Source organism: Neoroseomonas soli, from assembly GCF_018129065.1.
GTDB lineage: Bacteria > Pseudomonadota > Alphaproteobacteria > Acetobacterales > Acetobacteraceae > Neoroseomonas > Neoroseomonas soli.
The window spans coordinates 55638-112565 of the sequence record NZ_JAAEDM010000007.1 but is presented as its reverse complement, the minus strand read 5'-3'; the positions used below and the strand labels follow the sequence as shown (position 1 = coordinate 112565).

General features: G+C 68.5%; 53 protein-coding genes (2 of these 53 running past the window's edge). 34 read left to right on the top strand and 19 right to left on the bottom strand.

All coding sequences use genetic code 11. The features are described 5' to 3' along the window. The 4 genes in view from GXW76_RS04820 to GXW76_RS04805 are tightly spaced (at most 13 nt apart) and all read left to right on the top strand, a layout consistent with a single transcriptional unit that may run on beyond the window. Positions 1-607: the 3' portion of an ABC transporter permease gene (locus GXW76_RS04820; protein WP_211860846.1), read on the top strand. It extends 311 nt beyond the left edge of the window; the window shows 607 of its 918 coding nt (coding positions 312-918); its start codon lies off the left edge, out of view; it ends in the stop codon at positions 605-607. Then, entirely contained in the window at positions 604-1488 is an 885-nt protein-coding gene (locus GXW76_RS04815; RefSeq protein WP_211860845.1) for an ABC transporter permease, read from the top strand. Before GXW76_RS04820 ends, GXW76_RS04815 begins: the two co-directional genes overlap by 4 nt. A gap of 13 nt (positions 1489-1501) precedes the next feature. Then, complete coding sequence (locus GXW76_RS04810; protein WP_211860844.1) at positions 1502-2470, top strand: ABC transporter ATP-binding protein; 969 nt, start codon at positions 1502-1504, stop codon at positions 2468-2470. After that, complete coding sequence (locus tag GXW76_RS04805) at positions 2467-3480, top strand: ABC transporter ATP-binding protein (RefSeq protein ID WP_211860843.1); 1014 nt, start codon at positions 2467-2469, stop codon at positions 3478-3480. Before GXW76_RS04810 ends, GXW76_RS04805 begins: the two co-directional genes overlap by 4 nt. 9 nt (positions 3481-3489) lie before the next feature. Here GXW76_RS04805 and GXW76_RS04800 read toward each other — a convergent pair whose 3' ends face one another. Both GXW76_RS04800 and GXW76_RS04795 read right to left on the bottom strand, forming a co-directional pair. Further along, the gene (locus GXW76_RS04800) at positions 3490-3711 is read right to left on the bottom strand and encodes an acetyl-CoA carboxylase biotin carboxyl carrier protein subunit (protein WP_211860842.1); all 222 of its coding nucleotides are present in this window, start codon (positions 3709-3711) and stop codon (positions 3490-3492) included. Positions 3712-3738: 27 nt separating this feature from the next. Next, on the bottom strand, positions 3739-5298 hold the full coding sequence (locus GXW76_RS04795; protein ID WP_211860841.1) for an acyl-CoA carboxylase subunit beta: 1560 nt from the start codon (positions 5296-5298) through the stop codon (positions 3739-3741). Positions 5299-5333: 35 nt separating this feature from the next. On the opposite strand from GXW76_RS04795, the gene GXW76_RS04790 reads away from it, so the two are divergent. From GXW76_RS04790 to GXW76_RS04780, 3 genes are read left to right on the top strand one after another with little or no spacing between them, the layout of a single operon-like run. Further along, positions 5334-7487, top strand: a complete 2154-nt coding sequence (locus GXW76_RS04790) for an acetate--CoA ligase family protein (protein WP_211860840.1) — start codon at positions 5334-5336, stop codon at positions 7485-7487. A 31-nt stretch (positions 7488-7518) separates the two neighbouring features. Next, the gene (locus GXW76_RS04785) at positions 7519-9081 is read left to right on the top strand and encodes an acyl-CoA carboxylase subunit beta (RefSeq protein WP_338150889.1); all 1563 of its coding nucleotides are present in this window, start codon (positions 7519-7521) and stop codon (positions 9079-9081) included. Next, a complete protein-coding gene (locus GXW76_RS04780) occupies positions 9078-10433 on the top strand; it encodes an acetyl-CoA carboxylase biotin carboxylase subunit (RefSeq protein WP_338150888.1) in 1356 nt (451 codons plus the stop codon). Before GXW76_RS04785 ends, GXW76_RS04780 begins: the two co-directional genes overlap by 4 nt. Here the strand turns inward: GXW76_RS04780 and GXW76_RS26245 are convergent. The 6 genes from GXW76_RS26245 to GXW76_RS04750 all read right to left on the bottom strand — a co-directional run bounded on the left by GXW76_RS26245 (position 10397) and on the right by GXW76_RS04750 (position 17048). Then, positions 10397-10711, bottom strand: a complete 315-nt coding sequence (locus tag GXW76_RS26245; protein WP_408904304.1) for an integrase core domain-containing protein — start codon at positions 10709-10711, stop codon at positions 10397-10399. The two genes, GXW76_RS04780 and GXW76_RS26245, sit on opposite strands and share 37 nt — an antisense overlap. 104 nt (positions 10712-10815) lie before the next feature. After that, complete coding sequence (locus GXW76_RS04770) at positions 10816-13302, bottom strand: arylsulfatase (protein ID WP_211860838.1); 2487 nt, start codon at positions 13300-13302, stop codon at positions 10816-10818. A gap of 300 nt (positions 13303-13602) precedes the next feature. Next, entirely contained in the window at positions 13603-14586 is a 984-nt protein-coding gene (locus tag GXW76_RS04765) for an NAD(P)-dependent oxidoreductase (RefSeq protein ID WP_246513919.1), read from the bottom strand. Then, on the bottom strand, positions 14586-14975 hold the full coding sequence (locus GXW76_RS04760; protein WP_246513918.1) for a LysR substrate-binding domain-containing protein: 390 nt from the start codon (positions 14973-14975) through the stop codon (positions 14586-14588). Before GXW76_RS04760 ends, GXW76_RS04765 begins: the two co-directional genes overlap by 1 nt. Before the next feature lie 32 nt (positions 14976-15007). Next, entirely contained in the window at positions 15008-16408 is a 1401-nt protein-coding gene (locus tag GXW76_RS04755; RefSeq protein WP_246513917.1) for an L-serine ammonia-lyase, read from the bottom strand. Positions 16409-16661: 253 nt separating this feature from the next. Then, positions 16662-17048, bottom strand: coding sequence for a carboxymuconolactone decarboxylase family protein (locus GXW76_RS04750; protein ID WP_211860837.1), 387 nt, complete (start codon positions 17046-17048; stop codon positions 16662-16664). A gap of 238 nt (positions 17049-17286) precedes the next feature. Here GXW76_RS04750 and GXW76_RS26110 point away from each other — a divergent pair, with 238 nt between their 5' ends. After that, a complete protein-coding gene (locus tag GXW76_RS26110; protein ID WP_338150887.1) occupies positions 17287-17721 on the top strand; it encodes a molybdopterin cofactor-binding domain-containing protein in 435 nt (144 codons plus the stop codon). Here the strand turns inward: GXW76_RS26110 and GXW76_RS04740 are convergent. Beyond that, on the bottom strand, positions 17678-20431 hold the full coding sequence (locus GXW76_RS04740) for a beta strand repeat-containing protein (protein ID WP_211860836.1): 2754 nt from the start codon (positions 20429-20431) through the stop codon (positions 17678-17680). The genes GXW76_RS26110 and GXW76_RS04740 overlap by 44 nt on opposite strands. Positions 20432-20630: 199 nt before the next feature. Here GXW76_RS04740 and GXW76_RS04735 point away from each other — a divergent pair, with 199 nt between their 5' ends. The 12 genes from GXW76_RS04735 to GXW76_RS04680 all read left to right on the top strand — a co-directional run bounded on the left by GXW76_RS04735 (position 20631) and on the right by GXW76_RS04680 (position 32917). Further along, positions 20631-20780 carry a hypothetical protein gene (locus tag GXW76_RS04735; protein ID WP_211860835.1) on the top strand — a complete coding sequence of 50 codons (150 nt, stop codon included), beginning with the start codon at positions 20631-20633 and terminating at the stop codon, positions 20778-20780. A gap of 940 nt (positions 20781-21720) precedes the next feature. Next, positions 21721-22401, top strand: coding sequence for a dienelactone hydrolase family protein (locus GXW76_RS04730; protein WP_211860834.1), 681 nt, complete (start codon positions 21721-21723; stop codon positions 22399-22401). Between the two features lie 288 nt (positions 22402-22689). Then, positions 22690-23073: an acyl carrier protein gene (locus GXW76_RS25600; protein WP_246513915.1), complete on the top strand. Its 384-nt coding sequence runs from the start codon at positions 22690-22692 to the stop codon at positions 23071-23073. A gap of 524 nt (positions 23074-23597) precedes the next feature. Further along, positions 23598-25142, top strand: coding sequence for an ABC transporter substrate-binding protein (locus GXW76_RS04720; RefSeq protein ID WP_211860833.1), 1545 nt, complete (start codon positions 23598-23600; stop codon positions 25140-25142). After that, positions 25139-26146, top strand: coding sequence for an ABC transporter permease (locus tag GXW76_RS04715; protein ID WP_211860832.1), 1008 nt, complete (start codon positions 25139-25141; stop codon positions 26144-26146). The genes GXW76_RS04720 and GXW76_RS04715 overlap by 4 nt, the downstream gene beginning before the upstream one ends. Continuing rightward, positions 26143-27033, top strand: coding sequence for an ABC transporter permease (locus GXW76_RS04710; protein ID WP_211860831.1), 891 nt, complete (start codon positions 26143-26145; stop codon positions 27031-27033). Before GXW76_RS04715 ends, GXW76_RS04710 begins: the two co-directional genes overlap by 4 nt. A gap of 197 nt (positions 27034-27230) precedes the next feature. After that, on the top strand, positions 27231-28118 hold the full coding sequence (locus GXW76_RS04705) for an ABC transporter ATP-binding protein (protein WP_338150886.1): 888 nt from the start codon (positions 27231-27233) through the stop codon (positions 28116-28118). Beyond that, on the top strand, positions 28115-29104 hold the full coding sequence (locus GXW76_RS04700; RefSeq protein ID WP_211860829.1) for an ABC transporter ATP-binding protein: 990 nt from the start codon (positions 28115-28117) through the stop codon (positions 29102-29104). The genes GXW76_RS04705 and GXW76_RS04700 overlap by 4 nt, the downstream gene beginning before the upstream one ends. Beyond that, entirely contained in the window at positions 29101-30135 is a 1035-nt protein-coding gene (locus GXW76_RS04695) for a C45 family autoproteolytic acyltransferase/hydolase (protein ID WP_211860828.1), read from the top strand. The genes GXW76_RS04700 and GXW76_RS04695 overlap by 4 nt, the downstream gene beginning before the upstream one ends. Before the next feature lie 29 nt (positions 30136-30164). Then, entirely contained in the window at positions 30165-31148 is a 984-nt protein-coding gene (locus tag GXW76_RS04690) for a sigma-54 interaction domain-containing protein (protein ID WP_211860827.1), read from the top strand. 54 nt (positions 31149-31202) lie between these two features. Then, entirely contained in the window at positions 31203-32591 is a 1389-nt protein-coding gene (locus GXW76_RS04685; RefSeq protein WP_211860826.1) for an acyclic terpene utilization AtuA family protein, read from the top strand. Then, on the top strand, positions 32591-32917 hold the full coding sequence (locus GXW76_RS04680) for a DUF4387 domain-containing protein (RefSeq protein ID WP_211860825.1): 327 nt from the start codon (positions 32591-32593) through the stop codon (positions 32915-32917). Before GXW76_RS04685 ends, GXW76_RS04680 begins: the two co-directional genes overlap by 1 nt. A 196-nt stretch (positions 32918-33113) precedes the next feature. On the opposite strand, the gene GXW76_RS04675 is transcribed toward GXW76_RS04680, so the two are convergent. The 10 genes from GXW76_RS04675 to GXW76_RS04630 are packed head-to-tail and all read right to left on the bottom strand — an operon-like array spanning position 33114 to position 44452. Then, positions 33114-33884, bottom strand: a complete 771-nt coding sequence (locus tag GXW76_RS04675) for an SDR family NAD(P)-dependent oxidoreductase (RefSeq protein WP_211860824.1) — start codon at positions 33882-33884, stop codon at positions 33114-33116. Further along, entirely contained in the window at positions 33881-34588 is a 708-nt protein-coding gene (locus GXW76_RS04670; protein WP_211860823.1) for an ABC transporter ATP-binding protein, read from the bottom strand. The genes GXW76_RS04675 and GXW76_RS04670 overlap by 4 nt, the downstream gene beginning before the upstream one ends. Next, positions 34585-35328, bottom strand: coding sequence for an ABC transporter ATP-binding protein (locus tag GXW76_RS04665; RefSeq protein WP_211860822.1), 744 nt, complete (start codon positions 35326-35328; stop codon positions 34585-34587). Before GXW76_RS04665 ends, GXW76_RS04670 begins: the two co-directional genes overlap by 4 nt. After that, the gene (locus GXW76_RS04660; RefSeq protein ID WP_211860821.1) at positions 35321-36286 is read right to left on the bottom strand and encodes a branched-chain amino acid ABC transporter permease; all 966 of its coding nucleotides are present in this window, start codon (positions 36284-36286) and stop codon (positions 35321-35323) included. Before GXW76_RS04660 ends, GXW76_RS04665 begins: the two co-directional genes overlap by 8 nt. Next, positions 36283-37146 carry a branched-chain amino acid ABC transporter permease gene (locus tag GXW76_RS04655; protein ID WP_338150885.1) on the bottom strand — a complete coding sequence of 288 codons (864 nt, stop codon included), beginning with the start codon at positions 37144-37146 and terminating at the stop codon, positions 36283-36285. Before GXW76_RS04655 ends, GXW76_RS04660 begins: the two co-directional genes overlap by 4 nt. 15 nt (positions 37147-37161) lie before the next feature. Continuing rightward, a complete protein-coding gene (locus GXW76_RS04650; RefSeq protein ID WP_211860820.1) occupies positions 37162-38349 on the bottom strand; it encodes an ABC transporter substrate-binding protein in 1188 nt (395 codons plus the stop codon). A gap of 17 nt (positions 38350-38366) precedes the next feature. Next, positions 38367-39506: an NADH:flavin oxidoreductase/NADH oxidase gene (locus tag GXW76_RS04645; protein ID WP_211860819.1), complete on the bottom strand. Its 1140-nt coding sequence runs from the start codon at positions 39504-39506 to the stop codon at positions 38367-38369. Then, the gene (locus GXW76_RS04640; RefSeq protein ID WP_211860818.1) at positions 39503-40795 is read right to left on the bottom strand and encodes an NAD(P)/FAD-dependent oxidoreductase; all 1293 of its coding nucleotides are present in this window, start codon (positions 40793-40795) and stop codon (positions 39503-39505) included. Before GXW76_RS04640 ends, GXW76_RS04645 begins: the two co-directional genes overlap by 4 nt. A 4-nt stretch (positions 40796-40799) precedes the next feature. Beyond that, the gene (locus tag GXW76_RS04635) at positions 40800-42443 is read right to left on the bottom strand and encodes a hydantoinase B/oxoprolinase family protein (protein ID WP_211860817.1); all 1644 of its coding nucleotides are present in this window, start codon (positions 42441-42443) and stop codon (positions 40800-40802) included. Then, complete coding sequence (locus GXW76_RS04630; protein WP_211860816.1) at positions 42443-44452, bottom strand: hydantoinase/oxoprolinase family protein; 2010 nt, start codon at positions 44450-44452, stop codon at positions 42443-42445. The genes GXW76_RS04635 and GXW76_RS04630 overlap by 1 nt, the downstream gene beginning before the upstream one ends. A gap of 92 nt (positions 44453-44544) precedes the next feature. Between GXW76_RS04630 and GXW76_RS04625 the strand changes: the two genes are divergently transcribed. The 14 genes from GXW76_RS04625 to pqqB all read left to right on the top strand — a co-directional run. Further along, positions 44545-45144: an XRE family transcriptional regulator gene (locus tag GXW76_RS04625; protein WP_211860815.1), complete on the top strand. Its 600-nt coding sequence runs from the start codon at positions 44545-44547 to the stop codon at positions 45142-45144. A gap of 114 nt (positions 45145-45258) precedes the next feature. Then, the gene (locus GXW76_RS04620; protein ID WP_338150884.1) at positions 45259-46020 is read left to right on the top strand and encodes an SDR family NAD(P)-dependent oxidoreductase; all 762 of its coding nucleotides are present in this window, start codon (positions 45259-45261) and stop codon (positions 46018-46020) included. A gap of 31 nt (positions 46021-46051) precedes the next feature. Next, positions 46052-46873 carry a polysaccharide deacetylase family protein gene (locus GXW76_RS04615; RefSeq protein WP_211860813.1) on the top strand — a complete coding sequence of 274 codons (822 nt, stop codon included), beginning with the start codon at positions 46052-46054 and terminating at the stop codon, positions 46871-46873. Positions 46874-46895: 22 nt separating this feature from the next. Continuing rightward, positions 46896-48488: an ABC transporter substrate-binding protein gene (locus tag GXW76_RS04610; protein ID WP_211860812.1), complete on the top strand. Its 1593-nt coding sequence runs from the start codon at positions 46896-46898 to the stop codon at positions 48486-48488. Positions 48489-48642: 154 nt separating this feature from the next. Further along, positions 48643-49818, top strand: a complete 1176-nt coding sequence (locus GXW76_RS04605) for a glutathionylspermidine synthase family protein (protein ID WP_211860811.1) — start codon at positions 48643-48645, stop codon at positions 49816-49818. Between the two features lie 11 nt (positions 49819-49829). Then, a complete protein-coding gene (locus GXW76_RS04600; protein WP_211860810.1) occupies positions 49830-51014 on the top strand; it encodes a glutathionylspermidine synthase family protein in 1185 nt (394 codons plus the stop codon). Positions 51015-51037: 23 nt separating this feature from the next. After that, positions 51038-51463 carry a DUF350 domain-containing protein gene (locus GXW76_RS04595; protein WP_211860809.1) on the top strand — a complete coding sequence of 142 codons (426 nt, stop codon included), beginning with the start codon at positions 51038-51040 and terminating at the stop codon, positions 51461-51463. A 9-nt stretch (positions 51464-51472) separates the two neighbouring features. Further along, positions 51473-52558 carry a DUF1190 domain-containing protein gene (locus tag GXW76_RS04590; protein WP_211860808.1) on the top strand — a complete coding sequence of 362 codons (1086 nt, stop codon included), beginning with the start codon at positions 51473-51475 and terminating at the stop codon, positions 52556-52558. Positions 52559-52561: 3 nt separating this feature from the next. Further along, positions 52562-53176, top strand: a complete 615-nt coding sequence (locus GXW76_RS04585; RefSeq protein ID WP_211860807.1) for a hypothetical protein — start codon at positions 52562-52564, stop codon at positions 53174-53176. After that, positions 53173-53541, top strand: coding sequence for a hypothetical protein (locus tag GXW76_RS04580; protein WP_211860806.1), 369 nt, complete (start codon positions 53173-53175; stop codon positions 53539-53541). The genes GXW76_RS04585 and GXW76_RS04580 overlap by 4 nt, the downstream gene beginning before the upstream one ends. Next, positions 53538-54122 (top strand): hypothetical protein, encoded by a 585-nt coding sequence (locus tag GXW76_RS04575; protein ID WP_211860805.1) that lies wholly within the window; start codon positions 53538-53540, stop codon positions 54120-54122. The genes GXW76_RS04580 and GXW76_RS04575 overlap by 4 nt, the downstream gene beginning before the upstream one ends. Positions 54123-55234: 1112 nt before the next feature. Beyond that, positions 55235-55765, top strand: a complete 531-nt coding sequence (locus GXW76_RS04570) for a hypothetical protein (RefSeq protein ID WP_211860804.1) — start codon at positions 55235-55237, stop codon at positions 55763-55765. Between the two features lie 257 nt (positions 55766-56022). Further along, entirely contained in the window at positions 56023-56172 is a 150-nt protein-coding gene (gene pqqA / locus GXW76_RS04565; protein ID WP_211860803.1) for a pyrroloquinoline quinone precursor peptide PqqA, read from the top strand. A gap of 23 nt (positions 56173-56195) precedes the next feature. After that, on the top strand, positions 56196-56928 hold the 5' portion of the coding sequence (gene pqqB / locus GXW76_RS04560) for a pyrroloquinoline quinone biosynthesis protein PqqB (RefSeq protein WP_211860802.1). Its footprint extends 170 nt past the window's final position; the window shows 733 of its 903 coding nt (coding positions 1-733); it begins with the start codon at positions 56196-56198; its stop codon lies beyond the right edge, outside the window.

The window sequence follows — 56928 nt, the reverse complement described above, 5'->3', positions numbered from 1 at the left end:
CATGCTTGTCGCGATGATGCTCGGGCTTCCTCTCGGCATCGTCGCCGCCTTGCGACCAGGGTCATGGATCGCGGCAGCGGTACGAGCTTATGCGAGCCTTGGTCAGGCCATTCCGACCTTCTGGTCGGGCCTCATGCTTATCCTGTTCCTTTCGATCACCTTGCCCATATTTCCATCATCGGGATATGGCGGGCCGGAGAACTTCGTCCTCCCGGCCGTTACGCTCGGTTTCTATGCCTCGGCGTCGATCGCCATGCTGACCTGGGCCAACATGACGGAGGCACTGCGAAGCGATTTCGTGCAGATGGAGCGCGTCCTCGGCATACCCCCGCGCTTGATCGTCCTGAAGCACGCCTTGCGCAACGCCTCGCTGCCGATCGTAACCTATCTCGGCCTCCAGTTCGGTCTTCTGCTCGGGGGCGCCGTGGTGACGGAGCGAGTCTTCGCATGGCCGGGCGTGGGCCAGATGCTCGTCGATGCCATCCTCAATCGCGACTATCCGGTCGTGCAAGCGGCTGTGATGATGACCGCCGTTCTGTTCATGATGATCAACCTGATGGTCGATCTCCTCTACGCAGTGCTTGATCCGCGGGTGAGCAGGTCATGAGCGCGACGTCCGAAGGCAGCGGATTGGGGCCCTTTCGCCGCAGATTCACCTGGGGCCGGGGCGGGAGACCGCCAATCGTCGCAACCACGATCTGCGTGATCCTGGTCATCGCCGCGCTCGCCGGGCGCAATTTCATCACGCTCGCGCCGGATGAGGTCGATTTCACGGCCATCCTCACCCCACCGGTATGGATCGAGGGCGGGAGTTGGGAGCACCTGCTGGGAACGGACCAACTCGGGCGCGACATGCTCAGCCGCCTGGTGGCCGGCGCGCGGATCTCGCTCCTCACTGCCTGCGCGGCGGTGATCGCCGGCGGCACGATCGGCATCGCGCTCGGACTGACGGCTGGGTATCTCGGCGGGCTCGCAGAGGCCGTGATCATGCGGGTCGTCGATGCGTTTCTCGCGCTGCCGTTCATTCTCATGGCGCTGGCCTTCGTCGCCGCATTGGGCACGGGGGTCGGCAACATCATCATCGTGATGGTCCTCACGAACTGGGCACGCTATGCACGCCTCGTGCGCAGCGAGGTCGTCTTGATCAAGCAGCGGGACTTCGTCCTGCTCGCGCGCGTGGCGGGACTGAACCGGCGAGCGATCGCGCTCCGCCACATCCTGCCGAACGTACTCACCTCCATCCTGGTACTGGCGATCCTTGATGTAGGACGCGCGATCATCCTGGAATCGTCGCTGTCGTTCCTTGGTCTGGGAATCCAGCCGCCTGATGTCTCCTGGGGTCTCACCCTGGCCGAGGGGCGAACGTACATGACCGTCGCCTGGTGGCTGACGCTCTGGCCCGGCGTAGCGATCGTGCTCGCCGTGATGAGCTTCAACGCCGTCGGGGAATGGCTGAAGGCAAGGTTCGATCCCAGGGGGCAGCTGTAGGTGCATGGCTGGCATGGAACCCTTGCTTGCGATCCGCGGACTCAACGTGCGTTTCGGCCCATCCGAGCGGCCAGTACCTGCCGTGGCGGATGTCGATCTTGATGTCGCACCGCAGGAGATCGTCGGCATCGCGGGTGAGTCAGGGAGCGGAAAATCGACCCTGTGCGGCGCGATCATGCGGACATTGGTCAGGACAGCGCGCGTTTCCGGCGAGGTGATGTTCTCGGGACGCAGCCTCCTCACCCTGAATGATGGGGAGATGGCCAGGCTGCGGGGCCGTGAACTGTCGATGGTCCTGCAGAATCCCATGACGTCCCTCGATCCGCTCTACACGATCGGCAACCAGGTCGAGGAGGTTCTTCGCGAACGGCGGCGCGACGGCGCCGGCCTGCGGCCCGGCGGGGCTATCGAGGTGCTTCGCCGCGTACACCTCACGGCTCCCGAGCTTCGCGTTCGGCAATACCCGCACCAGCTCAGCGGCGGAATGCGGCAGCGCGTGCTCGTGGGCATGGCGACCGCGGCCGCGCCGAAGCTGTTGATCGCCGACGAACCGACCACCGCTCTCGATGCGTCGATCCAGGACGAGATCCTGATTCTCTTCCGTGAACTTCGCGAGACGGCGGGCAGCGCGGTCATCATCGTTACGCACGATCTGTCGGCAATCCGGCGGCTCTCCGACAGGGTCGTCGTGATGTATGCTGGCCGCATTGTCGAGGAGGGACCCACAGGCGAGGTCTTCCGCGCTCCACGTCACCCCTACACGCGCGCCTTGCTCGCGTCGCTGCCGCGCATCGAGGGAGACGAGGTTCACCTTGAGCCGATTCCTGGCCAGGTGCCTGATCTCGCCTCCCTACCGCCCGGCTGCGCGTTCGCGGCCCGGTGCCCTGTCGCGAAGGACATATGTCGCGGCCAACGGCCGCCGGAGAGTGTCGTGGCGGATCGCCATCGGCTCTTTTGTTGGCGCGCGGAGGAGACCGCATGACCGCCAACGAGCCGATGGTCGAGGCATCTGGCATCGGCAAGACCTTTACTCTTCCCGCACAGAGCCTGTTCGGCGAGGCGAAGCGCGTGGCGGCTGTCGTCGATGTGTCCTTCCGGATTCCCCATGGCAGGACATTCGGCCTGGTCGGTGAATCCGGCAGCGGCAAGAGCACCATCGCCAAGATGCTGCTGAAGCTGGAAGCTCCGACGGAGGGGGACCTCCGCGTGGAAGGCCAGCCAATCTTCCGCCAATCACCGGCGGAGGAGCTGGCGTACCGGCGCAAGGTTCAGGCGGTTTTTCAGGATCCGTACGGTTCCCTCAGCCCGAGGATGCGCGCCGACCGCATCGTCTCGGAGCCACTGCGCGCGCATGGAATGCCTCGGCGGGAGGCTGAGGCGCGGGCCCCCGATCTACTGCGCATCGTCGGCTTGCCACCCGAGGCGGCCTTGAAGTACCCGCATGAATTCAGTGGAGGGCAGCGACAGCGCCTCGCGATCGCCCGTGCCCTGTCGGTCGATCCGCAACTGCTGGTGCTGGATGAGCCCGTCTCCGCGCTCGACGTCTCGGTCCGCGCTCAGGTTTTGGCCTTGCTCCGTGACATGCAGCAGCGCCTCGGCCTGACCTACCTGTTCATCGGGCACGACCTGGCCGTGGTGCGGTATCTCAGCGACATTGTCGGCGTGATGTACTTCGGCCGCGTGGTCGAGGTTGGACCGGCGCGCCAGGTCCTGCGTCAGCCCTTCCATCCGTATACGCGGCGCCTGGTCGCGCTGGCGTCCGGGGACGCACCCCTTGGCGCGGTCCGGATGCAAGGTGAGTTGCCCAGCCCCCTCAACCCACCCAGCGGTTGCCTGTTCCGGACCCGGTGCACCTACGCTGACACGACCTGCATCGACCAGCGCCCCGAAATGCGGGATGCGGGCAGCGAGCACATGGTCGCGTGTCACCACTACGAGGCGGTAGTGGCCGGCACCAAGGCAGAGACCGGCCCCCAGCTGCGCGAAGCCTGAATGAGCGGGCTAGGCTTCCAGGATGGCCACAGGCTGACCGGTGGCCACCGCATCGCCCGGCTGCACCAGGATTTCCACCACACGACCGTCCACGGGCGCCGCGATGGGGATCTCCATCTTCATCGATTCGATCGTGATGATCGCGTCATCCTCGGCGACCGAATCGCCGATTCCGATGTCATGCCGCAAGACGCTTCCAGGCGTCTCCGCGATGACTTCGATACGCTTCATCTTGGCATCTCCATGGATGATGTGGCTTCAGAAGTTGTAGGGCCAGGTCGCCATGTTGTGCCGGCTGATGCCGCCCGTCGAGCGCAGCTCGTGGACCGCCAGCATGCGCGCCAGCCAGGAGCGGGTCTCTCTCGGATCGATCACATCCTGCGCAAGGAAGCCGGCGGCAAGATCGTAGGGCCCGGTGTTGCGGGAGAGTTCCTCGCGCAGATCCTCGAATCTCGCCGGATCGTCATTGCGCTTGATGCCATGCAGAACGTTCACCGCAGCAGCCGGGTCCATGAAGCTGACATCGGCACTGAACCAGGCAGCGATCTCATCGGCGCTTCCGCCCATGTTGATGTAGGCCTGCCCGTAGCTCTTGCGCATGATGACGGCGAGCTTGGGAACAGTCGCCATCTCCAGGGCGTGGTTGAAGTTCATGATCTGGCCGGCGAGGCCGAGCTTCTCCCCATCTATGCCGACGAGAAAGCCAGGCGTGTCCGTGAGGAACACGAGGGGGATGTTGAAGGAATCGCACATCACGATGAAGCTGGTCGCCTTGCGGCAGGCCTGCGGATCGAGAGCGCCGCCCTTGAAGATCGGGTTGCTCGCGATGAGCCCGACAACGCGCCCGTCGATCCGGCCGAGGCCGCAGCTGAGAACCTTCGCGAAGCGCTCCTTGATGGGAAAGAAGCTGCCCTTGTCGACGATGGCCTCGATGACCTTGCGGACGTCGTAGACCCGCTCCCGCTGCGCAGGAACGATTTCGAGGATGCGCGCCATGTCGTCCCCGGATCCTGCCGGAACAGGTGCGCGAGGCGGCGGTTCATTGGCATTGGAGGGCATGTAGCCGAGGAAACGTCGGATCGCAGCGAGCACCTCCTGATCCGTCGCATAGGCTTGGTCCACCTCCCCCGTCGTTTCCGTCCGCAGACGCCAGCCGCCGAGATCCTCGGGATCGACCTCCTCCGAGATGGCCACCGCGGTAACCTTGGGACTGGAGACGGCGAGGACCGCGCCTTTGCGCATCAGGACGAAATCGGACATCGCAGCCTTCCAACTGGACGAGCCGTAGCTCTGCCCGAGGATCGCCGTGATCCAAGGGGATTGCCGGCGCCGGTCATAGACCTGGTGGCTGCGCGTACGCGCGATGCCCCTTGCGCCCATGACATCGGGGATGCGCGCCCCGCCGGCTTCTCCGAGGACAACCATGGGAATGCCGCGGCTGATCGAGACCTTGCGGATATGCTGGAACTTCTGGCTTGCGACCGGCGCGCTGGAAGCGCCGAGCGCCGTGAAATCGTAAGCGATGATGGCGATCTCGCGGCCGTCCACGCGCCCATAACCCGTGACGACGCCATCGCCTGGCGAGCGATCGGCGTCTTCGGGGCGCTCGGATACGGCGAAGAGCCCGACTTCCTGGAACGAGCCCTCGTCGAGCAGGGTGGTGATGCGCTGGCGAGCGTTGAGGATGCCGGCTGCCGCGAATTCCTCGAGCTTTCGCTTCGACCCCATCGCACGCGCCTTGGTGCGCCGATGTGTGTGCTCTGCGATCTCACGCTCGAAAGTCATGCTTCCTCCACGACGGATCAGCGCCTCGACCAACGGCGCATCCCATTCAGATCAGGATGACATAGTCGATGACGTCGGCAAGCCGGGTCAATGCAACCACCCACCGCGCGCAGAACCTGGAGCGCCTTTTCGAGCCCGCGTCGGTGGCGGTGCTCGGAGCCTCGGGGGTCGCAAGCAAAGCCGGTGGACGGCCGATCGCTTATCTACGGGAGACGGGCTTCGCGGGGCGCGTCTACCCGATCAACCCACGGCACGCGTCCCTGTTCGGATTTGACTGCTATCCTTCGCTCGAGGCGCTGCCCGAAGTTCCGGACCTCGTTGTCGTCGCCATTCCGGCGCGCGGCGTTCTTCCGGCCGTGCGCGAGGCCGCCGCACTCGGTGTCGGTGCCATGGTGATCTACACGAGCGGCTTCGCCGAGGTCGGCCTCGAAGGCAGCGAGGTGCAGCGCGAGATCCACGAGATTTGCGAGACGACCGGACTCGTTGTCTGCGGCCCCAACTGCCAGGGCATCGCGAACCTATACAACGGACTCGCGGTCAATTTCTCGACCGCCCTGTCGGAGGGGCAACCCAAGCCGGGGCCGATCGGGATCGTGTCCCAAAGCGGCCTGGTCGGGGCTCTGATCGCCTCGGAATGCATGAGCCGGTCGGTCGGCCTGGGCTACCTGGTCAGCACGGGCAACGAGGCTGGCTTCGAGATTGCCGATGCGATCTCGTACATGGCCGAGGACAAGCGCATTCGGGTGATCACGGGGTATGTCGAGAGCATCCGTGATGTCGGGCGGTTCCGCGCGGCGGCGTTGAAGGCACGAGTGAACGGAACGCCCATCGTTCTCATCAAATCGGGCAAGAGCCCCGAAGCCGCACGAGCGGCGGCATCCCATACCGGCGCATTGGCCGGCTCCGCGCGTCTGCACGAGGCGCTGTTCCAGGAACTCGGCATCATCGCCGTGGACAATCTGGAAGCGCTGATCGACGCAACGCTGACTTTCGGTGCCGGCCTTCCCGCCCCTGCGGGACGCCGCGTCGCGATCTTCGGGAACTCCGGAGGATTCAACGTCCTTTGCACGGATGATCTCGGCCGCTTCGGGCTCGAGCTGGCGCCCTTGGCCGAGGCGACCCTTGCGGAGATCGCGCGGCACTTGCCTGGCTACCTCGCCGCGCAGAATCCAATCGATCTGGCGACCGTCCCTCAGACGGATCCAAAGACGACCCGACGGCTTCTCCAGCTCGTAGCGGAAGATCCGAACGTGGACATCGTGATCAGCGTGCTCGGGGCCATCCGCGGTGGCGCCGACGCACTGATCGCAGAACTGGCGGACTATGCGCGTGGGGCGAGCAAGCCGATGGTCGCGGCATGGATGGCGTCCGCCCCGTCGGGCTTCGCCGCCCTCTCGGCTGCCGGTATCCCCGTCTTCCCGGATCCTTCACGGGCGGCCCGCGCGGCTCGGCACCTGCTTGACGGGACGAGCGCCGCGGCGCCGGCCAACATTCCCCCGGCGCGGGATGTGGAGCCGGTGTCGGCTGTTGTCCGGTCCATGCGCGCGGCGGGGGAGCTCACTGCCGGCGAGGTGGCCCTGTTGCCTGCCCTTGGCGCGCTTGGGTTGCGCGTGCCCCACATGGCAAGGGCCCGCACGCCGGAGGAGGCAGAGGCTGCCTTCACCAGGCTCGGTGTCGAACGCGTCGCGGTGAAGATCGATTCTCCCGACATTGCCCACAAGACGGATGTCGGCGGCGTCGTGCTGGGCGTTTCGTCTCCGGAAGCCTGCGCGGAGGCGACGAGATCCATTCTGGCTTCGGTCGGGACCAGAGCGAAGGATGCGAGGATCGATGGCGTCCTATTGGCGGAAATGGCGCGGGGCAGCGCCGAGATCGTCATAGGGATCAAGAAGGACCCGCTGCTTGGCGCGTTCGTCGGGGTAGGGCTCGGCGGCGTCTTCGTCGAGATCCTCGGCGACATTGCCTTTCGCGCCGCGCCTTTCGACGAGCGGATTGCCCTGGCACTGCTGAGGCAGCTCAAGGGTTGGCCATTGCTCGAAGGCACCAGAAGCCTGCCGCTGCTCGACGTGGAGGCGCTGGCGTGCGTGGTCGCGGCCATTTCCCAGTTGGCGGCAGCGCTGCCGGAGATCGAGGAACTCGACCTCAACCCGGTTCTGGTCGGGCGAGCGGGAGAAGGGGTGACCATCGTGGACGCCCTGATGAGGCTCACTCCGCCCGTCTGAGCCGAACCAAGCATTTTTGAAGGAGGACGACGTGCCCTGGACTGCTGAGCTCGAAGATCTGCGCCACCGCCAGGCGCTCGCCCGAGAGATGGGCGGAAAGGACAAGGTGGAGCGCCAGCACGCAGGCGGCCGCCTGACCGTGCGTGAACGGCTCGATGGATTGGTCGACGATGGCAGCTTCCTCGAGATCGGTTCGGCAGCCGGGAAGGCGGAATACGACAGCGAGGGAAGATTGGTGAACCTGACGCCCGCAAATTGCGTCATGGGGCGTGCGACGGTCGATGGGAGGTCCGTCGTCGTCATCGGGGACGATTTCACGGTCCGCGGGGGATCCGCGGATGCGAACATCAAGGAGAAGCACGTCCTCGCCGAGCGGATGGCGCAGGAACTCCGGCAGCCGATCATCCGGGTGATCGAAGGCTCGGGTGGTGGCGGTTCGGTGAAGACGATCGAGACCACGGGACGGGCGAACCTGCCGGGTGGACTGACCGCGGGTACGCTGCAGTTCCAGTATACGACCGAGAACCTCTACCACGTGCCAGTTGTCGCACTGGGTCTCGGCTCCGTGGCGGGCCTGGGCGCGGCCCGGCTCGCCTCGAGCCATTTCTCCGTCATGACCAAGGGCAAGTCCGCGATGTTCGTGGCGGGCCCTCCGGTGGTGGCGCGCATCGGACAGGACCTTTCGAAGGAAGAACTCGGTGGATGGCAGGTCCAGACCCGCAGCGGGGCCGTCGACCACGCCGTGGACACCGAGGAGGAGGCTTTCGCCTGCGCCAGGCGCTTCCTCTCCTACCTTCCATCCTCGATCGACGAGGTCGCCCCTCGGCGACCGTCGACGGATGACCCGAACCGCCGGGAAGAGTCCCTCTTTGCGGCGATCCCGAAGGACACGCGCAAGATCTACAAGATGCGCCCTGTGATCGAGGCCATCGTGGATCGCGGCTCGTTCTTCGAAATGGGCCGAATGTTCGGCCGATCCATCATCACCGGCCTGGCGCGCGTGGATGGCCTGCCTGTGGCTGTGATGGCCTCCGATCCGTACTTCTATGGCGGCGCATGGACCAGCGACACCTGCCAGAAGGTCATTCGCTTCGTCGACCTTGCCGAGACCTTCCACATCCCCGTCATCTACCTCGTGGATTGTCCTGGCTTCCAGATCGGCCTCGATGCCGAGCGAGCCGGGACGATCCGGCATGGGGTGCGGGCGATGTCCGCGGTCAATCAATCGAGCGTTCCCTGGTGCTCGATCATCGTGCGCAACTGCTTCGGCGTGGCGGGCGCCGTGCATCAGCCCGCAGGCCGCTTTGCATTCCGTTACGCGTGGGTCACCGCGCGCTGGGGATCGCTGCCGCTGGAGGGGGGTATTGAGGCGGCCTATCGCGCCGAGATCGAGGCCGCGCCAGATCCCAAGGCCAAGCTGGCGGAGATCGAGGCCCGGCTGATCGCCCTGCGCGCACCGGCCCGCACGGCGGAGACCTTCTGGGTAGAGGAAATCATCGACCCCCGGGACACCAGGCCCCTGGTCTGCGAGTTTGCGCGCCAGGCGGAGCCTCTGCGCAAGGCGGGGCCGCGCGCCTTTGGAATGCGGCCGTGACCGTCCCGCCCTTCCGAACGATCCTCATTGCCAATCGCGGAGCGGTTGCGTCCAGGGTCGTTCGTGCGGTCCATCGGCTCGGTATCCGGGCCGTGGCGGTCCATTCCGACGCCGATGCCGGCGCCCCCTATCTCACCGAGGCGGATGAGGCCATTCGGATCGGCCCGCCGCCCGTGCGCGAGAGCTACCTGAACCAGGACGCCATCCTGGAAGCCGCCAGGCGCTGCGGGGCCGATGCCATTCATCCGGGATATGGCTTCCTGTCGGAGAACGAGGAGTTCGCCAGGCGGGTGGAGGCCGCTGGCATGACCTTCATCGGGCCATCACCGCGCCATATCGGGGCCATGGGTCAGAAGACCCGCGCGCGCGAGATCATGGCGGCCAATGGATTTCCCGTGGCACCGGGCTCGGGATTGCTGCCACCGGACCCTGACAGGATTCTCGCGGCGGCGCGCGAGATCGGCTTTCCGGTCATGGTCAAGCCGACCGCCGGTGGCGGCGGCATCGGCATGGCCGTCGCGAAGGATGAGGCGACACTGCAACGCACGATCGAGCGGGCGCGCAGCGCAGCCGAACGAAGCTTCGCGGATGGCGGCGTCTACCTTGAGCGCTATTTCGAGCTGGCGCGTCACGTGGAGATTCAGCTCCTTGGAGACCGGCACGGCCGGGTGCGGCACCTGTTCGAACGCGACTGCTCACTCCAAAGGCGGCACCAGAAGATCATCGAGGAAGCGCCCGCCCCTCTGTTGCCTCGTGCGGCCGTGGCCGAGATCGCCGAACTCGCGGCGAATGCGTTGCAGCGCCTTGGATATGACAATATCGGCACGGTCGAGATGCTGCTCTCGGCCGATGGAAGTTTCGGATTCCTGGAGGTGAATACGAGGCTCCAGGTCGAGCATGCCGTGACCGAGATGGTGACGGGGGTCGATCTCGTCGCCTCCCAGATTCGCTCCGCTGCCGGCGAGCCGATCGATGCCATCCTGCCCGCCAACCTTCATCCGAAAGGGCATGCGATCGAGGCACGGATCTATGCCGAGGATCCGAAGCGGTTTCTTCCATCGCCGGGACGCCTCGATCGCTTCGACCTTCCTGCCGGCTCCAGTTGGCGGATCGAGACCGGCTTCCGGGAGGGCATGGAAGTCACGCCCTTCTATGATCCCATGATCGCAAAGGTGGTCGCCCATGAATCTACGCGCGGCGACGCAATCAGGAGCCTGAGGGAGTTGCTCTCGGCGACCAGGATCGAAGGGGTGAAGACGAACGTGCCATTCCTCATGGCCGCGCTTGACGATGAGCGCTTCGTTACCGGCAAGGTTCATACGGGACTGTCGTCAGACATCCATATCGGTTGATCCGGTTTCCCTTGCGGGCGTGACCAGCCCCGATCGAGTGGTCCGGGTGGAATCCTACTGGGCGGCTGCGTGGTCCTGTCCCTTCTGTGGTCCGGGAGCCAGGCAACTTCTCGGGCGTGTCGAACCTGCTCGGCGAACGCCCGTGGGGTCAAGTTCCGCAGTGACCCGTGCGGCCGTTCCTCGTTGTACTCGCGTCTCCAAGCGTCCAGCCGTTCCCGCGCGTCGGCGTGTGACAGGACCCAGCAGGCGTTGAGGCATTTGCGTGCCGATTGACACACCTGGAGCGGTCTCCGTTCGCCGCGGCTCACGGACACCGCTCCAGGCCTTTGCTTCTGCGAACATCTTCACTCGATCAGGCGATTCCACCTGATCAGGATCTACTCTAGTTCCGTCGCGCCGGTGGCGCGGCCGGCGCGACGCCGGGCGCGGGCCGTTCCGCATCGCGGGCGCGGGCCTGCACCTCGTTCAGGAAGCGGATCATCACCTCCGGCGTGACCAGCGTCTCGCCGGGCTCCACCACGATCCGCCCGATGCGGCCCGTGAAGTTGAACGGCACCTGGTAGTCGCGATCGTCCACCGGCGTGCCGGTGTCCATGCCGATGTCGAAAGTTTCGTCCCAGGCAAAGGTGATGGGCGTTGTGTGCGGGATCGTGCGCCGCGCCACCTCCTGCCCGTCCACCGAGAAGACGCCGGTGCCGCCATGGCCGAAGGGCGCCTGGCCCTGCGGGTCCAGGGTGAAGTCGAAGACGATCGTATGCCGTCCCGGCGGCAGGGCCTGCGGGCCCTCCCACTTAACCCGCTCGACATCGAGCAGGTTCATGGTGAAGACGGGCCGGCCTTCGCGCAGGTAGAGCCCCCAGCCGGCGAAGCGGCCGCCCTGCGTCACCAGCATCCCGTTCGCCCCACCCTGCGGCACCTCGATCTCGGCCGTGATGCGGTAGGATCGGTTGAGGATGTTCGGCGCCGCATTCGCCTGGGTGCAGCAGGATGGCCCGGTATAGACGAATTGCCGGCGGCCTGCCGCCGGACCCGGGCGCTGTGCGACCATCGCCGCGCCTGAGTTGTTCAGTGGAAAGACCTGGTTGCGCGTGGCCTCCATCGTGAACAGTTCCTGCATCATGCGCAGACGGTCCGGCTGCGCCGAAGCGAGGTCGCGGGCCTGCGTCGGATCCGCGGTCATGTCGTAGAGTTCCCAGCGATACCCGTTCATCACGTCCGAGGGGAGCGGCGCCGTCAGCCCGGCCCAGGGCGGCGAGGCCGGCGTGGTGCTGGCGATCCAGGCATCGTGGTAGATGGCGCGGTTGCCCAGGATCTCGAAATACTGGGTCCGGCGGGTCGACGGCGCGGCCGCATTCGTCGGCGGTAGCGTGTAGGCCATGGACACGCCGTCCATGGGACGCTGCGCGATGCCGTTCATCATGTTGGGCTGCGGCACGCCGACCAGGTCGAGGATGGTCGGCACGATGTCGATCACATGGTGGAACTGGGTGCGGATGCCGCCACGGTCGGCAATGCGCGCAGGCCAGGAGATGGCCATGCCATTGCGCGTGCCGCCGAAATGGGACGCGACCTGCTTGGTCCAGCGATAAGGCGTGCCGAAGGCCCAGGTCCAGGGCACCGCCATGTGGTTGTAGGTGCGGTCGGTGCCCCAGACCGGGATGAAGGGCATCTGCTGGGCGGCGGTCATCGCCACGCCGTTGAAGTACATCACCTCGTTCGGCGTCCCGTTCAGCGAGCCCTCCGCGCTGCTGCCGTTGTCGCCGCTGATGTAGATGACCAGCGTGTTGTCGCGCTGGCCGAGGCGCTCGACCTCGGCGATGACGCGCCCGATCTCGGCGTCCGTATACGCGAGGTAGGCGGCATAGACCGTCACCTGGCGGATGAAGAGGCGCTTTTCATCGGCCGAGAGGCTGTCCCAGCGCGGCAGGAAGTCGGGCCAGGGCGGCAGCACCGCATTGGCCGGGATCACGCCGAGCCGCTTCTGGTTCTCGAAAATGCGCTCGCGCAGCACTTCCCAGCCGTCGTTGAACAGGTTCATCGCCTCGATGCGCTGGATCCATTCCTGCGTCGGGTGGTGCGGCGCATGCGTGCCGCCCGGCGCGTAGTGGATGAACCAGGGGCGGTTCGGCGCGATCTCGGTCTGGGTGCGGATATAGGTGATGGCATCGTCCGCCATCGCGGTGATCAGGTTCCAGCTCCCCGGCTGGGTGCCGAGATAGGGATGGATCGGCGTGGTGTTGCGGAACAGGTTGCCTGGCTGCCACTGCGAGGTGTCGCCGCCGACGAAGCCGTAGAAATAGTCGAACCCCATCCCGACCGGCCAGTTGGCGAAGGGGCCGGCGGCGCTCGCTTCCCACGCCGGGACGTTGTGGTTCTTGCCGAACCAGGCGGTGGCGTATCCGTTCTGCTGCAGTATGGCGGCGACCGTCGCCGTCTCGCGCGGGATCACCGAGTTGTAGCCGGGATAGCCGGTCGCGAGTTCGGAGACGTTGCCGAACCCGACCTGGTGGTGGTTGCGGCCGGTCAGCAGCGCGGCGCGGGTCGGCGAGCACAGCGCGGTCGTGTGGAAGGTGGTGTAGCGCAGCCCCGTGTCGGCGACCGCCTGCAGGGTTGGGGTCGGGATGACCCCACCGAAGGTTGATGGCGCGGCGAAGCCGACATCATCCGTCAGGATCAGCAGCACGTTGGGCGCGCGCTCGGGGGGCATGACCTGGGGCGGCCAGGCGGAGGTGCTGTCCACCGCGTTCGGCAAAATGGCACCTGTGAAGGGCGGCGTGGGCGAAGGCAGTTGCAGCCCCTGCGGCGTCATCACGGCGCTGGGCGCACCGGGCGTGCCACGGACCTGCTGGGCCCCGGCAGTCGATGCCACTCCGATGGCCATGCAGACCAAGGCGACGCTGACCGTCCGATTCAACCAGCAGCGCATGTGCATCGCTCCCGAGCATCTTGGGCCCGGCGCAGGGCCGCGCGGGCCGCAATCGCCGCGACTCTATCTCGGGGACTGGGCGGAAGGTCTATTACAATATCGCAATAACGATCCCGCATGGGCAGGAAGGCGCCATTCCACGGTCATTCGACGCGCAGGCGGCCAGGATCGCCCCGCGGGCGACCCACATCGGCCTCGTCCCGCAGTCACAACCAGACGGTCGAAGCGGCGCCGGCAGGCATCTCAGTACTTTCGCTCGGTGCGGTAGTCGGCCATGCGGGTGAAGTCGTCGGCATCCGCGATGCTGCCGCGCGTCTCGGCCCAGATCCGCGCGACCTCGGCGGAAAGCGGAAGGCGCGCGCCGGTATCGCGGGCCAGATCGGCGGCGAGGCCGACATCCTTGCGCATCAGCCCGGCCGAGAAGCCGCTGTCGAAGGAACCTGGCAGCACCCAGCGCGGATACATCGCCTCACTGATCGCGCTGCGCCCGGTGGCGGCGTTGACGACCTTCAGCACGGCCTCTGCAGGGAGGCCCGCGGCTTCGGATAAGCGCATCGCCTCCCCTGTCGTGACGAGGTGCGCGGCGACCAACATGTTGTTCACGAGCTTCGCGATGTTGCCTGCACCGGATGGCCCGACATGGATCGCCTTCGCCGACATCGCCTCGACCACGGGGTGGGCGGCGGCGAGATCTTCGTCCGCACCGCCGATCATCATCGTCAGCGTGCCGTCCGCGGCACCGGACGGTCCGCCGCTGACCGGGGCGTCGAGCAGGCCATGTCCCGCCTCGGACAGGCGCGCCGCCAGCCGGCGCGAGGTGCCAGGATCCGAGGTCGAGGTATCAATGACGACGACCTTGCGGTCGCGCCGATCCAGCAGCCCGCCCGGCGCGGTCACCACCGCTTCGACATCACGCGCATAGGGCAGCGAGAAGACGAGGCAGTCGGCACCACGCAGCACCTCGGTCAGGGCCTCGTGGAACCGAACGCCGGCCGCTTCGGCGGGGACGCGGCGTGCCACGCTGATATCGGTACCCAACACGACGAAGCCGGCTCGGGCCAGGGTCGCAGCAATTCCCAGGCCCATATTGCCAAGGCCAACGACGCCGACCGTCTGGATTTCCATGCTGCACCCATGTGGAATGAGGGCTTCAGGATTGGCCTTGAAGTCCGTTGCGACAAGAATGGTTTTCAGAACGAGCCGTTGCCCACGAGGCAACATCGGCATCAGACCGCGTGGAAGGCGCTCAGGCCCTCGGCCAGGCGCGAGGCGATCCGCTCCACGGCCTCCGGGAGCCGGCGGCCGGCCCGCACGAGCAGATGCGTGGTGGCCTGGGAGAGCAGCGCATCAGCGAGAGGAACCGCGACCACCTGCTTCGCCTTGAGCTCGACAGCCGCGGCGAAGGCCGGCAGGTAGGCAACGCCCATGCGCGCCTGCACGAAACGCCGCTGCAGTTCGATGGAGCCGGTTTCCAGCCGGACGTTGAGGCGGAAATCCTGGTCCGCCACCTGCCGGCTGACCGCGGAGGCCGCGACGTTCAACGCCTCAGCCGCGGCACGGATTGAACCGGCCCGCACGACGGCGAGGAAGTAGCGAAGGGCGCGGTCGTTCATCATGCCTGAAGGACCCTCTGACAGGGCGCGCGGAGTCAGCATGCGATGACGTTGACCGCCAGACCGCCCAGCGAGGTTTCCTTGTATTTGTGGGACATGTCGAGCCCGGTCTGGCGCATGGTCGCGATCGCCTGATCCAGGGTGACGAGGTGCTCCCCATCGCCATGCAGCGCGAGCCGGGCCGCGTTGATCGCCTTCACCGAAGCGATCGCATTCCGCTCGATGCAGGGGACCTGCACGAGGCCGGCCACCGGATCGCAGGTGAGGCCCAGATTGTGTTCGAGCCCGATCTCGGCAGCGTTCTCCACCTGCCGGTTGCTGCCGCCGAGGGTCGCTGCGAGGCCGGCTGCTGCCATGGCGCAGGCCGATCCGACCTCGCCCTGGCAGCCGACCTCGGCGCCGGAGATCGAAGCGTTGCGCTTGATGATGGAACCGATCGCCGCGGCGGCCAGCAGGAAAGTCTCGACACCCTGCGCGTCGGCGCCGGGAATAAAGTTGGTGTAGTAGAGCAGGACCGCGGGCACGATCCCGGCCGCGCCGTTCGTCGGCGCCGTGACCACGCGGCCACCGGCCGCGTTCTCCTCGTTTACGGCCAGGGCGTAGAGATTGACCCAGTCCATGCCCTGCAACGGATCGGCCGCGTTCGCTCCGCCGCGCTCCAGCAAGCGCTGGTGCAGTCCTGGCGCGCGCCGACGTACGCGCAGGCCACCTGGCAACTCTCCAGCCTGGCGCATGCCACGGGCGATGCAGCCCTGCATGGCGGCCCAGATGCGCGCGATACCCTCCGAGATCTCGGCATCGCTGCGGTAGGCGCGTTCGTTCGCGCGCTGCAATTCCGCTATCGAAAGGCCGGCGGCATCCGCGATGGCCAGCAGCGCGGTCGCGGAATCGAAGAGGTACGGGACGTCGGCCTGCCCTTGCCGCGCGGCTTCGGTCTCGCCTTCCTCCACAACGAAGCCGCCTCCCACCGAATAGAAGACGCGCCGTATCTGCGCCCCGTTCGACGCCACCGCCCGGAAGGCAAGGCCGTTCGGGTGCTGCGGCAGGGTTTCGTGGCGGTGGAAAAGGATGTCGCGGTCAGGATCGAAAGGCAGGCTCGCGGCATCAGAACGTGGAAGCGCCCGTGTTTTGCGAAGGCGGGCGATCAGGCCAGGAACCGCGTCGAGATCGATCGTGTCCGGCCGCTCCCCGAGAAGTCCGAGCATGATAGCCGTGTCCGTCGCATGGCCTTTCCCCGTCAGCGCGAGCGAGCCGTAGAGATCCACGCCGATCGAGGTGAAGTGCTGCGGCGGAAGGGCCGCGACGAAGCGCCCGGCCGCGACCATCGGCCCGACGGTGTGCGAACTCGACGGCCCGATCCCGATGCGGAAAAGGTCAAAGAGCCCTACCCAGGAGGGGGACGGTGTTTCGGCCATGGCGCTGATGACAGCCGCCATGGCCGTGTTGCTCAAGAACAATCTTTTGGCCTGCCGTTGCCGGGACGGGAACGGACCTCAGACGCGCTTGATGTTCCAGAACACCGGGAGCGTCTCGATCCGATCGCGCAGGTTGATTCGCATCGCCGTGACATCGAAGTAGGCGCCAAGCGGGATGATCGGGAGTGACAGGTCAGCGGAAAGCGCGAAAGGCCGAACCGCCGATTGTGGTAGTCCGGCCTGGCGCACAGAAATGCGCAGATGGATTGGGACGTCAGCGGTCTGCGAACTCAGGTTCTGCGAACACTTCCTTCGCCACCCTGAAGGCCTCGCCTGCCGCTGGCACGCCACAGTAGATGCAGGTCTGCAGGAAGATCTCCTGGATCTCGTCCTTGGTGACGCCGTTGGTCAGCGCGCCGCGGACATGGATCTTCAACTCGTTGGGCTTCCCGAGGGCGACGAGCATGCCGAGGTTCACCATGCTACGGATCTTGCGGCTCAACCCGGGACGTCCCCAGACCTCGCCCCAGCAATAGCGCAGGGCCAATTCCTGGAAAGGCAGGTCGAACGGCGTGGCGTTCTTCATGGCTGCGTCATGGCGTTCCTGCCCGATCACTTCGGCGCGGAGTTGCTTGCCGGCTTCGAGGAGATCATCGCTCATCAGTAGTAATTCCCATGGAGTGGCGGGGAAGCGCCGAAGCTATGCGAGGCTCGGGCAGCGACGCCTTCTCGTTCGCCTAACCCATAGCCCCGCAGAGCACACGCGCTGGCGCCTGCCAGCATTCATTCTCGGTCGCTTTTCAACAAGCATCTTGATCCGAACGGTTGTTGCCGTTTCTGCAACGCAGAATTGGACCAGCGCCGCATCTCAGCCAGGGCTGGGCTTCCAGGCCGTAGGCGTGCAGTTCTACGGCACCCGCCGCTTCATCGTTTGCACAGACAGCGTCACCGCCCCGGGATCGAAGCTCGTGGTGGGCGAGATATTCCGTGCCGTGACACGCACGCTGTTGCTGGGCCGCGTCGCGAACCCCGCGGTCATCGAGGCGCAGGCCACCTCTGCCGTGACGCTCGGCCTGTCCGCCGCGCTGCTCGAGGAAGTGCTCTACGAGGGCGGCGTGCCGCAGGCACGCAACTTCGACGGCTATCGGATCCTCCCACAGGATCGAATGCCGCGCGTCCACGTGCGCATCGTCGAGATGTGGCGCGCCGATGGGTGGCGTCGGCAAGCCGGGCCTACCCGGCATGCCCGACCGGCTTCGGACATGCCGGGAGCAGCAAGGCAGCGGCCGTTCAGGGCAGGATCTGATCGAACGAGGCGACCAGACCCTGGATGACGACGTTGTCGCCCGGCCCGCCGTCGAGGATGTCAATCCCGCCTCCGCCGAGCAGCACGTCGTCGCCGTCGCCGCCGAGCATCACGTCGGCGCCCGGCCCCCCGATCAGCACGTCGGCGCCAGCACCGCCATCGGCCGTCAGCTGCATCGGCGCGTTGAAGCCCGAGGCCTCGATCACGTCGTCGCCGCCGAGCCCGTTGATGACCAGGCGGTCACCGGCGTCGAAGCCGAAGACCTGGATCTCCGCCGAGAGGCCCGAGACCATCACCACCCCATCGCCGGAAGTGACGACGATGACATCGTCGCTGTTTGTCGCATTGATGACGATGGTGTCGGGCTGCCCGTCGCCGACGCCACCCGACGCCGCGAGGTTCAGCTTCACGGTTGTGACGTCCGTGCCGCTGAGGTCGTTGACGGTAATGACATCGGCGCCGCCGAGGGCGTTGAAGGTGACCGCCTCGACGTCGTTGAGGTCCATTGCCACGCTGGCGACGTCACGCGTGAACAAGGCGCGATTGCCATTGGCCGAGATGGAGATGTTCTCCGTCACGTTGGCGCCGTTGAACAGCATGGTGTCGAAGCCCGACTGGCCCTCCAGCACGTCGCTGTCGTCACCTGGATTCCAGGCGAAGGAGTCATCACCCGCACCCATGAGGGCGAGGTCGTTGCCGTCCCCGCCATTCATCAGGTCGGCACCGTCCGAGCCGATCAGGACGTCGGCGCCGAGTCCGCCATTCATCGTCAGACGGACCAGGTCGGCATCGAGGCCCGATGCATCGAGCACGTCATCGCCCCCGAGGCCGTTGACTATCAGCGTGTCGAGCGTTCCCTCCACCTGCGTCATCTCGACACGCGCGGTCAGGCCGGTCACTGTGACAGCGCCGCTGCCCGCCACGCCGGTCACCACCACCGTGTCACCGCCCTGGGTGGCGTTGACGGCGACACTGTCCGCCTGGACGTCGCCGCCCCCGACTGCGGCCGCCAGGTTCAGGGCGACCTTGGTCACGTCGGTGCCCGAAAGGTCGCCAACCACGATATTGTCGGCACCGCCCAGCGCGTCGAAGGCGATGGTCTCGACGCCGTTCACGTCCATCGTCACGGCGCCGACGTCACGAACGAACTGCACGCGCCCGCCAACGGCCGCGACATTGATGCTTTCGCTGGCATTGCTGCCGTTGAAGTCCAGCACATCAGCGCCATCCTGGCCCTCGACCGTGTCGCTGCCGTCGCCCGGGTCCCAGGTGAAGGTGTCGTTGCCCGCCCCGAGTTGCGCAACGTCGTCGCCCTGCTGGCCGTCGATGACGTCGTGGCCGCCGCCGCCGTTCAGCACGTCGGCGCCGCGCGAGCCGATGACAGTATCGTCCCCCGCGCCGGCATCGATCATCAGCTTGACGATACCCGCGACCAGCGTGGACGCATTGATCTGGTCGTCACCGCCGAGCGTATGGACCACCAGGCTGTCATTCGCGCCTTCGGCATTGGTGACGGCGAGCATGCTCGGCAACCCCAGCACGGTGACGCTGGTTCCGGCGCCAATGATATCGACGACGTCCGCGACGTTGGTGCCGGCGGCGGTGACGGTGTCGGCCTGGGCATCGCCCATGCTGCCGCCGAAGGCACCGGCCAGGTTGACGTGCACTTCCTGCACATCCGTCCCTGACAGGTCGTTCACCACGATGGAATCAGCGCCGCCGAGGGCATTCACCTCGATCTTCTCGACGTCGTTGAGGTCCATCACGATACTACCGACATTTCGTGCGAACCGGGTGCGCGCCCCATTGGCCGAGGCCTCCATGATCTCCCCGATACCGCTGCCGTTGAACAACATGGTGTCGGTGCCGTCCTGGCCCTCGATCACGTCGTTGCCGTCGCCCGGATCCCATTGGAATACGTCATTGCCCGCACCCATGAACACGACGTCGATGCCCTGGTTGCCGTCGATGAAGTCGTTGCCGTCCCCACCGAGCAACACGTCGTCGCCATTGCCGCCGAGGATGGTGTCGTTGCCGGCGCCGCCATCGACGACGATATCGATCAGCGCGGCGAGGTTGCCGGTCGCACTGAAGCGATCGTCCCCGCCGTTCATGTTGACGACCAGGTTCTCGGTGGTGCCGATGTCGAGGGCGAAGGGCGCGGGGTCGACCCGGTCGAAACGCACCCGCGTTCCGTTGGCGGTGGCGGTGAAGACCTCGGACCCGTTGCCGCCGTTCACCTCGACAGTATCGACGCCGCTGCCGCCCTCGAGGAGGTCGCTGTCGTCACCCGGATTCCAGATCATTCGGTCATCACCGCTTTCGCCGAAGACGGAGTCGTTGCCGTCGCCGCCGGTGAGCACGTCGTTGCCTGAGCCGCCGAACAGCAGGTCGTTGCCGCCTTTGCCGAACAGCACATCGTTGTCGGACTGCCCGAATAGCTGGTCGTTGCCCGAGCCACCGGTGAGCACATCGTTGCCGTTGCCACCGAAGAGGTTGGCGCGCGGCAGGGCGCCGTTCGACTCATTGAGCGTGATGGTATCGTTGCCGCCCTGCCCGAAGACCTGGATCAGGCTGGTGTTCGCGACGGTCGGTGAGCCGCCGAGGACAGCCACCGCGCCACTGTTGACGAGGAGCGCCCCGGCCGCATTGCGGCTGATCGTGATCGTGTTGGACAGGGCGTCCCCAAAGGCGGCGAGCGTCCCTGCGGCGGGAGTGAATGTCGCGATGACGGCCATGATGACGTTTCTCCTTGTTGGGTGGGTTGGTCGAGCGCCTACGGCGGCATGTGTCGCCTGGGCGGCAACCGCGCCTCGTCGTTTCCGGGCGCGTCGCCCGTTGACTTCGTCGTTTTCGCTTCCGCGTCGTTGTGTTCCGCCGGCTTCACTCGTGGGCCAACGATGCTGCCCTGGCGGTTCGGCCTGTGATGATCCGGCCTTGACGATCCGTATCGCCTTCGCCCGTTCTCTCGGCACGGCGCTGGAGCGTCACGAGCGCCGACTGACCGACGACGACACCGATGGTGAGAAGCAGTGCGGGCCATTGAAGGGCGGCACTTCCTTCTTCGTCTTCGGGGCGGTTGTCTAGGCAGTGGCGGTCAGGGCGTTCATGACGGGTGTCCTCCGGCTAGCCTTGCGGTGGCGCGACCGCGCAGCGGGTTGCGGTGGGTGGTCGTGCCCCGCGCGGGGGCGCCTCGGCGCGGTGCCGAGGCTGTCCGTGGGACGTGCGGGGACCCTAGGCCCGGGCAACTACCGAGGCTTGAAGATTGCCTTGCGGAACTCTGGTGAAGTCGTTGTTTCGGCGCCATCGATGCCGTGGTTCGCTGCCGGAGCGGTCGTGTGTCCGGTAGTGGCGTAGGAGGCGGCCACCACGACCAGGGCATGACCCGCAACTGCGCCTCAACGCCGGCCCGGCTGGCCAAGTCTGGCTACAACTACGGTGTGATGAGGATCGCACCTGCCGAGCGGCGCACATCTGCCGCACGGTGTGCTTCGGCGATTTCGTCGAGCCTGAATCGCTGGCCGATAAGCGTGACTCTTGAAGGCCGTGCAGCACCAGCACTCCGCCGAATGACCAGCCCCTATCGAGTGATCCAGGCGGAATGTTTAGCGGGCCTTCGCAGCCGCGCCTGCTCCTGAGCTGATCTGCGACCTGGCCATTGGCACCGTCTCCGGGGCGGGCGGGCGGACCTCCTCAGCGGCGACGATGCGCCTCTGGGCGATGGCCGCTGCTTTGTCGGAAGCCTCCGGCGTGGCGCCCCAACCGCGCATGCCGATATCGGCATCGTGCGGGCGGTCCCCCCCCCCCCGCCCCGCCTGCGCGATAGGTGCGGCACGTCCCCGCCAGTCTCGCGGAAGTGTCTGCATGGCGTGCGTTTGCCGGCTCAATTCAGACTGAAATCGTCTCTTCGGCTCCGGCGCAGGTTGACGCCCCTCAAGGCGGCGGTGAACCGGATGCACTACGAAGCGCATCGCAGGCGCTGCGCGCAGCTCGCAGGTCGGCGCCGCTTCGGGCGGGGAGTGCTCGCATGGATCCTGTCCCAGATTCCGAACACGTGCGCGAGGAGGCGATGGCCATCCCGCCTGCGGGCCTCGAGGCAATCCTTGCCCTGCCGCCCGCGCCGGCCGGGCTCGTCGTCTTCGCCCATGGCAGCGGCTCCAGCCGGTTCAGCCCCCGCAATCGCCTGGTCGCGGCGGCCCTGCACGAAGCCGGTTTCGCGACCCTGCTCTTCGATCTGCTTGCCGAGGCGGAGGCGCGCGACAGGCGGAACGTCTTCGACATCGGGTTGCTTGCGCGAAGGCTCGGGATGGCGATCGATCATGCCGCCGTGCATTACGCCGTTTCCGGGCTCCCGCTTGGGCTGTTCGGGGCCAGCACCGGCGCGGCCGCAGCCCTGACGGCAGCCGCGGCACGGCCCGCGCGCGTCGGCGCCGTGGTTTCGCGCGGCGGCCGGCCCGACCTTGCCACGGAGCCGCTGCTGGCGCGCATCGTCGCGCCGACCCTGCTGATCGTCGGGGGCGAGGATCGCGAAGTGCTCGCCCTCAACCGCCTGGCCCGCGCGCGGATGGCCTGCCCGACCGAACTCGCCGTCGTCCCGGGCGCAACGCATCTCTTCGAGGAGCCCGGGGCCCTCGAGGAGGTTGCGCGCCGCGCCGCCGCCTGGTTCAGCCGCTTTCTCGGCCCGAAGGCGCTCCATACGGCACGCTGAGCCCTTCTTCGCCGACCGTGCGTAGGCAGGGGCCTGTTGGCGACACCGATCCGTGGAATGACGCTGGACCGCCGGTAGTCTGCGACCTGCTGCGCGACGGCGTGCCGGTCGCGGCGGCGACTCAGTGGTGGGCCCGTCGGAACCTGGCGCAAGGCGGGCGGCCAGCTCGTCCAGTCCGACTTGACCCGGATCCAACTCGCTGCGCCCGAAGGGTCTTTGATCAGGATCATGATTCGAGATCCCCGTCCGTGCAGTAGATTGCCACTACGAGCACTGGAGGAGGACGCCGTGGAGGCGACCCGCCCGGCGCAGACAGAGGGAGGCTTGGCCTCGGGTTACGCGCGGATCGCGAAGCCGCGGGACCGGCTCGCGGTGGTGCCGAACCTCGCCGACTACGCGGCAGTGTGCCGCGGATTCAGCTGGGATCGGGCGACGACGCTGCTCGACGGTCTCCCCGCGGACGGTGGCCTGAACATCGCCCACGAGGCCGACCTCTCGACCCTTCCCGGCGACGCCGGACTGCGGGAGGCGCTGGACCTGGATTCGATGGACTTTCTCAACCTCGTCGCTGCCTTGCATGAGCGTACCGGCCGGCCGATCCCGGAAGCGGACTACCCGAAGCTCTTCACCCTCGATGGCATCGCCTCGTATCTCGAGGACGCGCGGGCCTGACGATGGGAAGCGCCGAGCCGGACCCGCTCGCGACGGCGTGGGGCCCACCCGAAGTTCAGCTGTGATGGCGCATGACATGGGGGGCGCAATCGAACCCGAATATTCGTTTCCGTAACGGAGAGAAGGCGAGCATGGCATCTTCCGCGGGCCGCAACGCATGGCGAAGGGGCCGAAAGCAGCGGGCTCTCGCCGCACTCCAGAGAACTTCGCTCCCCCCTGAACAAATACCGCCGTGCCACCGGAGGCTCAGCGACCGAAGTCCAACAGCCGTCGCGACTGCACCGATGCCGGCAGACCGATAAGACCGCCCTTCCATCACGCAGGCGCAACTCTCACGCCTTGGCGGGAGATTCGCGCATAATGCCATCACACGGGCGTCATGCTGCAGGCCGCGGCCAATGTATTGGCGTGGCCGCGTTGTGGCATGTTCCTTGCTGCTTTTTCCCGGCATCTCCTGGCATGACAAGGGGGAGCGGGAGTGGGATGCCGCGCGCGGCATGACGCAGAACCACAGGGAGACGGACATGGTCAGTCGCAGAAACGTGCTTCTCTCGGCCGTCGGCGTGCTGACCACCTCCGGTGGCGCTTTCGGGCAGGGCCGCGCGCGGGAGATCCGCGTCGGCGTCTCGCAGGATGCCCTGACCCTCGACCCGGCCAACCACCGCAATCGCGAAACGCAGACCGTCATCCGCAACATCCATGATGGGCTGCTGACGCGCGATGCCGACATGCGCATCCAGCCCGAAATCGCGGAATCCTGGCGCCAGATCGACGCCAGGACCTACGAGTTCCGCCTCCGCTCCGGCGTCCGCTTCCACTCCGGCGACGTGCTCACCGCCGACGACATCAAGTTCACCTTCGACCGGCTGGCGAAGAACAATGCGATGAGCGGGCAGACCAGCCCGCGCAAGGGCCTGCTTGGCCCGCTCGAAGACACCGTCGTCGTGGATGAACGTACGGTGCGCATGGTGCTGGGCGAACCCTGGCCCATCCTGCCCGCCATGATCCCCTTCCAGGAGGTGGTGAACCGCCGCCAGTTGGAGCGCGTCGGGCAAGACGGCATGCAGACCCGACCCGATGGGTGCGGCCCCTTCAGGCTCACCGAGTGGCGCCGCGGGGAGGCGGTCATCCTGGAACGCTTCGCCGAATACTACGGCGGCAGCACCGAAATTCCCGTCGCCGGCCCGGCGCAGATCGATCGCGCCATCTTCCGCATCGTGCCGGAGAACAGCGCCCGCATCGCCGCGCTGCTGGCTGGCGAACTCGACATCATCAGCGAATTGCCCGCCTCCGCCATGCGGCAGGTCGAGGCGTCCCGCAACGCGCAGGTGATGAAGGTGAATGGCACGCGCAGCTTCTTCGTCGCGCTGAACCTGGCGAAGAAGCCGCTCGACGACGTGCGCGTGCGGCGCGCACTGAACCATGCGCTCGACAAGGGTGCGATCATCTCCCGCATCCTCAACAACACCGCGACCCCGCTGCGCGGCGTGATGAGCCCGGATGCCCTGGGCTTCAACGCCGACCTGCCGGAATACGGGCATGACCTCGCCCGCGCCCGCGCCCTGCTGGCGGAGGCCGGTGTCGCGCCGGGCACGGAACTGGTCATCGACACCACCGCCGCGCTGAAGGAGATCGCGGAGGCCATCGCCGCCCTGCTCTCACGCACCGGCCTGCGCGTACGCGCCCAGGTCTGGGAAGGCGCCGTGCTCAACCCGATGTGGCAGAACGCCGAACGCCGGCGCGACCGCGACATGTACCTGACATCCTGGGGCAACGGCGCGCTGGATCCCTCCGACATCATGGTGCCCACGCTTCGCACCGGCGGCCGCGGCAATGCCGCCGGCTTCAGCAATGCCGAGGTGGACCGCCTGCTCGATGCCGCGGAGACCGAGGCCGAACAGGCGAAGCGCGCCGACATGTACAAGCGCGCACAGGCCATCGTGACCGAGCAGGCGCCCTGGATCTTCCTCTGGCTGCCGCAGGATATCTATGGCGTCGCCCGACGCGTGCAGAACTGGCGCCCGCAGGCCGACAGCCGCATCAACCTGCATCGCGTGCGGGTGGCTTGACCGCCTCCCGCCTGCTGGAGCGCCTGCTCCAGACCCTGCCGGTGCTCTTCGGCGTCAGCCTGATCGTCTTCCTGATGATCACGCTGACGCCCGGCGACCCGGTGGAAATCATGCTGGCGGACAGCCGCGCGACACCGGAACAGGCAGCGCAGTTGCGGGCCGACCTCGGCCTCGACCGGCCGCTGCCGCAGCGCTTCCTGGTCTTCCTCGGCAATGCGCTGACCGGGGATTTCGGCATATCCTTCTTCCATCGCCGCCCGGTCCGGGACGTGATCGCGGAACGGCTGCCGGCGACCATCGAATTGACGCTGGCGGCCATCCTGCTGGCCATCGCGGTCGCCATCCCGCTCGGTGTCATCGCGGCGGTGAAGCGGGATACTTGGCTCGACCGCGCGCTGACGGCGCTGTCGCTGTTCGGCGTCTCGCTGCCGGGATTCTGGTTCGGCCTCCTGCTGATCCTGCTGTTCGCCGTGCAGCTCGGCGTCTTCCCGGTGGGTGGGCGCACGGATTTCGACCTCGAGGTCGCGCGCGTCACCGGCTTCCTGCTGATCGACAGCGTGATCGCGGGGCGGCCGGATGCCTTCCTCGCGGCGCTGCGCCACCTGGCGCTGCCCGCCATCACCCTCGGGCTGCCGACGGCGGCGCTGCTGACGCGCGTGGTGCGCAGCGCGATGGCGGAGGTGCTGACCTCCGACTACGTGCTGTTCGCCGAGGCCAAGGGCCTGTCGCGCCGCCGCGTGCTGCTGCGCCACGCGCTCAAGAACGCGCTGATCCCGGTGGTGACGGTCGCGGCCATCGAGACCGGCTCGCTGCTCGGCGGCAACATGATCGTGGAGACGGTGTTCGGCTGGCCAGGCCTCGGCCGGCTGGTGGTCGAGAGCATCTTCGCGCGCAACTACCCGCTCGTGCAGGCGGCGGTGCTGCTCTACGCCGTCACCTATGTGATGCTGAACTTCACGGCGGATCTGCTCTACACCGCGCTCAACCCCAAGGTGCGGCTGTGAGCGCGACGGTGGCCGAGGAGGTCCCCGTCTCCCCGCTGCGGCTCGGGCTGGAGCGCTTTGCACGCAACCGCACGGCCGTCGTCGCCTCCGGGCTGATCCTGCTGTTCATCCTCGGCGCGCTCGCCGCGCCGCTCATTGCGCCACACGACCCGGCGGATGCGGACCTGTTTCGCCGCCTGCAGCCACCGGCCTGGCAGGAGGGAGGCGAATGGGCCTTCCCGCTCGGCTGCGATTCCCTCGGGCGAGACATACTCTCGCGCCTGCTCCATGGCGCGCGCGTCTCGCTGCTGGTCGCCGCACTCGTCATCGGCATCGCCGCGGTGATCGGCACGCTGGCGGGGCTGACTGCCGGCTACCTGCGCGGCTGGGCCGATACGCTGATCTCGCGGCTGGTGGATACGCTGCTGGGCTTCCCCTACCTCGTCTTCGCGATCGGGCTGATGGCGATGATGGGGCCGGGATTGCACAACATCATCCTGGTGCTGATCTACAAGGAGTGGGTCTTCTCCTGCCGCGTGGTGCGCGGGGAGACGCTCGCGGCACGCGAGCAGGACTATGTGGAAGCCGCCCGCGCCCTCGGCTGCGGCACGCGCCATATCATGCTGCGGGAGATCCTGCCGAATGTGCTTTCTCCCGTGCTGGTCGTGGCCACCTTCCGCATGGCCTATGTCATCATCATGGAGGCTTCGCTCTCCTTCCTCGGCCTCGGCGTGCAGCCGCCGACGCCGTCCTGGGGATCGATGGTGGCGGATGGGCGGGACTTCCTGGTCGATGCGTGGTGGGTTTCGACGCTGCCGGGGCTGGCCATCCTCGCGCTCGTGCTCTCCATCAACCTGGCGAGCCAGGGGTTGCGTGATGCCTTCGATCCGCGGCTACACCACGCATGAGCGCGCCCGATGATCGGAGCGCCGGAGGGCGCGGAGATCTGAATCGGCCGCGCCCGGGAAGCGCGCCCGATGATCGGAGCGCCGGAGGGCGTGGAGATCTGAATCGGTCACGCCCGGCAAGCACGCCGCTGCTCAGCGTACGCGGATTGCGCACGGTCTTCCCGACACGCCGCGGCCCGGTTGCGGCGGCCGATGGCGTGGACCTCGATATCGCCGCCGGCGAGGCGCTCGGCGTCGTGGGCGAGAGCGGCTCCGGCAAGAGCGTGACCTTTCTTTCCGTCCTCGGCCTGCTGCGGCCACCGGGGCGGATCGAGGCGGGCGAGATCCTGTTCGATGGGCGCGACCTGCGCCGCGTTTCCCGCGCTGAACTGCGCGCGCTGCGTGGCCGGCACATGGCGCTCGCCATGCAGGATGCGCTGTCCGCGCTCAACCCGGCCTTCACCATCGGCCAGCAGCTGATCGAGACACTTGAAGCCCATGGGTTGGCGGCGAATACGCGCGAACAGGCCGCGGCGGCGCTCTCGCGCGTGGGCATCCCCTCCGCCGCCGAGCGGCTGGACGACTACCCGCACCAATTCTCCGGCGGTATGCGCCAGCGGGCGATGATCGCCATTTCGCTCGCCGCACGTCCACGGCTGCTGGTGGCGGACGAGCCGACGACCGCGCTCGACGTGACGCTGCGCGCGCAGGTGCTGGACCTGCTGGACGAGTTGCGGGAGCAGGACGGGCTGGCCCTGGCGCTGATCACCCATGACCTTGCCGTCGTGGCGGAACGCTGCCCGCGCGTGATGGTGATGTATGCCGGCCAGGTGGTGGAAAGCGGGCCGACCGCCCAGGTCGTCGCTCGCCCGCTCCACCCCTACACGCGCGGCCTGCTGGAAAGCCTGCCGAGGCTGGAAGACCCGGATCGCCCGCTGCACCCCATTCCGGGCCAGGTGCCGGACCTCGCACGGCTCGATGGTGGCTGCCGGTTCCGCAATCGCTGTTCCATGGCCATTTCCGCCTGCGCGGGACCGACGCCGCTGGCAGACCTCGGCGGCGGGCGCGCCTCGCGCTGCCTGCGCGCGGCGGAGGTATCGCCATGACGCTGCTGGTGGAGGCCCGCGCGGTCGAGCGTCGCTTCGACATTCCGCCGTCGCTGCTCGACCGTCTTCGCAACCGCCCCGGGCGCGTGCTGCACGCCGTCTCCGGCGTGGACCTCACGCTGGCGCGCGGTGAGACGCTCGGCCTGATCGGCGAAAGCGGCTGCGGCAAATCGACCCTCGGCCGACTGCTGCTTCGCCTGCATGCGCCGACCGGCGGGCAGGTGGTGTTCGACGGGCAGGACATCACGCGCCTGCCGGAAGCCGCGCTCCGTCCCTTGCGCCGGCGCATGCAGATCATCTTCCAGGACCCCTACGCCTCACTGAACCCGCGGCGGACGGTGCGGGAGATCCTCGCCTTGCCGATCGCGCTGCACGGGGGGCTGAAGGGCGCGGCGGCGGAATCGCGCATACTGCCGATGCTCGACCGCGTCGGGCTCGCGCGGCAGCACCTCGACCGCTACCCGCACCAGTTCTCGGGCGGGCAACGCCAGCGCATCGGCATCGCCCGCGCACTGATCCTGAAGCCGGACTTCGTGGTGTGCGATGAACCTGTCTCGGCACTCGACGTCTCCGTGCAGGCGCAGGTGCTGGCGCTGCTGCGGGAATTGCGCGACGAACTCGGCCTGACGCTGCTCTTCATCTCGCACGACCTCGCGGTGGTGGCGCATCTCGCGAGGCGCATCGCGGTGATGTATCTCGGCCGGGTGGTGGAGGAAGGGGCGCGTGATGCGGTCACGACCCGCCCTGCCCATCCCTACACCCGCGCGCTGCTGGCCGCCGTGCCGCGCATCGGCGCACCGGGGGAGAAAGGGGCGCGCGCGCCGATGGGCGACCTGCCCTCTCCGCTCGCGCCGCCACCGGGCTGCGCCTTCCATCCGCGTTGCCCACTGGCCGGGCCGCGTTGTTCGCGGGAGGCGCCACGGATCGTGAGCCTCGGGGATGGACATCGCGCAGCGTGCCACCTTCATGATGGAGGCGTCGCGTGAGCGCATTGCTCGTGACCCTGCGCGGCGATGCGCGCGCGCGTGGTCGCGGCCAGGCGACCGCCTGCCCTGACCAGGCCGACGCCGTCCGGTCCGCCATCCGCGGCCGATTGGCCGAGGCGCCGGCGCGGACGCCGCGCATGGCGCGCTTCCTCGACGCACAATGGGACGCGACGCTGCGCCACACCCCCGAGGCGCTGGAGGAGATCACCGGCATTGCCGAAGGCTTCTCCCTTGCCCCGGAGGTGGTGTTCGACTTCCTGCATCTCGGCTGCCTCGCGGATATCGCCGCGGCGCCGGCCGACACGGATGGCTGTTCGGCCCTTGCGCTGCGTGGCGTCGTCGCGAAGAACCGCGACTTCCGGCCCGAGCATGCCGGGCTGCAGCGCGTCTTCCAGCACGAGGACCCGGCCTGGGGCGGTAGGCGCGTACTCTGCCTCGGTTCGCTCGGCGCGCCGGGGGCCTGGTCCTCGGGGTTGAACAGTGACGGGCTCGCGCTGGCCGACACGCAGATCCCCACGGCCGACCACGGGCCGGGAGTGCTGCGCTATTTCCTGATGACGCGACTTCTGTTCGCCTGCGCGACGGTGGAGGAAGCCCTGTCCACCATCAGGGACCTGCCGCATGCGGGTGGCGGCAGCCTGGTGCTGGGCGACGCATCCGGCGCCGCGGCGGCTGTGGAGCTGCGGCACGGGCGCGTGGATGTCGCGCGCGGCGCGTGGGTGGCACGCACCAACCACTACACCGCCGCGCCGGATCCGCTGTCGCCCGTGGCCCATTCGGAAGGGCGCCTCGCCGTGCTGAGGGCGGCGCTGGAGCAGGACCCGGCACGCGACCCGAGGCCGCTGCTCGCGACCCATGCCCCCGTCGCGCTCTGTCGCCATGCGCCAGACCCGTCGCCCACCCTGGCCGGCGCGGTGTGGGACTGCGGGGCGCGCCTCGCCACCATCGCAGCCGGACCGCCCTGCAGCGCCGCATGGGTGCGATTCGAGCCGGATGAGCAGGGATGGCGCGAAATTCACGCGCCGGCGTAAACTCCACGCCAGTGGAGGGGCGCGCGCCCATGGCCTACGACGACCTTCTCGGCGAACACGAAAGCATCCGCGCGGTGCGCGACCTGGTGGCGCGCATCGCCGTGAGCCCCGCCCGCACCGTGCTCCTGTATGGGGAGACGGGGACCGGCAAGGGCCTCGTCGCGCGCATGCTGCACCGCCTTTCCGCGCGGCGGGACCAGCCCTTCGTCGACGTGAACTGCGCCGCGATCCCCGCCAGCCTCATGGAAAGCGAGTTGTTCGGGCATGAGCGCGGCGCATTCACCGGCGCCGCCGGCGCGAAGCCCGGGCTGATCGAGGCCGCCAGCGGCGGCACGCTCTTCCTCGATGAGATCCGGGAGATGGACCTGCAACTGCAGGCGAAGCTGCTGACCATGCTGGACACCCAGCGTTTCCGCCGCCTCGGGGCGGTGAAGCAGACCGCCGCGGATGTGCGTTTCGTCACCTCGACCAACCGCATCCTGCTGTCGGAGGTGAAGGCAGGCCGCTTCCGTGACGACCTGTACTGGCGGCTACAGGTGGTGCCGGTGAACATCCCGCCGCTGCGTGCGCGCGGCGACGACGTGCTGCTGCTGGCCGAATCCTTCCTGCGCCACCACGGGGGGCGCTGCGGGCGGGTGATCCGCGGCCTGGAGCCGCGCGTGGCCGAGGTGTTCCGTCGCTATTCCTGGCCTGGCAACGTCCGCGAGCTGGAGAACCTGATCGAGCGCATCGCCATCCTCGAGACCGAGGACCATGTGCTGGTGCGCCACCTGCCGGACCGCATCCTGCGTGAGGTCGAAGGCCGCGCGGCGCCATCCCTGCCCGGGGGGGCGGAGGTGCCGTCGCTGGACCTCGGCTTCCACGGCGCCACCGACCGCTACCAGAAGGCGCTGATCGAGACGGCGCTGCGCGAGGCCGGCGGCAGGCATGGCCGGGCGGCGGTGCGGCTCGGCCTGTCCCGCCACGCCTTGCGGCACCGGATGCAGAAGCTCGGCATGGCGGTGCCCGCCTGAACTGGCACGGGGCGTGCAATGCCATGGGCGACGCGCCAGCAAAGGCCAGAAAACATGACCGAGGTCACCATCCTCTGCCCGACCGGGCATCTCGGCTTCACGCCGCTCGAGAAGGATTCCTTCCTCGCGGGCTGCGAACTGAAGCCGGATTTCATCATCGCCGATTCCGGCTCCTGCGATATCGGACCCTATCCGCTCGGTGCCGACGGGCAGGCGAGCCCGGCGGCTTGGCAGAAGCACGACCTCGAGGTGATGCTGCTCGCCGCGCGCCGGCTCGGGGTGCCGATGATCATCGGCTCGGCTTCCGACACCGGGACGGATCGCGGCGTCGCGCAGTATGTCGCGCTGATGCAGGAGATCGCGGCCGAGCACGGCCTCGCCCCCTTTCGCCTCGCGGCCATCGAGTCCGAGCTGAAGCCGGCGGCCGTGCGCGAGATGCTGCGTGCCGGTACGCCGATCCATGGCCTCGACGGCCGGCCGGAGGCGGATGACGCGCTGCTCGCGCGGACCGACCGCATCGTGGCCGTGATGGGTGGCGAGCCGATCGCCGCGGCACTGGCGGGCGGCGCGGATGTGGTGATCGCCGGGCGTGCCAGCGACTGCGCGCTGTTCGCGGCGCCGCTGCTCAATGCCGGCATGTCGCCGGCCACCGCGTACTACGCCGGCAAGCTGATGGAATGCGCCTCCTTCTGCTGCGAGCCCTTCATGGGCAAGGAGAGCATCTACGGCCAGATCCGCGAGGACGACATCCGCGTCACCGCCATGCATCCCGGCCAGCGCTGCACGCCCGCCTCGCTGGCGAGCCACGCCATGTACGAGCGCCGCGACCCGTTCCGCGAATACGTCGTCAGCGGCCACGTGGACATGAGCGAGTGCCGCTACGAGCAGGTGGCGGAGAAGACGACACGCGCCACCGGGCCTCGCTTCGTGCCCTCCGCGACGCCGATGGTGAAGCTGGAAGGCGCGGGCAAGGTCGGCGAGCGGCGCCTCGCCGTCGTCGGCATGCGCGACCCGTACATGATCCAGAACATCGACAAGGCGATCGCCTGGGCGCGCGCGCGCCTCGCCGAGCGCTTCGGGAAGCCCGAGGAAGCCGGGTGGCAGGTCTTCTACCACCTCTATGGTCGCGACGGCGTCATGGGGCCGATGGATCCGACACCGCCGGCCCAGCCGCACGAGATCGGCGTCGTGGTGGAAACGCTGTGCCAGGATGGCAAGCGTGCCGAGGAGATCTGCGCGCTCGCCGCCCGCAACCTGTTCTACGCCCGCCTGCCCGAGGTGAAGGGCACCGCGGGCGCCGCCGCGCTGATGTCGGACGAAGTGCTAACCGGCAAGCCCGGCTACGAATGGACGCTGAACCACGTCATGCCGGTGAAGGATCCCATGGAGCTGTTCCGCACGCGCTTCCTGACCGTGGACGGCACCGCCCGGAGGGCCGCGTGATGGAACGCCGCAACATGCTGACGCTGCGCGACCTGGCCTCGACCATCCGCAGCAAGAATGCGGGCGTGGACCACATCACCTTCGACATCATCTTCAAGGAGCGGGTGAATTTCGAGAAGGTGCGCGACGCGAAGGTGCTGTCCCCCGCCATCGTGGCGGAGCTGCTGCGCATCCCTGAAAGCCGCGTGACGGACTTCGTGGTGTTCGAACCGGCCAATGCGATCAAGTTCACGATCCGACGCGAACGCCCATCCGGCAGTCCGGGGGAACGGGACGTCTTCGGGTCGCAGCAATACGCACCGCTGTTCGACGTCGAGGTTCCATAGGACCGGATGCACCCGGTTGCGCTGTGCACGCGGACCCGAGGTTGTCGTGTTGCCCGCATGCTCCTCGCGGCGACCGGCAAAGGAGGTGCCGGCGCGCGTCATTGTGATGGGCGTTCACCGCGTGGCGACCGGGCTTCCCACGCTGGAGGAGCGTAGCAATCCCAGGCTCACAGAGCCGATCAGGATCAGCGGCACCTCACTGCAACGGCCGGACGGGAGGTGGATGCCTCCCGGTGAGCCAGCCTCCATCGACCGCGACGACCTCGCCGGAAACGAAGGACGCATCGGTGGAGGCGAGGAATGCGATGACCGCCGCGACTTCCTCCGGCTGGCCAGCGCGCCGCAATGGCGTCGCATGCAGCATGGCGCTTTGATAGTAGCTGTCATGATGCAGTCGATCGCGCGTCATGGCGGTCTCGATAAGCCCGGGTGCCACGGCGTTGACGAGTATGCCCTCGGGCGCGAGATCGGCGGCGAGTTGTCGCGTCAGCTGCGCAACGCCCGCCTTCGCCACGGCATAGGGCGTGGAACCCGGGTAGCCCGCAATGCCAAAGACCGAGGCGACATTGACGATCCGCCCGCCGGGACGTGTCAGATGCGGCATGGCGGCGCGCGTCATCTTCAGCACTGCCGTCAGATTTGTGTCGATGATGCGTGAAAGCAGCGCATCGTCACACTCCGCAAGCGGCCGAGAACCGCTGATGCCGGCATTGTTCACGAGGATGTCGAGACGCCCGAAGCGGTCGAGCGCTTCCTGCACCGATCGCTCGCCCGCATCCTGAGCCGTGATGTCGAGGCGAAGGGCGGCGGCACCGAGTTCCGCAGCGCGCGCGACAACCTCTTCATCCCGATCCACAAGGAGCACGGAGGCACCTTCCCGCGCGAGGCGCGCCGCGGTCGCCGCGCCAATGCCCCGGGCCGCGCCCGTCACAATCGCCGCCCGCCCCGTGAAGCGTCCTGCGGTCATGCATCCTCCAGAGTAAGGTGGCGCCGGACCATATCGGTCGCATTGCCGAGCGCTTCCGTGTCGCCGGTCCAGACGATCCGTCCTTCGTCGATGACGGCGTGCCGATCCGCAACGGCCCGGCAGACCTCGAGGCTCTGCTCGACCAGGAGCATCGGCAGGCCATTGGCCTTCAGCTCCTTCAGCAGCCCCACCAGGCGCTCCACGATGACGGGCGCCAGCCCTTCGGTCGGCTCGTCCAGCAACAGCAGCTTCGGTCCCGGCATCAATGCGCGGGCAATGGCGAGCATCTGCTGCTCGCCACCGGACAGCTTCCCGCCCGGCGTGCGCCGACGCGCCGCCAGCGCGGGAAACATGGTCATGGCCGTGTCGAAGGTCCAAGGCGAACCCCGCCGCGCCGCCAGGCGGAGATTCTCCTCCACGCTCAGCGCAGCGAAGATTCCGCGATGCTCCGGCACGAGTGAAAGGCCGAGACGCGCCACCGCATGTGGCGGCATGCCGCGCAGATCCCGCCCGGCGAAGGTGATGCGTCCCTGCGCGGGGGCAAGGAGCCCGGCGATGCAACGCATCGTGGTCGTCTTGCCCGCGCCGTTGCGCCCAAGCAGGGCGACGGTCTCGCCATCCGCGACTGAGAGGGAGACACCGTGCAGGACGCGGCTCTTCCCGTAGCCTGCCTCCACGGCGTCCAGTTCCAGGAGCGCGCTCACATTCCCGATCCCAGATAGGCTTCTCGCACCGCCGCGTCGCTCCGGATCATGGCGGGTGCCCCCTCGGCAATCGGCCGTCCCTGCGCGAGCACGGTGATACGATCGGAGATATCGAGCACGACACGCATGTTGTGCTCGATCAGCACGACGGTCCGCGCGGGAACGAGGTCGTGTATCATTTCCTTGGTGCGGTGGATGTCGTCGATACCCATGCCAGCCAGCGGTTCGTCGAGGAAGATGATGCGCGGATCGGCGGCGAGCGCCATGCCGATCTCGAGAGCCCGCTGGCCACCGTGCGAGAGGTCCCCTGCGCGCCAGTCCGCGCGCGCGGCGAGGCCGGCCTCATCGAGAAGCGCCGCGACCTTCTCCCGCGACGGGGTGCGGGCCCGCCAGAACACCCAGGGCTCGGCGCCCGACACCGCCTGCACGGCCAGCCGCAGGTTCTCGGCCACCGTCAGGTCGGCAAAGATGTTGGTCACCTGGAAGGACCGCGCCATGCCGAGGTGAACGCGCCGATGCGCCGGCAGCCGCGTCACGTCCCGGCCGGCCAGGACGATGCGGCCCTCGCTTGGCGCAATGCGTCCGGTCAGAACGTTGAACAGCGTGGTCTTGCCGGCTCCGTTCGGCCCGATGACGGCATGAAGCGATCCGGCCGCGACGTCCAGGACCACCTCCGACAACGCACGGAAGTCGCCGAAGCGGACGCCGAGCCCGCGGGCCTCGAGCAGCGTCTCAGCCATGACCCCGTCCCCGCAGGCGGTGCAGCGCAGCGGCCGCTCCCCCCCACAACCCGTCGCGCAGGAACAGCACGATGGCGATCAGCAGGAAGCCGATCAGCATCAACCAGCGCGGCCAGAGGGTCGAGAGCCAGTCCGCCATCACGACATAGAAGCCGGCGCCGACGAAGGCGGCGCCCGGCGCGCCCGCGCCGCCGATGATCGCCATGATCAGCAACCGCTCGCTCATCTCGAGTTCGATGACGTTGGGCGGCGCGAAGCCAAGGAACACCGTGTGCATCGCACCTGCCAGTCCGGCCAGCAGGCCGGCGAGCGCGAAGGCCGCGACCTTGAAGCGGCGAACGTCGTAGCCAAGCGCCTCGGCGCGCGGCTCGTTCTGGCGGATGGCGCGCAGCACCGAGCCGAAGGGCGATGCGCCGACGCGCTGCACCAGCAGGTAGGCGGCGAAGGCGAGCACGGCGAGGAAGGCGTAGATCGCCTCCGACCCCGACAGCGCGCCCATGCCGGCAAGGAGCGGCGGTCGCGGCACGCCGGTCAGCCCGTTCTCACCCCCCGTCACGTGGTTCAGGGCGAGCATGGCAAAGTAGCCCATCTGCGCGAAGGCGAGGGTCAGCATGACGAAGTAGACGCCGTGCCGCCGCACGGCGAGCAGGGCGATGAGCCCCGCCCCGATGGCGGAAGCGCCAGCCGCGATTGCCACGGCTGGCAGCGTCGCAAGGCCGTGATCCTTCAGCAGCACGGCCGAGACATAGGCACCGATCCCGAAGAACAGCCCTTGCCCGAAGGAGAGCAGTCCGACCATGCCGAGCAGGAAGGCACAGGACAATGCCGCCACCGAGAAGACCAGGACTTCCGAGGCCAGTGTGACGGACGGCAGGACGAACGGAAGCGCGACGAGCGTCGCGGCGATGCCGACCGTGCTGGCGTCAGGGAAGCGTCCCCCTTCGCGAAAGGCACTCATGCACGCCCCATGAGGCCAGCCGGGCGCACCAGCAGAACCAGAGCCATGGCGCCGTAGATCATCAGCCTTGCGCCTTCGGGCCAGAGGCTGCTCATGACACTCTGAACGACGCCGATCAGCAGACCGCCGAGCAGCGCGCCCGTGAAGGAGCCGATGCCGCCCACCACCACGACGACGAAGGCGATGCCCAGGGCTTCCAGGCCCATGAAGGGCTCCACGCCGCGCAGCGGCGCGGCCAGCGCGCCGGCCAGGCCGGCCAGCGCGCCGCCGAGGGCGAAGGCCCCGAGGAACACACGATGCACGTCGATGCCGAGCAGGCTGACCATCTCCGTGCTTTCCGATCCTGCGCGCAGGATCGCGCCGAAACGCGTGCGCTCCAGCGCGAACCAGAGCAGCACCGCCACGGCGGCAGAGACGGCGACGACCGCCAGCCGGTAGGCCGGATAGACGAACGGCCCGAGGAAGACGATGCCGGAGAGGAAGTCTGGCACCGGCACGTTCTTGGCGAGTGGATCGAAGACCAGGATCACCCCTTCCTGCACGATCAGCGCGACCGCGAAGGTGATGAGGATCTGCGCCTCATGCGGCATGGCGTAGGTGTGGCGGAGCAGTAGCCGCTCCGCGACCACCGCCAGCAGCGCCGCCGCCAGTGGCCCGAACAGCAGGGCCCAGAGCATGGACCCCGTCGCCTGGCTGACGACGTAGGCCGCGTATGCCGCGACGAGGTACAGCGCCCCGTGCGCGAAGTTCACGAAGCGCATCAGGCCGAAGATCATCGTCAGCCCGACCGACAACAGGAAGTAGATCATCCCGATGCCGATGCCGTTCAGCAGCTGGAAGACGAGAACCTGACCCGACACGCCCGCGCTTCCCCTTCAGGTCATCCGGCAGCCGGTGCGCTCCGGCGGCTGGAACGCCTTGGTTCCGGCAACCACCTCGGCGAAGTCGGCCGGGTCGCGCATTGCGGAGCGCGCCTTGCCCAGCATCAGGTAGTAGTCCTTGATCACCTGATGGTCCTCGGCGCGGATCAGTTCCGTGCCGGTCGGGCCCTCATAGGAAAGTCCCTCGAGCGCGCGGATCAGCGCCGGGATCTCCGTGGAACCTGCCTTGTTGGCGCCTTCCACCAGCATCTGCGCCACCGCCCAGCCGCAGGCCTGCAGGTAATTGGTCGTGCCGTTGGTCTTCTGGCGCACCACCTGCTGCACCACGCGGTTCCCCGGCGCTTCCACGCCGTGCCAGTAGTTCACGCCGAAGTAGACACCTTCGCAGATGTCCGGTCCCCAGGCCTGGAACTGGTCGAGCCCGGTCGACCACGGTACGACGATCTTCACGTTGCGCTTCATGCCGAAGGACACGGCCTGGCGCAGCACGTCGAGCGTCTGGTTGCCGAAGTTGCAGATGGCCAGCACGTCCGGCCGCGCCGAGATGGCGGCGGTGATGTAGCCGGAATACTCGCGCTCGCTCAGCGAGTGGTACGAATTCCCGATGTGCTGGTGGCCGGCGTCCTGCAGCACGGACTTCAGGTTGGTCAGCAGGCTCTCACCGAACACATACTGGCCGGTGATGGTGTACCAGCGCTTCGCGTTGGCGTTGCGTTCGATGAAGGGGCGCACCGTCGCGTTGATGGCGGTGAAGCTCGCACCAGGCCAGCGGAAGGATGCGCGGTTGCACTCCGATCCCGTGGCCTCGTCGGCCCCGGCCATGTGGATGTAGACGCCACCGCGGGCGTGCACTTCCTTCGCGACCGCGAGCGCGATGGCCGAGGTCGTGCAGCCGACGATGTGCTTCACGCCCTGGCCCATCGCTTCCTGCACGCGGCGCACGGCGCGGCCCGGATCGCCCTGGTCGTCCAGCAGCGTGTAGTTGATGCGTTGCCCCGCGGCGTTGCCGTAGTGCTCGAAGGCCCACTGGGTGCCCTTGTTGAGCAGGTCGCCGACATTGGCGAAGGTGCCGGACAGCGAGTAGACGCCCGCCACCTGCAATTGTCCGCCCTGCGCCCGCGCCAGGGAGGGAACTGCCAGCATCCCCGCGCTGGCCCCGAACAACGTCCTGCGTCGCATCATCGTTCCACTCTCCCTTTTTATGCCGCGGGGGCGCGCGCGGCGCGGGCCCGCTTTTCCAGCCACCAGCCCCAGGCCGGCGGCCATCCCCCGAAGCCCGGATCGGCTCCGAGCGCCTGGGCCGCGTGCAATGCCCAGTGCGGATTGAACAGCACCTCGCGCCCGAGTGCCACGATGTCCGCGCGGCCTTCCCGGATCACGCTCTCGGCGTAGGCGGGCGTGCGGATCAGCCCGACGGCGATCGTCCTGACGTCGGCCTCGCGCCGGATGCGCTCGGCGAAGGGCACCTGATAGCCTTCCTCGCGCCGGACCATCTTCGTCGTCGTGCGTTCCCCGAGACCGCCGGAGGAGCAGTCGACGAGGTCGACGCCGCGCGCCTTCAACTCGATCGCGGCCGCCACGCTGTCGTCGAGGGTCCACCCGCCCGGCTGGTCATCGACGCAGGACAGGCGGACCGACAGCGGCAGCCCGGACGGCCAGGCCGCACGCACAGCCTCCGTGATCGCCAGCAGGAAGCGCATCCTTCCCGCCAGGTCGCCACCCCAGCGGTCGTCCCGCCGGTTGCCGATCGGCGAGAGGAAGGAGTGGATGAGATAGCCGTGCGCCGCATGAATCTCGAGAAAGCGGAAGCCCGCGGCCACCGCGCGCCGCGTCGCCGCATGGTAGGCGTCGATGGTCTGCGCGATCGTGTCCTCATCCATCGCCGCGGGCGTGTGCCAGCCCGCATTGGCGGGAACCGCGCTGGCGGCAAGCGTCGTCCAGGGCGGGGATCCGCGCGCGGCATCCTCCGCCGTCAACGGATTGTAGCCTTCCCACGGGCGCCCGACACTGCCCTTGCGGCCGGCATGAATGAGTTGCGTCGCCGGCACCGCGCCGGCCGCCGCCAGCTTCGCCACAATGGGCTTCAGGGCCTCGCCCTGGGCGTCGTTCCACAGGCCGAGGTCGTGCCAGGTGACCCGCCCCTCGGGCGAGACGGCGAGCGCCTCGGTCATCACCGTGCCGGCGCCGCCGATCCCCTGCCGGCCGTAATGCTGCGCGTGGAAGGCGTTCGGCAGGCCGTCGGTACCCGCCATGTACTGCTGCATCGGCGAGATCATGATGCGGTTGCGCAGCGTGACCTCGCCCAGCTTGATCGGGCTGAACAGGGCGCTCTCCGTCATCCGGCAAATCCCATCTTGTCGCGGGCCCAGGCCCAGGTAATGCCGAGCGCGATGGCTGGCTTGCGCAGCGCATGCCAGGGTATCGGCGAAACGTCGGTGCGCGGAAGCGGGGTCTCGGTGCCGGCATGGACGCGCCGCGCCAGCCATTCGCCCATCAGCGTTCCCATGGCGACGCCGCGGCCGTTGTAGCCGATGCCGATGAAGAGCCCGGGCTGCGGTTCGTGCACGCGTGGAAGGCCGTCGAGCGTCAGCGCCACCTGGCCCGACCAGCGATGGGTGATCGGCAGCGACGCGGCTTCCGGGTAGAGCCGCGCGAGGGCCCCGTGCAGGGCATTGAACAGGCTCTCGCGTTCCTCATCCCCCGCCGCACCGCGCCCGCCGAGGACGAGCCGTCCGTCCGGCGAGCGCCGGAAGTAGAAGGCCAGCCGCCGCGTTTCCGAGACGCATTCCCCATGCGGTAGGATTCGCGCGGCCATGTCCTCGGGCAGCGGCGCGGTCGCGATCAGGATGCTCTGCACCGTCAGCAGCGTCTGCGCGAGGCCGGGCACGAGGGCGTCGCTGTAGGCATTGGTGCCGATGATGACGCTGCGGGCGCGCAGCACGCCGCCCGGCGTCTCGATCCGCCAGCCCGTGCCTTCCCGGCGCAGCGACGTGGCGGGACTGTCCGCGTGCAGCACGGCCCCGGCGGCAATGGCCGCGCGGGCCAACCCGCGCGCATAGGCCAAGGGGTTGATCGTGCCGGCGCGGCCATCGCGCCAGCCGCCGACATATTCCCGCGTGCCGATCTGCCTCGCCAAAGCGGCGGCGTCGAACATCGTCACGGGCGCGCCAGCCTGCTGCCATTCCGCGCCGCGCCGCATCACGCGCGCCAGCGCCGGCGTGGCGTGCGCCGCCTGGATCCAGCCGTTGCGCTGTGGCGAACAGCGGATGCCGTGCCTGTCGATGCGCGCAAAGACCGCATCGGCGGAAGCCCCCACAGCGCGCGCCAGGGCGGCCCCGCGCTCCTCGCCCCACTGCGCCCGCATCTCGGAAGGGTCGAGCTTGAGCCCAGGGATGACCTGCCCGCCATTGCGGCCCGAGCCGCCGAAGCCGACCTCCCGCGCCTCGAGCAGGACGACGCGCGCGCCCGCTTCCGCGAGGTTCAGCGCCGAGGACAAGCCGGTGTAGCCGCCGCCGATGACGGCGACATCGGCCGTCGCCTCACCCGCCAGCGGCGGTGCCGCGATGGCGGGCTCCTCCGCCGTCGCAGCCCAGAGCGATGAGCGGAAGCTGTCGGCGGAGCGTGCCATCGCCTCAGGCCGCGCCCGCTGCCGTCGTGACCAGCCCATCCTCGAAGTCGCGGGCCGCCGCGGCGGCATCGCGCCGGGCCGGGTCCCCGTATCCGGCGCCGCCGCCGAGCGCGAGGGTCACGATGTCGCCCCGGCGCAGCTCCATCTGGTCCTTGGAGCGCATGTCGATGCGCTGCCCGTCCCGCTGCACCTCGCACCAGCCGGTCGCACCCGGCCCGCCGCCGAACAGGCCTTCCGGGGCGCGGCGGAAACGGTCGGAATAGAGGGCGAGCTTGGTGCCGTCCTCGAGGATCTCGAAGCGGCGCACGAACCCTGCCCCGCCACGGTGCGCGCCGCCGCCCGCGCTGTCGGGGCGCAGCGCGTAGTCGGTGACGCGGAAGAACGAGAAGTCCTGGTCCATCGCCTCGACCGGCGTGTTGGAACAGTTGGACAGCGGGTTGTCCACGCCATCGCAGCCGTCGCTTTCCGCGGTCGCCCCGAAGCCGCCGCCGTAGACCTCGAGATAGACCGACCACCCGTGTTGCCGGAGATGCGACAGGCAGAAGGACGTGGTGGTGTCGAAGCCGGGGGCGATGACGCGTTCAGGGACCGCCTTGGCGAGCGCCTTCATGACCGCGTTCCAGGCACGCGAGCAGGCTTCCATGCGGGCCCGCACCGGCGCCGGGTGGCGCGGGTTCAGCAGGGAGCCGTGCGGCGCCTCGACGTCGATCGGGCGCATGGCGCCGTCGTTGAACGGAATGTCCGGGCTGGTCAGCGCCGCCTTGATGGCCGACACCGTGGCCGAGACCGTCGAGGCGAAGGGCGCGTTGAGGTTGGTCCGCACCTGCGGCGAGGTGCCGGTGAAGTCCACCGAGATGGATTCGCCCTTCACCGTGACGGTGGCACGCACCGGCAGCGGCGTATCGCTGATGCCGTCGTCATCCACTGCGTCCTCGCCGACGTAGACGCCGTCAGGAACCGCGGCGATGGCGGCGCGCATGCGCGTCTCGGAATAGTCCTGCAGCGCGGCCATCGTGGCGCGCACCTTGTCCACGCCGTAACGCTTCGCGAGTTCCTGCACCCGCAGCACGCCGATGGCGTTCGCGGCCATCTGCGCGTCGAAGTCGCCCATGGTCTGGTGCGGCACGCGGACATTCGCGCGCAGCAACCGCTCGAAGCCGCCGCCGTGCCAGTCGCGTTCGAGCTCGATCTTCATCGGCGGGATGATCAGCCCCTCCGAGTAGACGTCCATCGCCGCCGGGTTCAGGCCCGGGCTGCCGCCGCCGAGGTCGAGGTGGTGCGCCACCGACGCGGCGAAGCCGATCACCTCCCCGTCCACATGGATGGGATGGAAGATGAAGACGTCCTGCAGGTGCTGGCCGCCGGAATAGGGGTCGTTGATGAAGAGCACCTCGCCCGGCTTCAGCGTCTGGGGCGGGAACATCGCGGCGCAGGGGCCGAAGATCCGGCCGATGGTGCCGAGCTGCATCGGGATGAGCTCCGCCTGCGCCACCGTCTGGCCACGCGCGTCGAGCAGCGCGGCGGAGCCGTCCCGCGCCTCGCGCAGGATGGTGGAATAGGCGGACCGGATCAGCTTCGCGCCCATCTCCCGCGCGGCGGCGATGAGCGACTGGCTGAGGATGGCGTATTCGACGGGGTCGAGGCGCATCACGCGGTCCTCCGCAGGATCAGGTTGCCGGCCTCATCGCGCCGTGCGCTCCATCCCTCGGGCACCCAGGCGGTCGAGGAATAGCCTTCGATCAGTGCCGGCCCGGCAATGGCGCCGGAGAAGGTCGCGGCCGGCACCAGCTTCGCTTCGAGCGTGCGCCCGTCGGCGGCGCGGATCGGCGCGGTGCCGGTGCGGTCCGCACCGTCGCGTTCACGGACCTCGGGCAGCGTGTCGAGCCGCCGCCGCACGCTGTAGCGCAGGGAGACGATCTCCGCCTTGCGGCCGGGCTCGCCGCCATGGAGGTAGACGCGGCGATGCGCAGCCGTGAAGCGCTCGGCCAGGTCGGCGGCTGTCAGCCCCTGCAGCGCGGCCTCCTCGATCGCCACCGGGATCTCGAAGGCCTGGCCGACGAAACGCATGTCGGCCTCCAGCGCGTATTCGAGCCCGCCGTCGAGACCGAGGTCACGGAATTCCGCTTCCGCCGCGCTGCGCAGCGCGGCCTCAGAGGTGCGCAGCGCGTCCGGCGCCGCCCCGTCGAGCATCATGCGCCGCGTGACGCCGTAGACCTTCACGTAGTCCGCCGACAGCAGGCCAAGCGCGGATATGACGCCCGGATTGGGCGGCACCAGGATTTCGGAAATGCCGAGTTCGTCCGCGATCTCGGCCGCCAGGAGGGGCCCGGCGCCGCCGAAGGGCACCAGCGCGTAGTCGCGCGGATCGCGCCCGCGTTCGGTGGAGACCAACTGGATGGCGCGCACGATGTTCGCGACCGCCAGGCGGATCGCCGCCGCCGCCGCGCCTCGCACATCGGTGCCGAGTTTCGCCGCGACCTCCTGGAAGGCGCGGTGCGCCGCATCGGCATCGAGGCTCATCGTGCCGCCGAGGAAGCTCTCTGGCCGGATGGTGCCGCGCACCACATGCGCATCCGTCACGGTCGGCAGCGTGCCGCCACGGCCGTAGCAGGCAGGGCCCGGATCCGCACCGGCGCTGCGCGGGCCGACGCGCAGCATGCCGCCTTCGTCGATCCAGACGAGGCTGCCGCCACCCGCGCCCACCGAGACGATGTCGAGCACCGGCGTGCGGATCGGCAGGCCGTCAACCTCCGTCTCCGGCGCCAGCGCGGCCTCACCGCCCTGCACCAGGGAAACGTCCGTGGAGGTGCCGCCCATGTCGAAGGTGATGAGGTCGCCGCGCCCCGAGCGCCCGGCCTGGCGGATGGCGCCGACCACGCCCGCGGCCGGGCCACTGAAAAGGGCGGTGATGGCGTTGCGCCGCATGGCAACCGCCGGCAGACGCCCGCCATTCGACTGCATGACGCTGAACCGCCCGGCGAAGCCGGCGCCCGCGAGTTTGTCGCCGAAGCGATCGAGGTAGCCGTCGATCACCGGCTGCACATAGGCGGAAAGCACGGTGGTCGAAGCGCGCTCGAACTCGCGGAATTCCGGGGCGATGGCGTAGCTCGGCGCGATGCGCACATCCGGCAGCGCGGCGCCGATCAGCTCCGCCAGTCGCATCTCGTGGGCCGGCGATGCGTAGGAGGACAGCAGGCAGATCGCGACCGCCGCATAGCCACCTGCGGCGAGCGCGGGGATCAGGTCCCGCACGATCCCGCCCTCGTCGAGCGGCAGCACCACGTTGCCCTGCGCATCAAGGCGTTCCGTCACCTCGAAGCAGTCGCGCCGGCGCACCGGCGGCGCCGGCTTGGCGTAGCGCAGGTCATAGATGCTGCGGCGGTCGTGGCGCTGCAGGAAGAGGATGTCGCGGAAGCCGCGGGTCGTGACGAACGCGATCTTCGCGCCGCGGCGCTCCAGGATGGCGTTCGTCGCGACTGTCGAACCGTGCACCAGGTCGGTGACAGCCGCCGGCGGGATGCCGCCCGCGACCAGCGCATTGAAAGCGCCGACATCGGGGCTGCGCGGCGTGCTCGGCACCTTGGTGACGATCGCCCGGCTGCCATCCAGGGCAACCAGATCGGTGAAGGTTCCGCCCACCTCAATGCCGACCCGCATGGTTTTCCTTCCGCACCTCCGATTTTCGACGCTATGGTAGTCATGGGACGGTCACATTCAGCAAGAGTGAAAATTGGACCCTGGAATTTTCAATGAATGAGGTGACCCGGCCCGGCCTCGGCGAGGATGCCCAGGCGCTGGCCGACATCGGCCGGCGGCTGCGTGACCTCCGACGACGGCGAGCCCTGACGCTTCAGGCGCTGTCGGAGGAAAGCGGCGTGTCCACCGGGATGCTCAGCCAGATGGAGCGCGGCGTCTCCGCGCCTTCCATCCGCACGCTGCAGCGCGTGGCCGAGGCACTGGAAGTGCCGATCAGCTGGTTCTTTTCCGATGGGCCAAGTTCGTCCGGCGCGCCCGCCTGGGTCCTCCGGCGCTCCGATCGTCGAACGCTGTCGCTCGGCACCAACGGTGTGACGAAGGAACTGCTGGTGCCGGCGGGCGAGGGCAGCATCGAGTTGCTCTATGTCACGATCGAACCCGGCGGCTCGTCCGGTCCCACCCCCTACACGCATGTCGGGGAGGATGCGGGCATGGTCCTCGAAGGCAGCGTGAAGCTCGAGGTGGATGGCGAGACCTGCCTGCTCGGTGCCGGCGACGCCTTCCGCTTCAAGAGCACGCTGCCACATCGCTTCGAAAATTCGGGGCCGCTGCGCGCGGTCGTGCTCTGGGCCGTGACGCCGCCGTTCTACTGAGTGCCCGTGCGTCTTTGACAGGTCTCGCGCGCGGGACCTACCGTTCGCTTGATGTCTTCGTGCAATGGAGCGGCTTCCACGCGGAAGCGCCAGCGACTGTCGGAGGACGAGGCCGTGACGGATGGAGCGCAATTCGCCGGGCGCGTCGGCCTGGTGACCGGAGCCGCATCGGGCCTCGGTCGCAGCGTCGCGACGGGCCTCGCCGCATCGGGTGCACGCCTTGTCCTGATGGACCGCGACGCGGACGGGCTGAAGGACACGGCGATGCACTGCCCCGGCGCGATGGTCGTCGCCGGCGACGTCTCACGAGGCGCCGACATGGAACGGGCGGCGGATGCGCTGGATGCGCTCGGCCCTGTCTCCCTGCTCGTCACCGCTGCCGGAATTCTCGGGCCCACCGTCCCCCTCGCGGATGTCACGGAGGAGGCGTGGGATCGCCTCTTCGCGGTCAACGTCAAGGGAACCTGGCTGGCGCTGAAGCACGTCCTGCCGCGCATGATCGCTGGCAGCGGCGGGGCGGTGGTGACGCTGGCCTCCGGCGCGGGGCTCGCGGGCAATGCCACCTTTCCCGCCTATTCCGCGAGCAAAGGCGCCGTGGTGCTGATGACGCGCAGCGTTGCCGCCAGCCACACCGCGCAGGGCATCCGTGCCAATTGCGTATGCCCCGGCCCGATCGAGACGCCGATGCTGCGCGAAACCTTCGCCTCCGCCGGCGACTGCGCCGCGGATCGCGAGGTCTTCTTCCGCGCGCGCAATCCGATGGGGCGCTTCGGCACGCCGGAGGAGGTGCGCGCGGCCGTGCTGTTCCTGCTCGGCGACGCTGCCTCCTACATCAATGGTGTCGCGTTGCCGGTGGATGGCGGCCGACTTGCATGAACGTCCAGCGAGCCATGAAGGGGATCATCGAATGACCGGAACCGGCGTGAAGTGGCCGGGCGGCGCGCGCGTCGCCGTCACCCTGACCTTCGATTTCGACGCCGAGACGCTGTGGCTCTCGCGTGACCCGGCGAATGCGCAGCGCCCGGGAACGCTGAGCCAGGGGACCTACGGCGCGCGTGTCGGCGTGCCGAAGATCCTCGAGACCCTGAAGGATGCCGGCGTGCCGGCCACCTTCTTCATCCCCGGCTGGACGGTCGAGAACCACGCCGACCGTGCGGAGATGGTGCTCAAGGCCGGCCACGAGATCGGCCACCATTCCTACTCCCACGCCTGGGTCGACCCCGCCTTCCCGGACCAGGAAGTAGAGGAGATGGAGCGCGGCCTCGACGCGCTGAAGCGCGTGCTCGGCGTGGTGCCGAAGGGCTATCGCTCGCCGGCCGGCGAGACCAGCGACAGCACCATCCGCCTGCTCGCCAAGCATGGCTTTCTCTACGACAGCTCGATGATGGCGGACATCAACCCGTATCGCATCGCGGCACCCGGCGGCGCGTCCATCATCGAACTGCCCTGGCACTGGAGCCTGGACGACGCTCCCTTCCTGCTGTTTTCGATCAAGACGCCGCGGCCCATCTTCACCAACAGCCACATCCGCGAAGTCTGGCAGGACGAGTTCCGCGAGATCCATCGCTGGGGCGGCTACTACAACCTGGTGATGCATCCGCAGTTCAGCGGACGCCCCAGCCGCATCGCATTGCTGCGCGAAATGATCGAGTTCATGCGCGGCTTCGAGGGCCTATGGTTCGCCACGTGCAGCCAGGTCGCGGAGGCTTGGGCCACGACCCAGTCCTGACCGTGCGAAGAGGAGACCGACGATGATGCTGACCCGCAGACAGGGCCTCGCCGTCGCTGGCGTGGCGTTGGGGGCGCCGCGCCTCGCCCTCGCGCAATCCCGCGAGCGGCCCTTCCGCTTCGTGGTGAATGTGGGGCTGCAGAACCTCGATCCGATCAGCAGCCCGTCCTTCGTCACGCGCAACTTCGCCTACCTCGTGTTCGACACGCTGGTCGCGATGGACAGCCAGGGCCGCTACAGGCCGCAGATGCTGCAGGGCTGGGAGACCAGCGCCGATCGCCTGACCTGGACCTTCCGGCTGCGTCCCGGCCTCACCTTCCACGACGGCACGCCGGTGACGTCGGAAGATGTGGTCGCGTCGCTACGTCGCTGGGGCAACCGCGATTCCATCGGCCGGCGCCTGATGGCCGCGACGGCCGAGTTGACGACGGCCGGCGCGGACGGCTTCATGCTGAGGCTCTCGCGCCCCTATGGCGGCGTGATCGAGGCGCTGGGCAAGCCCTCCGTCCACGTGCCCTTCATCATGCCGGCGCGCATTGCCTCGGGCACGACGCCAACGCAGCAGGCGCGCGAGATCATCGGTTCGGGCCCCTTCGTCTTCCTGCGCGACGAATGGGTGCCGGGCGAACGCACCGTCTTCCGTCGCAACGAGCGCTACGTGCCGCGCGACGAGCCTGCCGACGGCCTCGCCGGGGGCAAGGTCGCGAAGGTCGATCGCGTCGAGATGATCACCATGCCCGACATCGCGCTGCGCGCGGCGTCGCTGCAGCAGGGGGAGGTCGACTATCTCGAGTATGCGCCCGTCGACAACCTGCCGCTCATGCGCGCCAACCGGAACATCGTCATCTCCCAGGCCAGCGGCCAGGCGGAGATGATGTACGCCGTCAGCATCAACCACTACCAGCCACCCTTCGACAACGTGCTGGTCCGCCGCGCGGTTCAGCAGTGCCTCGACCGCACGGAGATCCTGGCTGGAACGGGCTTTGGCGAAGTCGGCCGGCCGAATTGCGCGGCGATGTTCATGTGCGGCACGACCTATACCAGCGACCGCGGCAGCGACGCGATCGCCCAGCCGAGCCTTGAGCGTGCGCAGGCCCTGCTGCGGGAATCCGGCTACCGCAACGAGCGTGTTGTGCTGCTTCATCCGCTCGATTCCGCTCTGCTCAACCCCTTCGGCCTGGTGCTGATCGACCGCATGAAGCGGGCGGGCTTCAACCTGGACATCCAGGGTTCCGACTGGTCGTCCATCGCCCAGCGCTGGGTGCAGCGCCAGCCGCTGGACCGGGGCGGCTGGAGCGTGGTGCCCGTGGTCTACACCGGGTTCGACATGGCCGACCCGTTGTCGAACCTCGGCGTCGGCTTCAATTGCACCGACAACCAGCCCTGGGGGTATTGCGAGGCGGCGATGACGCCGATCATCGAACGCTTCGAGGCCGAGAGCGACCCAGCGCGGCGCCGCGAACTGGCGGCGGAACTGAATCGCGTGGCGATCGAGCGCGCCACCTTCCCCATCGCAGGGCAGTTCCGCGCCCCCGCCGCCTGGCGTACCGAATTGCGCGGCGTAATCGATTTCGGCTTTCCGGTGATCTGGAACATCGAGCGAGGAGGACGCTGATCCCGGACTTCGTCCCGCGCCATCGAATGGTTGGCGCGGGGCTCCTTGCCATCACCACCCGCGACGACAAGACCGCTCGCAACTTTGTCGCCGCCCTCGAATTCGCCGCGCTTGGCGATCGCCGAACAAGCCCTGCCCATGCTCGCCGCTGCCGATGATTGATTCGCCCTCCGCCATCACACGCCGCGCGCTGCTGCGCGACGACACCTTCCCGGAGCGAGCAGAGGCGCTTGGCTTTTCCTTCCACTCCCCGGATGGGCGCGAGTACTGGGCGCGCGATGCCTGCTACGCGCTGACGCCCGAGGCCATCGCCGCACTGGAAGCGGCAGCGCGCGAGCTGAATGGCATGATCGGCGCCGCCGTCGAACGCGTCGTCGCGCGCGGCGACTACCATGCCTTCGGCTTCACCCCGCGCCTCGCCGCCCTGGTCGAGGAATCGCACCGCCTCGGGGAACCCTCGCTCTACGGCCGCTTCGACTTCCGCCTCGATCCGGATGGCTCCATCAAGCTCTACGAGTTCAATGCCGAGACGCCTGCTGCCCTGCTGGAGGCCGCGACGGTCCAGCTCGCCTGGTTCGAGGAGACCCCACCCGGTCCCCTGACGCGCCCCGGCACCGACCAATGGAACGCCATCGACAATGCGCTCGTCGCGCGCTGGCCGCAGATGGGCCTGCCGCCGGTGATCCACTTCGCCGCCGAGCGCGACCGCGAGGACGAGATCGCCCAGGTCGCCTACCTGATGGCCACGGCGCGCGCGGCGGGGCACGAGGCCGTCTTCCTCCCGGTGGACGACATCTCCTGGCAGGAAGGCGCCGGCTTCGTGACGCCCGAAGGCGTGCCGCTCGCCGCCTGCTTCAAGCTCTATCCCTGGGACTGGCTGGACATGGAGGAAGGCGGGCGGCTGCTGCCGCTCGGCCGCACGCGCTGGATCGAGCCCGCGCGACGCATGCTGCACGCCAGCAAGGCGATCCTCGTCACACTCTGGGAGATGTTCCCGCGCCATCCTCTGCTGCTGCCGGCGTCGCTCGACCGCGCGGCGATCGATGGGCCGGCCATCGGCAAGCCGGCGCTGGGGCTCGAAGGATGGGGCATGACCGTGGACGGCACCGGCGCGGATGAATCCACCGAGGCCGCGGAAGGTTTGCCCCCCTCCCCCACGATCTGGCAACAATGGGCGCCACTGCCGGGACATGCGACGCCGAAAGGTGTCGCCTACCCCGTCATGGGCGTGTGGATGGTCGGCGACGAACCGGCCGGACTCGGGATCCGGGAGGGGGACGACAGGGTGACGACCTTCGAAGACTGCTTCGTGCCCCACGTGATCCTGTAGCGGCCGCGGCCATGGCTCATCCGCCCTTCCGGCGCGAGCCGGTGCAGACGCCGTCGCTGTTCCTCGCGCGGCTGCGCGAACTCGGCCTCGACGTGCCGAACCCCGACGGGGAGCCCTGGTGGGTGACCGACGCGGCCTACGTCATCGACGCCGCCGCATCCGAGGCGCTTCTCGAAGCGGCGAAGGGCGTGCAGAAGCGCTGCTACCAGGCGGTGGAGGAACTCGTCGCCAGCGGCGACTATGCCTATTTCGGCATCCACAACCCGGCGATGCGGGACGCCATCGGGCAGTCCTGGCGGGACAAGGACGCGCCGCTCCACGGGCGGATGGATTTCTCCTTCGCACCCGACGGCACGCCCATGCTGACGGACTACGAGGCGGATTCACCCTTCGGCCTCGCCGAAGCGTCCTTCGTGCAGTGGGAATGGTTCGAATCCTGGCAGTCGGTGTCGGGCCAGAGCGGGGATTCGCAGGAGAACCTTCTCTACGAGAAGCTGTCCGAGCACATCCCGCAGATCGGCCTGCCCGCGCGCTTCGCCATCGCCTGCGGCGGCGCGACGGAGCCGGACGGCCGCCCCGCCGACACCACCGAACGCTTCGACGCCGAGTACCTCGCCGAGATCGCGGCGAAGACGAACCGCGCCGCGCGCATCTGCTCGATCGGGCAGGTCGGCTGGGATCTCGATGCGCAGCGCTTCACGGACGACCGCGACGAACCACACGACGCGATGATCAAGATCTATCCATGGGACTGGATGGAGGACGAGCCGAATGTCGAGGTCCTGCCCCGATCCCGGACGCGCATCTACCCTGGTGCCTGGGTTCGGCTGCTCGCCGACAAGACCATGATGGCGCTGCTCTGGCACATGTTCCCGGGCGCACCGAACCTGCTGCCGACCTTCCTCGACCGCCCGCCGCAGGGCGAGATGGTGGCCAAGCCGCGCCGCGGCTGGGACGGCGAGCACGTGTACCTGCCCGGCCAGCCCATCGGCACGGTACCGGAGGACGAGGTCGGCCCCCTGCTCTACCAGGCGCATTGCCCGCTGCCCGTATTTCCATCCGCCCGCGGGCAGGTGCACTGCGCCGCCTCGGTCTGGATGGTCGGCGGGCAGCCGGCCGGCCTGTCCTTCCGCGAATCGCGCGGGCCGGTGACCGGCCCCACCGCGCGCTTCGTGCCCCACATCCTGCGCGGCTGACGCGCCAAGACGGAACGACCGGGATGACCGCCGCCGAGATCCTCGCCTATTTCCCTTCGACCTTCCTGAGCTTCCTCGTCGCCTTCTCGCTCGGCGTAGTGTTCTGGGTGGCAGGGCTCGTCCTCGTCTCGCTGATCACGCCGCATTCCGAACTCGCGCTGTTGCGCGCGGGCAACCTGCCCTGCGCGCTGGCGCTCGGCGGCAAGGCGATCGGCATGGTGCTGCCCATCGCGGCGGTGGCGCGCTCGGCGGCAGGACCGCTCGACCAGATCATCTGGTGCGTCGTCGCCGTCGCCGTGCAGCTCGTCGTCCATCTCGTGCTGACAACGCTGCTCGAAGGGCGGCTCAAGCAGGAGATCGAGGCCGACGAGGTGGGCGGCGCCGCGGTCTTCATCGCCTTCATGCAGGTCGGCGCCGGGATCCTGAACAATGCCGTCATGTCGGGCTGAGGCGGGCTGATGCCGCACGACGGCGACGCCACCGTGCCGCCGCGCCGCCGGTCCCGCACCGTGCGGGCGGCGGCGCTGGTCACGCTCGGCCTCGGCGCGGCGGGCTGCGACGAGACGCCGCCGCCCGACCTGCCCGGGCAGACCGAGGCGCGGCTCGATGCCTGCCGCGCGGCGCATCGCCGGCTTGGCGAGGACCCCGCGCGTTGCGACGTGCTGGAGCAGGTGGTCGCGCGCGAACACGGCGCCGCGCGCCCGCACTTCGTGACCATCGCCGCCTGCGAGGCGACCTTCGGCCGCGATGCCTGCGAGGGCGAGACGCTCGCGGCCACCGGCCCGAACTGGCGCCCGGTCCTCGCCGGCTGGTCGCGCGCGCCCGAGGACCAGCGCCTGCTGCATCCGGTGGTGCAGGACCGTTCGGCCCGTTACTGGGCGCTGCGGGAACCGGCCTTGCCCGCCGGCAGCGGCATTGCGACGCAGCCGGCACCACGCAACGTCGAGACCCCGGACCTCTCGGCCGCCACGCGCACACCCATCGCCGCCACCTATGCCTATTACCGCCTCGCCCCGATCTATCCGGACGAGGCGACCTGCGCCGTGGAATGGCAGGCCTGCGAGCGCTCCGACCTGCCGCTGCCCAACCGTTTCGCGACGCGCGACTCCTGCCGTGCGACCTGGACCCAATGCGTCGAGGTCGAACTGCCCGAAAGCGCCCTGACCATGACGGTGGCGGACAGCACGCCACCGCAGGAAATGTCCGGCGCAAGGACGTCCGGCACCGCATCGCGGGCCGGTTGGTGGATCGGCTACAATTCCGGCTACCGCCAGGGTTACTCGAGCGGGATCGGGCCGCGCTACCAGGGCTGGACCTGGACCGCGGACCGCACACCCACCGCCGCCTATCGCCCGGCAGTCGGCACCGGCCCGCTGCAGGCCTGGGACAGCGGCACGCGTCGCCTCGCCGCAGCGAACCGCATGGGCGTCTATTCCAGCGGCTCGGGGTCGCGGGTGTCAGGCACGACGATTTCCCGCCCCACCTCCACGATCTCTCGCGCAGGCTTCGGCTCGACCGGCCGCGCCTATTCCTCGGGAGGCTGAGCCATGGCCTCTGACAAGCGCGCCAGGCGGACGGGACGGCGGGTGCAGGCACGCGCCGGAGCCGCCCCGGCGGCATCCGCGCAGGTCCTGCTCGGGGATTGGCAGCGCCGCGTGGTGTTCATGCTGCTGTTCTCCGGCCTGGCATTCGCCGCGGTTGGTGCCTTCGTGGCGCCGCGCGGCGCCGGCTACTGGTTCGCCGTTGCCGCCGCGCCCGTGATCGGCACGCTGATGGGCTTCGTCGTTGGCGGCGCGCCCGGCCGCGCCCTCGATGCCCGGCTGATGGGTGGCGGCGCGCCCAAGGACGGCCCGCGCCCCATCCTGCCCGCTGCGCTTCCCGCAGCGCAGCGCCTCGCTCTGCAGACCGCGCTGCTCCCGGTGCTGCTGTCCGAACTCGCCGGCGCGGCGGAGCGGATGGCCCCGCGCGAGCGGGCGGCGGCCCACGCGCTGGTCGAGGCCGGTGCGACAGCACCCGAGGGCGAGCCGCGCCAGGCCCTGGCGCGCGACCTGCCTCGGCTGATCGTGGAACTCACCGCGGGGAACGCGGTGGCGGCCGGCGAGGCGGAGGATCTCGCGCGGCGCCTGGCGCTGCCTGCGCCGCGGATGGGGGTGACGCCATGACGGCCGCGCTGCCCCGCGTGCGCCTCTACCTGCTCGGCGGCGCCGTGCTCGTCTTCCTTGGAGGGTTGCTGGTCGCGATCGGCCAATGGAACCGCGTGGAGACCGACCGCGCCTTCGTCGAAGCCGCGGCCCTGGCAGCACGCGCGCCACCGCCGCCCGGCGGCGTGCGCTATTGGGCGCCGGCCGATAGCGGATTGCCAGACCCGTCGGTGCGCGTGAGGATCGAGGCGGCCGAGCGCCTGCGCCAGGCACCTGTGCTGCCCGCGCTGCCACCCATCCAGGTGCCGGCCCTGACGTCCCGGCCGTTCCAGCCTCCGCGATCAGCTCCCCTGCCCACCGAGAAGCCGCCGGCGGCACCGCGATGATCCTCGGCATCCTCTTCCTGCTGGGCGGTGCTGCCTTCTTCGTCATGGCCCTTCGCCACCTGCGCGCGGCCGGGGATCCGAACTGGGTACGGTCTGGCACCACGCGCCTTGTCGTCGGTCCAGTGGCCGGGCAGGACGAACCGCGCGTCGCCCTTTGGCGTGGTGATGGCGTGGCCTTCGGCCCCTGCCGGTCCACCTGGGATCCGACGCCGGCCATGGGTGGCGTGCCCACGCCGGTATCCGGCAGCGGCGAGTATCGCGTCGCCGGCGCGGTGGACCTCAGCGCGGAGGACGCGCTCGGCACCGGGGACGTGCGGCTCGCGAAGACGCTGCGGCGCGAGCTTGGGTCGAGCGCGCTCCTGCTCCTGCCGATCACCGGGGACCGGCCGGTGCTGCTGCATGGCACGGTACGCGGTGCGCGCGGCAGCGCCGGCGGGATCGGCATCGAGCAAGGGCAACTTGACGCGCTGATCGGCATCCTCGGCGACCCCGCCGGGCTGAGGGTGGAAGTGGTGCGCCGACGCGTGCAACGCGCAGGCTGGGGCGGTGCGCAGGATAAGCGGCACCGCGGGCGCGAGTGAGGATCGGCCTCGCCGGCCTCGCGAATTACATCCGGCGCCACGTCTGGCTGAGCGCCGTTGCCGCTCCGGCGTAGGGCCCACATCCGCAATTCGCGCGGTTGCCGGCACCGCGCCGACCATTCCTCGGCATCGACATGATCCCGCCCGTGCTTCGGCGCCAGCATCACTCAATGATGAGTGATACCAGTACCCGTGGCCTGCGGTTCACACGGGAGATTCCCTGAGCCGGACATCGATCCGGGCAAGGTGAAGGTCTGCCTCGACGAACTGCGCGAGCAACAGGTCTCCGGTGTCGTCGATGCCGAGGATCAGGAGTGCTACGTCGACCCTGATGAAACCGCCGCAGTGAACATCAGCCTGGCCGCGGGCCGCCCCGCGGGACCCTGCAGAGCCGGGGCGCGGTAGCGGCACCACCAGGACGGCGTGAGCCAATGGCGACTGACAGGCTGCAGCGGAGCGCGGACGCGTATTCGGCCGGAGTGGGCCGTAGACTGGCCGGGCCGCCGGAGCGGAAGTCGCGCGCCGGGCATGTTACGAAATCCGCGATGGCCGTGGCGCGGACCAGGCCGCGGGACGTTGCCTGGTCTGCTCCCGCGACATGTTGCGCCTTGAGGAGTGCGCGCCATCCGTGGTCGACAGGCGTAACGTTCGATCGGCACCGCTGCGTGATGCGCGCCACGCGGCGGAGGCCGCGTCCGGTGCAAGCGGCCATCGTGAACGTGGCCTCCAGGTTCGACGCCCAGGGGGGGTGGCACTTCGCATCCCTGGCGTCGCGGTATCTGCGAAAAAATTCCTATTCTTTCCGCCTGCCGAAAATGCGTGGGACCCCGGATTTCCTGGGTTCTCCGCGGGAGGCCTTAAGAGTTTGCGACGCAACGAAGGCTGGAATTCCTCTCCGAAGGGCCAAACCCCTCCGAACCTTGAGGGTAGGCCAATTTTTCCCTCAAGCTTGACCGGATGATTTCATGCTAGGTTTCTCCGGGTATTCCCCGAGAATTCCAGGCGTTTGATTGCTTGGGCAATCCTTCATTGATGCAAACCGTTGATCGAGCCCCAACCTTCGACATGGCGGCATCCCGCTGCCGCACGCCTTTCCACAGATCTGGAAGTCCATGGACGACAAAGACCACGTCTTCGCCCGCTTCAAAGACAATAAGCCCGCGGCTTCTGACCGGCGCGAATTGCTGACCATCCCGCGACGCGCCGGCGCTCCTGGAAGCAGGGTCGTCGAAGTGGTGCATGTGCGGTCGGGCGCAGCCATCAAGAACGGGCCGCGACGCATTGAAACGCATGTCCGTGCCGCATCCTGGGACGCCGGCTTACCTGCCAGGCAAACGGCCCAAGCTGTCATGCCGACCGAACCGGTGGTGGCCGAGGCCACGCAGCCCATCACCCACCTGATGCCGGCATGGGCGCCGGCGTCAGTCGAGGCGGAGGGCGCTCCGCTGGTCCATTCGGAAGACCCGTCCGCCGCGACGGTGCAGGCTGCGGCTCCGCGCAGCCCGAAGGCACGCAACTCGGCACGGCGCGTTGCCGATCCGTTCAACGCCGATGACGACGGCGCGAACTGCATGCGCTGCGGCTATGCAGTCGAGCCGGCACGGGAGAGGCGCGGTCTTCTGACATGTGCGAGTTGCGGCTAACGCGCCGAAAGCGCGAACTCGTTGCTGGGGGCGACCCGCGGTATCATGCCGTGCCGCATTCTTTGCGCGTCGGGCATGGCCGCGCGCGAATACCAGCGTCGAGATGCCTCCCCCAAGCTGAGTGAGCCCTCGCCTTTCGGAGGCGAGAGCACGTGGTGCCGTCGCCCCGAGGGGCCGGACATGGCTGAAAAGGCTGCCGTATATCGTAGCGGCAGCGTCGCGACCCGACAGGATCGGCAGCGGACGATAGGCGCTTGATGTCCCCGTGTGTCGGCGGCATCCTGCTTACGCTGGCGTTTCGTCGGCACTTATCGGAGGAAGCGACCATGGCCTGGAAGACGCCCAAGATCGTCGAAATCTCCCTCGCGCTTGAGATCAACAGCTACGCCTGCGCCGAGATCGACTGAGACCGCTGCCCGGAGCGGCTAGGATGCTCCGGGCCATCGTGCTTGGTGCCGCTGCCGGCGGCGGGTTCCCGCAATGGAATTCCGCCGGTGAGGGATGCTTGCGTTCCCGTGCCGGTGACCCTGCCGCGCCACCCCGGACGCAGGCGAGCATCGCCGTCTCGGCGGATGGCGAGCGCTGGCTGGTGGTGAATGCCAGCCCCGATCTCCGGCAGCAGATCGGTGCAACTCCGGCGCTGCACCCGCGCCCTGGCCGGCTGCGGAATTCGCCGATCCAGGCCGTGTTGCTGACCGGTGCGGAGGTGGACGCCATTGCGGGCCTGCTCCACCTACGGGAGCGGCAGGCATTCACCCTGTTCGGCGCACCGCCGACCCTCGCCGTGCTGGACGCGAACCCGATCTTCCGCGCGCTGAACCCTGATTTCGTGCTGCGCCGGGCCATCCTGCCCGAGGAGACCTTCGAGGCATTGGGTATCACCATCACCACCTACGCCGTGCCAGGCAAGGTGCCGCTCTTCGCCGAGAGCGCCGGCGACCCGGGCGTGGCGATCGATGGGGAGGCCGTGGGTGTCGCGCTCTCCGCTGGTGGCGGTACGCTGCACTACATCCCTGGCTGCGCAGTGATGACGGATTCGCTCCGCGGACGCCTCGCAGACGCCGATTGCGTCATGTTCGACGGCACCCTGTACATGGACGACGAGATGATCCGCCTGGGCGCCGGCCCCAAGACCGGCCGCCGCATGGGCCACATGCCGATGA

Excerpts from the sequence above, each read along its gene's own strand:
- GXW76_RS04625 (WP_211860815.1), top strand. The coding sequence starts at position 44,545 with ATGAATGAGGTGACCCGGCCCGGCCTCGGCGAGGATGCCCAGGCGCTG.
- GXW76_RS04810 (WP_211860844.1), top strand. The coding sequence starts at position 1,502 with ATGGAACCCTTGCTTGCGATCCGCGGACTCAACGTGCGTTTCGGCCCA.
- GXW76_RS04665 (WP_211860822.1), bottom strand. The coding sequence starts at position 35,328 with ATGGCTGAGACGCTGCTCGAGGCCCGCGGGCTCGGCGTCCGCTTCGGC.
- GXW76_RS04605 (WP_211860811.1), top strand. The coding sequence starts at position 48,643 with ATGATTGATTCGCCCTCCGCCATCACACGCCGCGCGCTGCTGCGCGAC.
- GXW76_RS04805 (WP_211860843.1), top strand. The coding sequence starts at position 2,467 with ATGACCGCCAACGAGCCGATGGTCGAGGCATCTGGCATCGGCAAGACC.
- GXW76_RS04690 (WP_211860827.1), top strand. The coding sequence starts at position 30,165 with ATGGCCTACGACGACCTTCTCGGCGAACACGAAAGCATCCGCGCGGTG.
- GXW76_RS04610 (WP_211860812.1), top strand. The coding sequence starts at position 46,896 with ATGATGCTGACCCGCAGACAGGGCCTCGCCGTCGCTGGCGTGGCGTTG.
- pqqA (WP_211860803.1), top strand. The coding sequence starts at position 56,023 with ATGTCCCCGTGTGTCGGCGGCATCCTGCTTACGCTGGCGTTTCGTCGG.
- GXW76_RS04600 (WP_211860810.1), top strand. The coding sequence starts at position 49,830 with ATGGCTCATCCGCCCTTCCGGCGCGAGCCGGTGCAGACGCCGTCGCTG.
- GXW76_RS04700 (WP_211860829.1), top strand. The coding sequence starts at position 28,115 with ATGACGCTGCTGGTGGAGGCCCGCGCGGTCGAGCGTCGCTTCGACATT.
- GXW76_RS04740 (WP_211860836.1), bottom strand. The coding sequence starts at position 20,431 with ATGGCCGTCATCGCGACATTCACTCCCGCCGCAGGGACGCTCGCCGCC.
- GXW76_RS04650 (WP_211860820.1), bottom strand. The coding sequence starts at position 38,349 with ATGATGCGACGCAGGACGTTGTTCGGGGCCAGCGCGGGGATGCTGGCA.
- GXW76_RS04580 (WP_211860806.1), top strand. The coding sequence starts at position 53,173 with ATGACGGCCGCGCTGCCCCGCGTGCGCCTCTACCTGCTCGGCGGCGCC.
- GXW76_RS04720 (WP_211860833.1), top strand. The coding sequence starts at position 23,598 with ATGGTCAGTCGCAGAAACGTGCTTCTCTCGGCCGTCGGCGTGCTGACC.
- GXW76_RS04615 (WP_211860813.1), top strand. The coding sequence starts at position 46,052 with ATGACCGGAACCGGCGTGAAGTGGCCGGGCGGCGCGCGCGTCGCCGTC.
- GXW76_RS04570 (WP_211860804.1), top strand. The coding sequence starts at position 55,235 with ATGGACGACAAAGACCACGTCTTCGCCCGCTTCAAAGACAATAAGCCC.
- GXW76_RS04575 (WP_211860805.1), top strand. The coding sequence starts at position 53,538 with ATGATCCTCGGCATCCTCTTCCTGCTGGGCGGTGCTGCCTTCTTCGTC.
- GXW76_RS04800 (WP_211860842.1), bottom strand. The coding sequence starts at position 3,711 with ATGAAGCGTATCGAAGTCATCGCGGAGACGCCTGGAAGCGTCTTGCGG.
- GXW76_RS04790 (WP_211860840.1), top strand. The coding sequence starts at position 5,334 with ATGACGTCGGCAAGCCGGGTCAATGCAACCACCCACCGCGCGCAGAAC.
- GXW76_RS04585 (WP_211860807.1), top strand. The coding sequence starts at position 52,562 with ATGGCCTCTGACAAGCGCGCCAGGCGGACGGGACGGCGGGTGCAGGCA.
- GXW76_RS04640 (WP_211860818.1), bottom strand. The coding sequence starts at position 40,795 with ATGGCACGCTCCGCCGACAGCTTCCGCTCATCGCTCTGGGCTGCGACG.
- GXW76_RS04680 (WP_211860825.1), top strand. The coding sequence starts at position 32,591 with ATGGAACGCCGCAACATGCTGACGCTGCGCGACCTGGCCTCGACCATC.
- GXW76_RS04685 (WP_211860826.1), top strand. The coding sequence starts at position 31,203 with ATGACCGAGGTCACCATCCTCTGCCCGACCGGGCATCTCGGCTTCACG.
- GXW76_RS04765 (WP_246513919.1), bottom strand. The coding sequence starts at position 14,586 with ATGCCGATGTTGCCTCGTGGGCAACGGCTCGTTCTGAAAACCATTCTT.
- GXW76_RS04750 (WP_211860837.1), bottom strand. The coding sequence starts at position 17,048 with ATGAGCGATGATCTCCTCGAAGCCGGCAAGCAACTCCGCGCCGAAGTG.
- GXW76_RS04595 (WP_211860809.1), top strand. The coding sequence starts at position 51,038 with ATGACCGCCGCCGAGATCCTCGCCTATTTCCCTTCGACCTTCCTGAGC.
- GXW76_RS04645 (WP_211860819.1), bottom strand. The coding sequence starts at position 39,506 with ATGACGGAGAGCGCCCTGTTCAGCCCGATCAAGCTGGGCGAGGTCACG.
- GXW76_RS04635 (WP_211860817.1), bottom strand. The coding sequence starts at position 42,443 with ATGCGCCTCGACCCCGTCGAATACGCCATCCTCAGCCAGTCGCTCATC.
- GXW76_RS04755 (WP_246513917.1), bottom strand. The coding sequence starts at position 16,408 with ATGGCGGCTGTCATCAGCGCCATGGCCGAAACACCGTCCCCCTCCTGG.
- GXW76_RS04675 (WP_211860824.1), bottom strand. The coding sequence starts at position 33,884 with ATGACCGCAGGACGCTTCACGGGGCGGGCGGCGATTGTGACGGGCGCG.
- GXW76_RS04590 (WP_211860808.1), top strand. The coding sequence starts at position 51,473 with ATGCCGCACGACGGCGACGCCACCGTGCCGCCGCGCCGCCGGTCCCGC.
- GXW76_RS04730 (WP_211860834.1), top strand. The coding sequence starts at position 21,721 with ATGGATCCTGTCCCAGATTCCGAACACGTGCGCGAGGAGGCGATGGCC.
- GXW76_RS04660 (WP_211860821.1), bottom strand. The coding sequence starts at position 36,286 with ATGAGTGCCTTTCGCGAAGGGGGACGCTTCCCTGACGCCAGCACGGTC.
- GXW76_RS04760 (WP_246513918.1), bottom strand. The coding sequence starts at position 14,975 with ATGATGAACGACCGCGCCCTTCGCTACTTCCTCGCCGTCGTGCGGGCC.
- GXW76_RS04630 (WP_211860816.1), bottom strand. The coding sequence starts at position 44,452 with ATGCGGGTCGGCATTGAGGTGGGCGGAACCTTCACCGATCTGGTTGCC.
- GXW76_RS04815 (WP_211860845.1), top strand. The coding sequence starts at position 604 with ATGAGCGCGACGTCCGAAGGCAGCGGATTGGGGCCCTTTCGCCGCAGA.